43 protein-coding genes (2 of these 43 cut by a window edge) are annotated in these 57,671 nt (G+C 50.2%); 31 read left to right on the plus strand and 12 right to left on the minus strand.

All coding sequences use genetic code 11. The features are described 5' to 3' along the window. The 3 genes from lolA to serS form a co-directional block, all read left to right on the plus strand. Positions 1 to 169 carry the 3' end of an outer membrane lipoprotein periplasmic chaperone LolA gene (gene lolA, locus A9B99_RS18180; protein ID WP_064599970.1) on the plus strand. The gene continues 443 nt to the left of window position 1, outside the view, so 169 of the gene's 612 nt are visible here — the last part of the coding sequence; the start codon falls outside the window, past its left edge; the stop codon is at positions 167 to 169. Between the two features lie 7 nt (positions 170 to 176). Continuing rightward, positions 177 to 1,520, plus strand: a complete 1,344-nt coding sequence (locus A9B99_RS18185) for a replication-associated recombination protein A (RefSeq protein WP_064599971.1) — start codon at positions 177 to 179, stop codon at positions 1,518 to 1,520. A gap of 93 nt (positions 1,521 to 1,613) precedes the next feature. Next, positions 1,614 to 2,906 carry a serine--tRNA ligase gene (gene serS, locus A9B99_RS18190; RefSeq protein WP_064599972.1) on the plus strand — a complete coding sequence of 431 codons (1,293 nt, stop codon included), beginning with the start codon at positions 1,614 to 1,616 and terminating at the stop codon, positions 2,904 to 2,906. Between the two features lie 89 nt (positions 2,907 to 2,995). Here serS and A9B99_RS18195 read toward each other — a convergent pair whose 3' ends face one another. Together A9B99_RS18195 and A9B99_RS18200 are read right to left on the minus strand one after the other, a co-directional pair. Next, positions 2,996 to 3,520 (minus strand): GNAT family N-acetyltransferase, encoded by a 525-nt coding sequence (locus A9B99_RS18195; protein ID WP_064599973.1) that lies wholly within the window; start codon positions 3,518 to 3,520, stop codon positions 2,996 to 2,998. After that, complete coding sequence (locus A9B99_RS18200) at positions 3,520 to 4,083, minus strand: helix-turn-helix domain-containing protein (RefSeq protein WP_064599975.1); 564 nt, start codon at positions 4,081 to 4,083, stop codon at positions 3,520 to 3,522. The genes A9B99_RS18195 and A9B99_RS18200 overlap by 1 nt, the downstream gene beginning before the upstream one ends. Before the next feature lie 396 nt (positions 4,084 to 4,479). Between A9B99_RS18200 and A9B99_RS18205 the strand changes: the two genes are divergently transcribed. Next, positions 4,480 to 5,628 (plus strand): MFS transporter, encoded by a 1,149-nt coding sequence (locus A9B99_RS18205; protein ID WP_064600273.1) that lies wholly within the window; start codon positions 4,480 to 4,482, stop codon positions 5,626 to 5,628. 124 nt (positions 5,629 to 5,752) lie between these two features. Here A9B99_RS18205 and pflA read toward each other — a convergent pair whose 3' ends face one another. The 4 genes from pflA to ycaO form a co-directional block, all read right to left on the minus strand. Beyond that, positions 5,753 to 6,493: a pyruvate formate lyase 1-activating protein gene (gene pflA, locus A9B99_RS18210; protein ID WP_064599976.1), complete on the minus strand. Its 741-nt coding sequence runs from the start codon at positions 6,491 to 6,493 to the stop codon at positions 5,753 to 5,755. Between the two features lie 278 nt (positions 6,494 to 6,771). After that, positions 6,772 to 9,054 (minus strand): formate C-acetyltransferase, encoded by a 2,283-nt coding sequence (gene pflB / locus A9B99_RS18215; protein WP_064599978.1) that lies wholly within the window; start codon positions 9,052 to 9,054, stop codon positions 6,772 to 6,774. A gap of 50 nt (positions 9,055 to 9,104) precedes the next feature. Next, positions 9,105 to 9,962 (minus strand): formate transporter FocA, encoded by an 858-nt coding sequence (gene focA, locus A9B99_RS18220; protein WP_036107749.1) that lies wholly within the window; start codon positions 9,960 to 9,962, stop codon positions 9,105 to 9,107. Between the two features lie 393 nt (positions 9,963 to 10,355). After that, positions 10,356 to 12,125 carry a 30S ribosomal protein S12 methylthiotransferase accessory factor YcaO gene (ycaO, locus tag A9B99_RS18225; protein ID WP_064600275.1) on the minus strand — a complete coding sequence of 590 codons (1,770 nt, stop codon included), beginning with the start codon at positions 12,123 to 12,125 and terminating at the stop codon, positions 10,356 to 10,358. A gap of 319 nt (positions 12,126 to 12,444) precedes the next feature. On the opposite strand from ycaO, the gene serC reads away from it, so the two are divergent. The 12 genes from serC to A9B99_RS18285 all read left to right on the plus strand — a co-directional run bounded on the left by serC (position 12,445) and on the right by A9B99_RS18285 (position 26,499). After that, the gene (gene serC, locus A9B99_RS18230; RefSeq protein WP_064599980.1) at positions 12,445 to 13,533 is read left to right on the plus strand and encodes a 3-phosphoserine/phosphohydroxythreonine transaminase; all 1,089 of its coding nucleotides are present in this window, start codon (positions 12,445 to 12,447) and stop codon (positions 13,531 to 13,533) included. Between the two features lie 85 nt (positions 13,534 to 13,618). Continuing rightward, positions 13,619 to 14,902 (plus strand): 3-phosphoshikimate 1-carboxyvinyltransferase, encoded by a 1,284-nt coding sequence (gene aroA / locus A9B99_RS18235; RefSeq protein WP_064600277.1) that lies wholly within the window; start codon positions 13,619 to 13,621, stop codon positions 14,900 to 14,902. Positions 14,903 to 15,064: 162 nt separating this feature from the next. Beyond that, complete coding sequence (gene cmk, locus A9B99_RS18240) at positions 15,065 to 15,748, plus strand: (d)CMP kinase (protein ID WP_064599982.1); 684 nt, start codon at positions 15,065 to 15,067, stop codon at positions 15,746 to 15,748. Positions 15,749 to 15,878: 130 nt separating this feature from the next. Next, the gene (rpsA, locus tag A9B99_RS18245) at positions 15,879 to 17,549 is read left to right on the plus strand and encodes a 30S ribosomal protein S1 (protein ID WP_036107757.1); all 1,671 of its coding nucleotides are present in this window, start codon (positions 15,879 to 15,881) and stop codon (positions 17,547 to 17,549) included. A gap of 87 nt (positions 17,550 to 17,636) precedes the next feature. After that, the gene (gene ihfB, locus A9B99_RS18250; protein ID WP_036107772.1) at positions 17,637 to 17,921 is read left to right on the plus strand and encodes an integration host factor subunit beta; all 285 of its coding nucleotides are present in this window, start codon (positions 17,637 to 17,639) and stop codon (positions 17,919 to 17,921) included. A 252-nt stretch (positions 17,922 to 18,173) separates the two neighbouring features. After that, positions 18,174 to 20,429 carry a DNA internalization-related competence protein ComEC/Rec2 gene (locus A9B99_RS18255; RefSeq protein WP_064600278.1) on the plus strand — a complete coding sequence of 752 codons (2,256 nt, stop codon included), beginning with the start codon at positions 18,174 to 18,176 and terminating at the stop codon, positions 20,427 to 20,429. A 38-nt stretch (positions 20,430 to 20,467) separates the two neighbouring features. Beyond that, positions 20,468 to 22,216 (plus strand): lipid A ABC transporter ATP-binding protein/permease MsbA, encoded by a 1,749-nt coding sequence (gene msbA, locus A9B99_RS18260; protein WP_064599984.1) that lies wholly within the window; start codon positions 20,468 to 20,470, stop codon positions 22,214 to 22,216. Continuing rightward, positions 22,213 to 23,193: a tetraacyldisaccharide 4'-kinase gene (gene lpxK / locus A9B99_RS18265; RefSeq protein ID WP_064599986.1), complete on the plus strand. Its 981-nt coding sequence runs from the start codon at positions 22,213 to 22,215 to the stop codon at positions 23,191 to 23,193. Before msbA ends, lpxK begins: the two co-directional genes overlap by 4 nt. A 34-nt stretch (positions 23,194 to 23,227) precedes the next feature. Further along, positions 23,228 to 24,451, plus strand: a complete 1,224-nt coding sequence (locus A9B99_RS18270; protein ID WP_064599989.1) for a winged helix-turn-helix domain-containing protein — start codon at positions 23,228 to 23,230, stop codon at positions 24,449 to 24,451. 59 nt (positions 24,452 to 24,510) lie between these two features. Continuing rightward, positions 24,511 to 24,693, plus strand: coding sequence for a Trm112 family protein (locus A9B99_RS18275; RefSeq protein WP_036107787.1), 183 nt, complete (start codon positions 24,511 to 24,513; stop codon positions 24,691 to 24,693). Beyond that, positions 24,690 to 25,439, plus strand: coding sequence for a 3-deoxy-manno-octulosonate cytidylyltransferase (kdsB, locus tag A9B99_RS18280; protein WP_064599991.1), 750 nt, complete (start codon positions 24,690 to 24,692; stop codon positions 25,437 to 25,439). Before A9B99_RS18275 ends, kdsB begins: the two co-directional genes overlap by 4 nt. 166 nt (positions 25,440 to 25,605) lie before the next feature. Continuing rightward, positions 25,606 to 26,499 (plus strand): YcbJ family phosphotransferase, encoded by an 894-nt coding sequence (locus tag A9B99_RS18285; RefSeq protein WP_064600280.1) that lies wholly within the window; start codon positions 25,606 to 25,608, stop codon positions 26,497 to 26,499. Here A9B99_RS18285 and elyC read toward each other — a convergent pair. Beyond that, positions 26,479 to 27,252 carry an envelope biogenesis factor ElyC gene (gene elyC / locus A9B99_RS18290; RefSeq protein WP_064599993.1) on the minus strand — a complete coding sequence of 258 codons (774 nt, stop codon included), beginning with the start codon at positions 27,250 to 27,252 and terminating at the stop codon, positions 26,479 to 26,481. The two genes, A9B99_RS18285 and elyC, sit on opposite strands and share 21 nt — an antisense overlap. A 131-nt stretch (positions 27,253 to 27,383) precedes the next feature. On the opposite strand from elyC, the gene cmoM reads away from it, so the two are divergent. The 7 genes from cmoM to A9B99_RS18325 all read left to right on the plus strand — a co-directional run bounded on the left by cmoM (position 27,384) and on the right by A9B99_RS18325 (position 38,167). Next, positions 27,384 to 28,163 (plus strand): tRNA uridine 5-oxyacetic acid(34) methyltransferase CmoM, encoded by a 780-nt coding sequence (cmoM, locus tag A9B99_RS18295; protein ID WP_064599994.1) that lies wholly within the window; start codon positions 27,384 to 27,386, stop codon positions 28,161 to 28,163. Positions 28,164 to 28,166: 3 nt separating this feature from the next. After that, positions 28,167 to 29,489 carry a chromosome partition protein MukF gene (gene mukF, locus A9B99_RS18300; RefSeq protein ID WP_064599996.1) on the plus strand — a complete coding sequence of 441 codons (1,323 nt, stop codon included), beginning with the start codon at positions 28,167 to 28,169 and terminating at the stop codon, positions 29,487 to 29,489. Next, a complete protein-coding gene (gene mukE, locus A9B99_RS18305) occupies positions 29,470 to 30,183 on the plus strand; it encodes a chromosome partition protein MukE (RefSeq protein WP_074388837.1) in 714 nt (237 codons plus the stop codon). Before mukF ends, mukE begins: the two co-directional genes overlap by 20 nt. Continuing rightward, on the plus strand, positions 30,180 to 34,640 hold the full coding sequence (gene mukB, locus A9B99_RS18310) for a chromosome partition protein MukB (protein WP_064599998.1): 4,461 nt from the start codon (positions 30,180 to 30,182) through the stop codon (positions 34,638 to 34,640). The genes mukE and mukB overlap by 4 nt, the downstream gene beginning before the upstream one ends. 255 nt (positions 34,641 to 34,895) lie before the next feature. After that, positions 34,896 to 36,764 (plus strand): L,D-transpeptidase, encoded by a 1,869-nt coding sequence (gene ldtD / locus A9B99_RS18315; protein ID WP_064600000.1) that lies wholly within the window; start codon positions 34,896 to 34,898, stop codon positions 36,762 to 36,764. 177 nt (positions 36,765 to 36,941) lie between these two features. Beyond that, entirely contained in the window at positions 36,942 to 37,490 is a 549-nt protein-coding gene (locus A9B99_RS18320; RefSeq protein ID WP_064600284.1) for a YcbK family protein, read from the plus strand. A 29-nt stretch (positions 37,491 to 37,519) separates the two neighbouring features. After that, on the plus strand, positions 37,520 to 38,167 hold the full coding sequence (locus tag A9B99_RS18325) for an MBL fold metallo-hydrolase (RefSeq protein WP_064600002.1): 648 nt from the start codon (positions 37,520 to 37,522) through the stop codon (positions 38,165 to 38,167). Between the two features lie 90 nt (positions 38,168 to 38,257). Here the strand turns inward: A9B99_RS18325 and A9B99_RS18330 are convergent, their stop codons facing one another. The 4 genes from A9B99_RS18330 to pncB all read right to left on the minus strand — a co-directional run bounded on the left by A9B99_RS18330 (position 38,258) and on the right by pncB (position 44,071). Then, a complete protein-coding gene (locus A9B99_RS18330; protein WP_064600006.1) occupies positions 38,258 to 39,448 on the minus strand; it encodes an amino acid aminotransferase in 1,191 nt (396 codons plus the stop codon). Positions 39,449 to 39,634: 186 nt separating this feature from the next. After that, positions 39,635 to 40,744, minus strand: coding sequence for a porin (locus A9B99_RS18335; protein WP_064600008.1), 1,110 nt, complete (start codon positions 40,742 to 40,744; stop codon positions 39,635 to 39,637). A gap of 547 nt (positions 40,745 to 41,291) precedes the next feature. Then, complete coding sequence (gene asnS, locus A9B99_RS18340) at positions 41,292 to 42,692, minus strand: asparagine--tRNA ligase (RefSeq protein WP_064600011.1); 1,401 nt, start codon at positions 42,690 to 42,692, stop codon at positions 41,292 to 41,294. A gap of 176 nt (positions 42,693 to 42,868) precedes the next feature. Continuing rightward, entirely contained in the window at positions 42,869 to 44,071 is a 1,203-nt protein-coding gene (gene pncB / locus A9B99_RS18345; RefSeq protein ID WP_064600286.1) for a nicotinate phosphoribosyltransferase, read from the minus strand. A gap of 267 nt (positions 44,072 to 44,338) precedes the next feature. On the opposite strand from pncB, the gene pepN reads away from it, so the two are divergent. The 3 genes from pepN (at position 44,339) to A9B99_RS18360 (ending at position 48,983) form a co-directional block, all read left to right on the plus strand. Then, positions 44,339 to 46,951, plus strand: a complete 2,613-nt coding sequence (pepN, locus tag A9B99_RS18350) for an aminopeptidase N (protein WP_064600013.1) — start codon at positions 44,339 to 44,341, stop codon at positions 46,949 to 46,951. 167 nt (positions 46,952 to 47,118) lie between these two features. Beyond that, complete coding sequence (gene pyrD, locus A9B99_RS18355; RefSeq protein ID WP_064600015.1) at positions 47,119 to 48,129, plus strand: quinone-dependent dihydroorotate dehydrogenase; 1,011 nt, start codon at positions 47,119 to 47,121, stop codon at positions 48,127 to 48,129. A 311-nt stretch (positions 48,130 to 48,440) separates the two neighbouring features. Then, positions 48,441 to 48,983 carry a cell division protein ZapC gene (locus A9B99_RS18360; protein WP_064600017.1) on the plus strand — a complete coding sequence of 181 codons (543 nt, stop codon included), beginning with the start codon at positions 48,441 to 48,443 and terminating at the stop codon, positions 48,981 to 48,983. On the opposite strand, the gene A9B99_RS18365 is transcribed toward A9B99_RS18360, so the two are convergent. Beyond that, positions 48,971 to 50,089, minus strand: a complete 1,119-nt coding sequence (locus A9B99_RS18365; protein WP_064600019.1) for a YcbX family protein — start codon at positions 50,087 to 50,089, stop codon at positions 48,971 to 48,973. The two genes, A9B99_RS18360 and A9B99_RS18365, sit on opposite strands and share 13 nt — an antisense overlap. A gap of 99 nt (positions 50,090 to 50,188) precedes the next feature. Here A9B99_RS18365 and rlmKL point away from each other — a divergent pair, with 99 nt between their 5' ends. The 5 genes in view from rlmKL to pqiC are tightly spaced (at most 16 nt apart) and all read left to right on the plus strand, a layout consistent with a single transcriptional unit that may run on beyond the window. Then, positions 50,189 to 52,306: a bifunctional 23S rRNA (guanine(2069)-N(7))-methyltransferase RlmK/23S rRNA (guanine(2445)-N(2))-methyltransferase RlmL gene (gene rlmKL, locus A9B99_RS18370; RefSeq protein ID WP_064600288.1), complete on the plus strand. Its 2,118-nt coding sequence runs from the start codon at positions 50,189 to 50,191 to the stop codon at positions 52,304 to 52,306. After that, positions 52,306 to 54,216, plus strand: coding sequence for an ABC transporter ATP-binding protein (locus A9B99_RS18375; RefSeq protein WP_064600021.1), 1,911 nt, complete (start codon positions 52,306 to 52,308; stop codon positions 54,214 to 54,216). Before rlmKL ends, A9B99_RS18375 begins: the two co-directional genes overlap by 1 nt. A gap of 16 nt (positions 54,217 to 54,232) precedes the next feature. Next, positions 54,233 to 55,489 carry a membrane integrity-associated transporter subunit PqiA gene (gene pqiA / locus A9B99_RS18380; protein ID WP_064600024.1) on the plus strand — a complete coding sequence of 419 codons (1,257 nt, stop codon included), beginning with the start codon at positions 54,233 to 54,235 and terminating at the stop codon, positions 55,487 to 55,489. A gap of 1 nt (position 55,490) precedes the next feature. Beyond that, on the plus strand, positions 55,491 to 57,128 hold the full coding sequence (pqiB, locus tag A9B99_RS18385) for an intermembrane transport protein PqiB (RefSeq protein WP_064600026.1): 1,638 nt from the start codon (positions 55,491 to 55,493) through the stop codon (positions 57,126 to 57,128). Continuing rightward, on the plus strand, positions 57,128 to 57,671 hold the 5' portion of the coding sequence (gene pqiC / locus A9B99_RS18390) for a membrane integrity-associated transporter subunit PqiC (protein WP_064600027.1). 26 nt of this gene lie beyond the right edge of the window; only the first 544 of its 570 coding nucleotides appear in the window; the start codon lies at positions 57,128 to 57,130; the stop codon falls past the right edge of the window. The genes pqiB and pqiC overlap by 1 nt, the downstream gene beginning before the upstream one ends.

A 57,671-nucleotide genomic window follows, 5' to 3' on the forward strand; every position in this document is an offset into this window, starting at 1 on the left:
TACAATTAATGTTAGCCAAAGCGGGACTATCCACCAGTTCAGTGCAGTTGAGCAGGATGATCAGCGTAGTGTTTACCAGCTCACCAACCAGCAAGATGGCGCGATAGATATGAGCAAGTTTACCTTTACGCCCCCGAAAGGAGTAACGGTGGACGATCAACGTCAGTGAGGCGGTTGTGAGTAATTTGCCACTCGATTTTTCCGACAATGTTTTCCAGCCTCTGGCCGCGCGTATGCGGCCAGAAAATCTTGCGCAGTATATTGGCCAGCAGCACTTGTTAGGGCCGGGTAAACCGTTACCTAAAGCGATTGAAGCGGGCCAGTTGCATTCGATGATCCTTTGGGGGCCGCCCGGAACAGGAAAAACGACACTGGCAGAAGTCATTGGTCGGTATGCCAACGCCAATGTCGAACGCATTTCCGCTGTTACCTCTGGTGTAAAAGAAATTCGCGAAGCCATAGAACGTGCAAGGCAAAACCGCCATGCGGGCCACCGTACTATCCTGTTTGTTGATGAAGTTCACCGCTTTAACAAAAGCCAGCAGGATGCATTCCTCCCTCATATTGAAGATGGCACGGTAACCTTTATTGGCGCGACAACGGAAAACCCCTCTTTTGAGTTAAATTCCGCACTGCTTTCCCGGGCCAGAGTGTATTTATTAAAATCGCTGACGGCCGACGATATTGAGCAGGTACTGTTACAGGCCATGAATGACAGTGAGCGGGGCTATGGCGGTCAAAATCTCGTATTACCCGATGATACACGTCAGGCAATTGCTGATCTGGTGAATGGTGATGCGCGTCGTGCGTTAAATACCCTGGAGATGTTGGCGGATATGGCACAAACCGATGCCAGCGGTAAACGCATTCTGTCAGCAAGTTTGTTACGCGAAGTGGCCGGTGAACGTAGTGCCCGTTTTGATAACAAAGGTGATCGTTTCTACGACTTGATTTCTGCTCTGCACAAGTCTGTCCGGGGTTCTGCGCCTGATGCCGCGCTGTACTGGTATGCGCGCATTATTTCAGCAGGCGGTGACCCGCTGTATGTTGCACGCCGTTGCCTGGCTATTGCCTCTGAAGATGTTGGTAATGCCGACCCGCGAGCCATGCAGGTAGCGATTTCAGCGTGGGACTGTTTTACCCGGGTAGGCCCTGCTGAAGGTGAACGGGCAATTGCCCAGGCGATTGTTTACCTGGCGTGTGCGCCGAAAAGTAATGCGGTTTATACGGCGTTTAAGGCAGCAATGCATGATGCCCGGGAACAACCTGATTATGACGTACCGGTACATTTGCGTAATGCGCCAACCCGGTTAATGAAAGAAATGGGGTATGGTGAAGAGTACCGCTACGCACACGACGAAACAAACGCTTATGCGGCTGGCGAAAACTATTTCCCACCAGAAATGGCACAAACGCGCTATTATCACCCTACCAACCGTGGGCTTGAAGGCAAAATTGGCGAAAAGCTCGCCTGGCTTGCTGAACAGGACAAAAATAGCCCTATAAAACGCTACCGCTAATGCTGGCGTTGCGGTAAGGTTATCAACACTGCCCGTGATGCGTTTCACGGGTTTTTTTCTCAAATTCAATTCGATAAAAAGCACAGGATAAGCATGCTCGATCCCAATCTGCTGCGTAATGAGCCAGACGCAGTCGCTGAAAAACTGGCACGCCGGGGCTTTAAGCTGGATGTTGATAAGCTGCGTGCGCTTGAAGAGCGCCGTAAAGTCTTGCAGGTAGAAACTGAAAATCTGCAGGCAGAACGTAACGCACGATCGAAATCCATCGGCCAGGCGAAAGCGCGTGGGGAAGATATTGAGCCATTACGCCAGGAAGTGAACAAGCTTGGTGAGGCACTGGATAAAGCCAAAGTTGAGTTGGAAACACTATTGGCAGAAATTCGTGAATACGCGCTGACTATGCCTAACCTGCCCGATGATTGTGTTCCTCAGGGTAAGGACGAGAACGACAATGTGGAAGTGTTCCGTTGGGGCGAGCCACGTCAGTTTGATTTTGAAATTCGTGATCACGTTAGTTTAGGTGAGGCGCTGGGTGGTCTGGATTTCGCTGCGGCGGTAAAACTGACCGGGTCACGTTTTGTGGTCATGAAAGGGCAGATTGCCCGTATGCACCGTGCTCTGAGCCAGTTCATGCTTGATCTGCATACAGAGCAGCACGGTTATAGCGAAAATTATGTCCCATATCTGGTTAACCATGACACGCTTTATGGGACCGGGCAACTGCCAAAGTTTGCCGGTGACTTATTCCATACACGTCCGCTGGAAGAAGAAGCAGACAGCAGTAATTACGCACTGATCCCGACAGCCGAAGTGCCGTTGACTAATCTGGCGCGTGATGAAATTCTGGATGAAGAGTCCCTGCCTTTGAAAATGACGGCACACACGCCGTGTTTCCGTTCGGAGGCTGGCTCTTATGGTCGTGATACGCGTGGCCTGATCCGTATGCACCAGTTTGATAAAGTCGAAATGGTACAGATTGTTCGCCCGGAAGATTCGATGGATGCACTGGAAGAAATGACAGGCCATGCAGAGAAAGTTCTGCAACTGTTAGGTTTACCTTACCGGAAGATGTTGTTGTGTTCCGGGGATATGGGCTTCAGTGCCTGTAAGACTTATGATCTCGAAGTCTGGATCCCGGCACAGAATACCTACCGTGAAATTTCTTCCTGCTCTAACGTATGGGATTTCCAGGCGCGGCGTATGCAGGCTCGTTGCCGCAGCAAGACAGAGAAAAAACCACGCCTGGTACATACGCTGAATGGTTCTGGTCTGGCTGTTGGCCGGGCGCTGGTGGCTGTGCTGGAAAACTACCAGCAGGCAGATGGGCGTATTCAGGTACCCGAAGTATTACGCCCTTATATGCGTGGCCTGGAATATATCGGCTAATCAAGTCTGCACTCTGTGTTGATGCCAGACACAGTAAAAAAGCGCCTGCGGGCGCTTTTTTTATGGTAAGCGTAGCTGTTAGCAGGGCATTACAACGTGCAGTACATCCAGGTTGTTGAATGGGTGTGTTTGCCATCTGTGTCCAGTGCGAACCCCGGTGTCATTCCGGCAACCTCAAAACCGACTGACCGGTAAAGCGCTTCACCGGCATCACCGGTGCGGGTGTCCAGCGTCATCAGCGTTTTTCCCTGCTCCCGCGCATATTCCATGATGTGTTGCATCATTGCACGCCCCATACCGCAACGCCGGGCCTCAGGGTGCACAATCATTTTGGCGACTTCACACCGATGTGGCTGGTTGGGCGGCATGTGGGTAATCAACTGAACGGTTCCCAGCAGGTTGCCATCCAGCAAAGCGGCAAAGAGCACCCGCTCACCTGATTCAATATCAGGCTTTACATTTTCAATCCAGAATCGGCGTGCATCCTGCTGGTTGAATGGGTTGATAAAACTGATGGATGCACCTTGTGCCACGCTCTCAACCAGAAGGGAGATCAGTGATTCAAGGTGCTGTTCAAGCCCCGAACCATCAAGCTGTAATAAGGTGATTGTCACTACATGCTCCTTTTCGTCATGGCGATAATGTAACGTGCTGGTTGATTGTGTGTTTTAAATTGTGAACCGCCATACAGGCGATAGCGGAGACAGTCGCCTTCGCGCAGTTGATGTAGGGTATTTTCAATCGTCAGTTCCAGTGAACCTGATAACATCACCAGGTGATGCTCATGGCCTGCAAAGGCCGGGTGAGCATAATTAATGCAGTGGTTTGCCTGCAGGTTACCTTCAATGATTTCCACGCTGAGTTCACCACCTGGTGGTGAAACAATACGGCGCAGAAAACCATTGGCAGTATCTTCCCAGGTGGTTTGGCAGGCATGGCGAATCAGTGGCGTAAAATTCTGCTCCAGGGGGGCAAGCAGTTGCGATATGGGCAGGGAGTAGGTACTGGCAAGTCGCCCCAGTGTATCCGCTGTTGGGCTGACTTCCCCATTTTCAATACGTGACAAGCTTGCGCGGCTGACACCGCACTGGTCAGATAATTGTTGTAGTGTTAAACCGCGCGCGATACGCAAGTTTCGCAGAGATGTCGCCAGTGTTTGTACTGAGGTGTTATTCATGATTTTTATCTCTATATCTCTTATTTGAGAAAATATCTCTTAAATGGGATTTTTGCAACGAAAAAGTTAACATCAGTGGCTGTATTCCATCGCTTCGGGTATAAACGGCGGCGGTTGTTTGCTTGCGCAGAACCTGCTCTGGAATGGGTAAAATCGAGGAAGAAGCAAGGTAAATTATTCCATGAAATTTTTGATATTATCCGTTCTGTTAATTTCTTTTTTATTAAAATAAAACAGTGTGTTATGTGTAAATAAAAAAACTTACCATGAGGTTATCATAAGAAATCTGAATTAATGGATTATTCTTGTACACCTGCTGTTAGCAGTGATATTGACTTTGTTTTTTTCAGTGGCATGATGCGCTCACTTTGTGGCCTCCCTCACGGTTTTACTTTAATGCGTACCTATTCTCGCCCAGTGCAATTATTGCTCTGTGGGCTACTTTTGTTGACTCTGGCGATTGCTGTTCTGAACACACTTGTTCCGCTTTGGCTTGCCCATGAGCAATTGCCTGTCTGGCAAGTGGGAATCGTCAGTTCATCCTATTTTTCCGGGAATTTACTGGGTACGGTGCTGGCCGGATGGTTGATTAAACGCCTGGGGTTTAACCGCAGCTACTATCTTGCCGCAATTATTTTCGCGATTGGCAGTGCAGGTCTCGGTCTCACAGTCGGTTTTTGGTCATGGTCTGTATGGCGCTTTATCGCTGGCATTGGTTGTGCACTGCTGTGGGTGGTCGTTGAAAGTGCACTGATGTGCAGTGGGACTTCGGCTAATCGTGGCCGACTGCTGGCGGCATACATGATGGTGTATTACGTGGGAACCGTCATTGGGCAGCTACTGGTCAGTAAAGTGGATACGGCGCTGATCAGTGTTCTGCCGTGGGCAGTGGCACTTGTCATGTCAGGAATATTACCGCTACTTTTTACCCGCATTACGGCGATGGAAAATATTAATCACCAGGCCACGCCAGTATTTAGCATGTTACGGCTGCGCCAGGCTCGCCTTGGTGTAAACGGCTGCGTTATTTCTGGAGTGGTACTTGGTTCGTTGTATGGCTTAATGCCGTTGTGGCTGAATCACCAGAATTATACCGATGCACAAACGGGTTTTTGGATGGCTCTGATGGTGAGTGCCGGTATTGTAGGGCAGTGGCCGGTTGGGCGCCTGGCGGACCGATATGGGCGTTTGCTGGTCCTGCGTGTGCAGGTGTTTATCGTTATTATTGCCTGTGTCGCCATGTTGTCTCAGGCTGCACTGGCTCCTGCTCTGTTTATCCTTGGCGCTGCCGGGTTCACACTATACCCGGTTGCGATGGCCTGGGCGTGTGAGCGTGTTGGTCCACACCAGTTGGTTTCAATGAATCAGGCTCTGTTGCTTAGTTATACCGTTGGCAGCCTGCTGGGGCCCGCGTTAACGGCTACGCTGATGCAACGTTACTCCGACAGCCTGCTGTTTATTACTATTGGCTCTGTGGCGTTCATCTACTTGCTGATGTTGTTGCGTAAGGCCGGAGAACATCCAACCCCTGTTGCACATGCATGAGTAGCCCTCACGACAAAAAGCCTCTGCATTGCAGAGGCTTTTGTGCTACACCCACCGGAGCGATTCCGGTGCTGGCTTAAAAGGGTGTTATCTGTATTTGTGAATAATGCGCGCGAATACAGACTCAGTACATCACTTTATGCCCGTACTGCTCCAGAATCCCTTTCACACGCTCCATGGTTTCTTTCTTGGGTGGTTTGATGCCATCAAGCTTATATTCTTCACCCATTGCCACCCATTTGTGTTTGCCTAACTCGTGGTAGGGCAGGAGTTCAATTTTTTCTACATTGCCCATATCGCGGGTGAACTCCCCCAGACGGTGAGCAGAGTCATCATCGTCTGACCAGCCAGGAACCACAACATAGCGAATCCAGGTGTTAATCTTGCGTTTGGCAAGATAACGGGCGAATTCCATTGTCCGCTGGTTAGAGACACCGACCAGATTTTGGTGAATATCGTCATTGATTTGCTTCAAATCGAGCATGACGAGATCCGTAACATCTAACAGTTCATCAATCACTGGATCGTAACGCCTTACAAAGCCATTGGTATCCAGACAGGTGTGAATACCTTCTTTCCGGCAAGCACGGAACCAGTCGCGCACAAACTCTGCCTGAAGGATTGCTTCGCCGCCAGATGCAGTGACACCACCGCCTGAAGCATTCATAAAATGGCGATAAGTGACGGCTTCTTTCATTAAGTCGTCAACGGTGACTTCTTTACCGCCGTGGGTATCCCAGGTATCACGGTTATGGCAGTAAAGGCAGCGCATCAGGCAGCCCTGGAAAAAGGTGATAAAGCGAATGCCCGGGCCGTCGACCGTACCGCAGGATTCAAAGGAGTGAATGCGACCAATTACTGACATTGCGATGTATTCTCCCGTTCGGGCCTGAAATGTTCAGGCGCGTTTAGCGTGGTCAATCTGTAGACGCCACGTCGAGTCTGTTTTGCGAGATGGCCTTAAGCAGAGTCAGCTTGCAAAACGGGCTCACAGAGGAGGTGCGGTTTATAAGAAAGGCCCCACCAGAGTGGAGCCTTTATTTTATACCCTTCATCTTCCAGGTTGTAGTACCGCCGTTACTTTATCCTTCCCGGCATTACCGGGAAGGGGAGCGTCCAGGCTGGAAGGCGAAGCCTCAGCCATTACATGGACTGGGTGAAGGTACGGGTGATAACGTCCTGCTGCTGTTCTTTAGTCAGAGAGTTAAAGCGTACAGCGTAACCAGAAACACGGATGGTCAGTTGCGGATATTTTTCCGGATTTTCCATCGCATCAAGCAGCATTTCACGGTTCATAACGTTAACGTTGAGGTGCTGGCCACCTTCAACAGACGCTTCATGATGGAAGTAACCGTCCATCAGGCCTGCGAGGTTAGTTTTACGCACTTCATCGTCTTTACCCAGAGCATTCGGAACGATAGAGAAGGTATAAGAGATACCATCTTTCGCGTAAGCGAACGGCAGTTTAGCAACGGAGGTCAGAGAGGCAACTGCACCTTTCTGGTCACGGCCGTGCATTGGGTTAGCGCCAGGACCGAACGGAGCGCCTGCACGACGGCCATCCGGAGTGTTACCCGTTTTCTTACCATAAACAACGTTAGAAGTGATGGTAAGGATAGACTGAGTCGGAATAGCGTTGCGGTAGGTATTCAGTTTCTGAATTTTCTTCATGAAACGTTCAACCAGGTCAACAGCCATGTCATCAACACGCGGGTCGTTGTTACCGAACTGCGGGTATTCACCTTCGATTTCGAAGTCAACAGCCAGACCGTCTTCGTCACGGATAGGTTTAACTTTGGCGTATTTGATTGCAGACAGGGAGTCAGCTGCAACAGACAGACCAGCGATACCACAAGCCATGGTGCGGATAACATCACGGTCATGCAGAGCCATCAGAGAGGCTTCGTAGCTGTATTTGTCATGCATGTAGTGGATTACGTTCAAAGCGGTGACATACTGTTTTGCCAGCCAGTCCATGAAGTGATCCATACGATCCATAACTTCGTCGAAGTTCAGAACGTCGCCTTTCAGCGGTTCAGTTTTCGGACCAACCTGCATTTTCAGTTTTTCATCAACGCCGCCATTGATGGTATACAGCAGCGTTTTAGCCAGGTTAGCACGAGCACCGAAGAACTGCATTTGTTTACCAACGATCATCGGGCTTACGCAGCAAGCGATAGCGTAATCATCGTTGTCAAAGTCAGGACGCATCAGATCATCGTTTTCGTACTGAACAGAAGACGTGTCGATGGAAACTTTTGCAGCGAATTTTTTGAAGTTCAGTGGCAGTTTTTCAGACCACAGAATGGTCATGTTCGGTTCCGGAGACGGCCCCATGGTGTACAGGGTGTTCAGGAAACGGAAGCTGGTTTTGGTAACCAGAGTACGGCCATCAAGACCCATACCACCCAGAGATTCAGTTGCCCAAATCGGGTCACCAGAGAACAGTTCATCATATTCAGGAGTACGCAGGAAACGAACCATACGCAGTTTCATCACCAGGTGGTCGATGATTTCCTGTGCTTCTTGTTCGTTCAGGCGGCCAGCTTTGATATCACGTTCGATGTAGATATCCAGGAAAGAGGACACACGACCGAAGGACATTGCAGCACCGTTCTGTGATTTAACGGCAGCCAGGTAGCCGAAGTAGGTCCACTGTGCAGCTTCACGAGCGTTTGCAGCCGGAACAGAGATATCGCAACCATATTTGGCTGCCATTTCTTTGATTTGGCCCAGGGCGCGATGCTGTTCAGCGATTTCTTCACGCAGACGAATGGTTGCTTCCAGGTCTTCGCCGTTTTCCAGTTTGGATTGCAGAGAAGTGAACTGAGCAAATTTGTCTTTCATCAGGTAGTCGATACCGTAAACGGCGATACGACGGTAGTCACCAATGATACGACCACGACCATAAGCATCAGGCAGACCAGTCAGGATGCCTGCTTTACGGCAACGCAGGATGTCCGGAGTGTAAACATCGAACACGCCCTGGTTGTGAGTTTTACGGTATTCAGTGAAGATTTGTTTCAGGCGAGGATCCAACTGGCGGTCATACGCTTTGCAGGAGTTCTCGATCATTTTGATGCCGCCGAACGGAATCAGACCACGTTTCAGCGGAGCGTCAGTTTGCAGGCCAACAATTTTTTCCAGGCTTTTGTTGATGTAACCAGCATCGTGAGAAGTGATAGTGGAAGCTACGTTGGTATCAAAATCAACAGGCGCATGAGTGCTGTTCTCGATTTTGATACCTTCCATGACTTTGTCCCACAGCGCGGTAGTCGCGTCAGTCGCACCGGCCAGGAACGCTTCGTCACCTTCATACGGGGTGTAGTTTTTCTGGATGAAGTCACGTAAGTTAACTTCATTCTGCCAGTCACCTTTTGCAAAACCTTCCCAGGCTGTGGCTAATTTTTCATTAAGCTCGGACATGTAACACCTACCTTCTAATGTGGATTTCTTATTTACTGCTTAGCATTGACTTAATGCTTGTCGCCGCCACGCAGGTAAATTACCCAGTACGTCAATCCAACTAACAAGCCACCGCCAATAATGTTACCTATTGTTACCGGGATAAGATTATCAGTGATGAAATGCATCACAGTCAGATGAGGAAATTGTTCCGGAGTCAGGCCAACAGCAGACCAGAATTCCGGGCTGGCAAAGTTACGAACCACGATTCCCATCGGGATCATGAACATATTTGCAATACTGTGCTCGAAGCCGCTTGCGACGAACATCGCTACCGGTAATACCATAATGAACGCTTTATCCATCAGGCTACGACCAGAATAGCTCATCCAGACAGCCAGACAGACCATCAGGTTTGCCAGGATGCCAAGGCAAACAGCCTCAACAAAAGTGTGATGTAATTTATGGTCCGCAGTCTGGAGTACATTTAACCCCCAGGCACCATTCGCGGTCATATATTCACCGGACAGCCACATCAGCAATACAAAGAGTAGTGCACCAACGAGGTTACCGACATAAACATTTAACCAGTTACGGGCCAGTTGACCCCAGGTGATGCGCCCACTTGCCTTGGCTACAACAATCAACACGGTTGAAGTAAACAGATCTGCGCCGCAAATGACACACAGAATAAGCCCCAGTGAGAAGCACACCCCGCCTATCAATTTTGCAACACCGAACGGCATACCAGCAGTACCGGTGGTTGCGGTTATATAAAAGACAAACGCAATTGAGATAAATACACCCGCAGTAATCGCTAAATAGAAAGTCGTTAGCGGATGCTTAGTTGCTTTATAAACACCTGCGTCTTCGGCAACTTTTGCCATGGCAGGTGGTAGTAAAAGATCAAAAGGGTTGTCAGCTTTCACACTAACTCTCTCTTAATTAATTCGGCGAGATGATACTAACAAAGCATTATAGAGTAGAATTTGATATGGATCATAACCCGCCAGTGTAATAGACCCGAAAACCACATGGATTCTTGCGGAAAACGGCATAATATTATGAATTTAATAGGAAAAATATTTTTTAAATTTTACAAATAGTTTTGAATTTTCTTTTTAATCCCCCTGGTTGGCGTTAAAGAATCTGCCATAAATAAGTCAGATTAGTTACATATTATTCTGTGAAAATATATTTTGGTTACTCGGCATTAACCAATGTGCTACATATTAATGGGGATTAGCACAATAAAAAAGCGGGGCAAAAAAGTTGCCCCGTAATATAGCCTTTCATTATCGCTGCGCCTACAGGCAAAAGCATTATTTATCCTGCTCACTCCACCAATGCTGTTTGGCTTTTTGTAGCTTTTGATAGGCTGCCAGTAATGACTGATGCGCAGGCAAGGCTTCCAGGTTTGTATCTATAACAGGCAGGCCGTAGAAGGCTGACTCGCCTGTTAATGCCGCCTGAGCATCAGCCAACGCTTTTGCACCGTACATGCGAGTAAAGGCTGACTGGTATTGCGCCGGGTCACGCTCTTCTTCATGTGCAAGCAACAATAATGTCTGCAGGCAACGGTAGTAGTTAGCGCGCTCTGCACTGAATATGGATGCGTTGAATTCCATGGTCCATTCAGTCCAGATTAATGCCTGCTCCAGAGAGCCACCGGCCAGTGCCAGCATTGCTTTCAGCTCACCAATACGCAGGGTATACCAGCCATTTTGATTGCCGGTCGCCAGGCCTAACAACTCACGCACACGGGTGAAATCGTCCAGACCTTCGTCGTCGAGTTGCTCAATCAGGGCCAGATATTCTTCTGGTTGCAGTTTGCTGCCAGGTAACGCCATGATAGTTTCCCGTAAATGGCTGCCCATATTGTTGTTCGCCAGCCACAAATCTTCAGCCGGGTAGATATCAGACATCCCCGGAACCAAAATACGGCACCCATAAACCCCAAGGTGTTCATAATCGGCGATATAGACCTCTTTGCCTTCAGTCTGGAAGATAGCCATCAAGGTGGCGAATTCTTCGTCGGTGCTGCCTTTAAATGACCAGTCGACGAAAGGATAATCAGCGTCATCTTTAAACAGATCCCAGGAAATTAAGCCGCTGGAATCAATGAAGTGGGTTTCCAGATTGGCGTGCTCACCGACTTCTTCATCATCAAATGTTGGTGGGGTGAAAACATCGAGGTCTTTCAGGCTGCGGCCCTGGAGTAATTCAGTCACTGTACGTTCCAGTGCGACACCAAAGTCAGGATGTGCGCCGAATGAGGCAAAACAGGTGCCGTTGGCCGGGTTAAACAGTACCACACAGATGACCGGGTATTTTCCACCCAGCGAGCCATCATAGGCAAAGATAGGGAAACCTTCCGCTTCCAGTTTGGCAATGGCTTCCACCACGCCCGGATAGCGAGCCATTACATCATCAGGGATAGCTGGCAGGCTAATAGATTCAGCAATGATACGGTTTTTGATATGCCGTTCAAATACTTCGGATAAAGCCTGAACTCGCGCTTCATACCGGGTGTTCCCCGCAGACATCCCATTGGAAACATACAGGTTACCAACAATGTTCATTGGGATATAAATCGTCTGGTCGTCGGACTGACGGGTAAATGGCAGGGCACAGATACCACGTTTGGAATTGCCCGATTGCAGGTCAACAAGCTGGCTGGCAGTCAGGGCCTGATCCGGGTCGTAAAAGGCACGCAGGTGGGCATCGAGGATCCCTTCAGGTAATTCATCATCATCTGGCAGAGGAAACCATTTCTCGTTGGGGTAATGGACGAAAGGCCCATTAGCGATGGTGTCACCTAACCAGAAATCGGCAAAAAAGTAGTTGGTGGAAAGGCGTTCAAAATATTCCCCCAGCGCAGAAGCGAGAGCCGCCTTGCGAGTTGCACCTTTCCCATTGGTAAAGCACAGCGCACAGTCTTTGTCGCGAATATGTACAGACCACACATGGGGAACAGGATTTAACCATGAGGCTTCTTCAATATTGAACCCCAGTTTGGTCAATTGTTGCTGGAAGCGGGAGATGGAGTCTTCCAGAGCGGCATCTTTGCCGGGAATATAAGTTTGAGTCATGGTGTCCACTTTGTTCGTACGAAAAGGGCGCAATGATACGTTTTTTCCTTTTCGCGTGCTACGAATATGCCACAGCGCAAGGAAATCATCTTGAGTATGAACACAAAAAATTTACTCATCTATAACATGCTGATTGCGTCACAGGTGTGACAAATAAAAAGATAAAATTATCAGTCTGAGCGTATTTCCCCGAGTAATCTGCCGACCAGTGCTGGTCTGATGTTATCTGGCCTGCAGGAATAACCATTGCAGCAATGTCATGTGAGTGATAAAACCGAAGTCACAGGAAAAAACGATTGCTTTTATGTGGTGAGGGGAAATGACTCAGGTCTATAACTTTAGTTCTGGCCCGGCAATGTTGCCGGTAGATGTACTTCGTCATGCACAACAAGAGTTGTGCGACTGGCAAGGGCTCGGCACGTCAGTAATGGAAGTCAGCCATCGCGGTAAACCATTTATTCAGGTGGCTGAAGAAGCAGAGAAGGATTTTCGCGACTTGTTGCAAATTCCCTCCAACTATAAGGTCCTCTTCTGTCATGGCGGTGGTCGTGGTCAATTTGCAGGTGTGCCGCTCAACATTCTTGGTGATAAATCCACTGCGGATTATGTTGATGGTGGCTACTGGGCCAGTAGCGCAGTAAAAGAAGCCAAAAAATACCTCACTCCCAATGTGATTGATGCAAAAGTCACGGTTGACGGCAAACGTGCGATTATCCCAATGCGTGACTGGCAACCGTCCGACAACGCAGCCTACCTGCATTATTGCCCAAATGAAACCATCGATGGTATTGCCATTGATGAAACGCCAGATTTTGGCCCGGATGTTGTGGTTGCGGCCGATTTCTCTTCAACCATTTTATCCCGACCCATTGATGTCAGCCGTTATGGCGTTATCTATGCCGGTGCGCAGAAAAATATCGGCCCGGCAGGCCTGACTCTGGTAGTGGTACGTGAAGACTTGCTGGGTAAAGCCAGTAAAGCCTGCCCGTCTATTCTGGATTATTCCGTTCTGAACGAAAATGACTCCATGTTTAACACGCCGCCTACTTTCGCCTGGTACCTTGCCGGGCTGGTATTCAAATGGCTGAAAGAGCAGGGTGGCGTTGCCGCAATGGATAAAGTGAATCAGCAGAAAGCTGACTTACTCTACGGCGTGATTGATAACAGCGATTTTTACCGCAATGATGTCGCTGCTTCAAACCGTTCTCGTATGAATATTCCGTTCCAATTGGCGGATAGTAAACTGGATGCTTTGTTCCTTGAAGAGTCTTTCGCTGCAGGGTTGCATGCCTTGAAAGGCCACCGTGTAGTAGGGGGCATGCGCGCTTCTATTTACAATGCTATGCCACTGACGGGCGTGCAGGCACTGACTGATTTTATGGTGGATTTTGAACGTCGCCACGGTTAATCATGGTGTTTAATTCCTTGCCCCGTACCGTCTGGTACGGGGTTTCTGTTTATTTTTGTTTTTTGTTGAGAGCTTTACCTCCATGCTGGAATCCCTGACGTTACAACCCATCGCTCGGGTAGACGGAACCATTAACCTGCCAGGTTCTAAAAGTGTCTCTAACCGGGCACTGTTGCTGGCTGCTCTGGCGCAAGGTACTACGGCGCTGGCAAATCTGCTGGACAGCGATGATGTACGCCATATGCTCAATGCGCTTAGCGCGCTGGGTGTGCAATATAAGTTGTCTGCTGATCGTACCCATTGTGAAGTGACTGGTTTGGGCGGGCCGCTGACATCGGCCGGAGCCCTCGAGCTTTTTCTGGGAAATGCAGGTACAGCGATGCGCCCATTAGCAGCGGCATTGTGCCTTGGCTGCAATAACATTGTGCTGACAGGCGAACCACGCATGAAAGAGCGCCCGATTGGGCACCTGGTCGATGCCCTGCGCCAGGGCGGAGCCAAAATTTCGTACCTGGAGCAGGAAAATTACCCACCGTTGCACATTCAGGGGGGCTTTTCTGGTGGCCAGGTGGAAGTGGATGGCAGTGTTTCAAGCCAGTTCCTTACTGCGTTATTGATGGCCGCGCCACTGGCTGCTCAGGATACCGTCATCACTATCAAGGGTGAGCTGGTTTCTAAGCCTTATATTGATATTACGCTGAACCTGATGCAGACCTTTGGTGTGAGGGTCGAAAATCAGCAATATCAAACGTTTGTTATTCATGGTGGGCAAACTTACCAGTCTCCGGGTAAATATCTGGTCGAAGGGGATGCATCTTCAGCATCTTATTTCCTTGCTGCTGCTGCCATTAAAGGTGGAACCGTCAAAGTTACCGGTATTGGCCGCAACAGTGTTCAGGGAGATATCCGGTTTGCGGATGTGCTGGAAAAAATGGGTGCTGAAATAACCTGGGGCGATGATTTTATTGCCTGTACCCGCCGTGAACTGCATGCCATCGATATGGACATGAACCATATTCCCGATGCCGCGATGACGATTGCGACTGCCGCTTTATTCGCGCAGGGCACCACCACGCTGCGCAATATTTACAACTGGCGTGTCAAAGAAACAGATCGCCTCACGGCCATGGCGACAGAGTTACGTAAAGTGGGCGCTGAAGTGGAAGAAGGGCATGATTTTATTTCAATCACCCCACCAGCCCAACTGACCTTCGCGGAAATTGGGACATACAATGATCACCGTATGGCAATGTGTTTCTCTCTGGTTGCGATGTCTGATACGCCTGTGACTATCCTTGACCCGAAATGTACGGCAAAAACCTTCCCTGATTACTTCGAACGCCTCGCCAGCATCAGCGAATTAGCCTGATAATAAATATGTGCTGCCAAAGTGGCGGCACATACTTCTTCTGGCAGGTCCATTCTCAAAAAACGCGTTATTTTCTCCTGAGGGTAACAGTCTGCGGCGATGCGGCGTATAATGCGCGGCGTTTATGCTAACGGCCTGTCACTCGTTACGAAGGAGAATACTATGACGCCACACGTTCCCGTAATTACCATTGATGGCCCAAGTGGCGCGGGTAAAGGAACTCTGTGTAAAGCGATGGCTGAAGCATTGCAATGGCATTTACTGGATTCCGGTGCGATTTACCGTGTCCTCGCACTGGCCGCGTTACATCATCATGTCGATACTTCCAGTGAAGAAGCGCTGGTTCCGCTGGCTGCGCATCTGGATGTGCGCTTTCTTTCTGTCAACGGCAACCTCGAAGTGGTGCTGGAAGGCGAAGATGTCAGTGGTGAGATTCGTACCCAGGAAGTTGCCAGTGCCGCCTCCCAGGTTGCCGCTTTCCCTCGTGTGCGCGAAGCATTATTGCGCCGCCAGCGTGCGTTTCGTGAAGCACCAGGCCTGATTGCGGATGGTAGGGATATGGGAACAGTGGTATTTCCTGACGCACCTGTTAAAATTTTCCTTGATGCTTCATCGGAAGAACGTGCTTTGCGCCGTATGCGGCAGTTGCAGGATAAGGGCTTTAGTGTTAACTTTGAACGCCTTTTGGCCGAGATAAAAGAACGCGATGACCGTGATCGCAACCGGCCTGTAGCTCCTTTGGTACCGGCTCAGGATGCATTATTACTGGATTCAACCCAGATGAGCATCGAGCAAGTGATTGAAAAGGCGCTGGAATATGCACGTGAAAAACTGGGGAGTGTGTAAACTTCCTGTTTTTGCGCAAGCATCAGAATTGTAGTACCTGCGGCAATGGAGTGTTCGCGGGCATGTTAAACAACCCCATCCGGCACGGAGCCAGGTGGACGTTAAATAGAAGATCCTGAAGATTATCAACATGACTGAATCTTTTGCTCAACTCTTTGAAGAGTCCCTGAAAGAAATCGAAACCCGCCCGGGTTCCATCGTTCGCGGCGTTGTTGTTGCCATCGACAAAGACGTAGTACTGGTTGACGCCGGTCTGAAATCTGAGTCTGCCATTCCGGCTGAGCAGTTCAAAAATGCCCAGGGCGAACTTGAAATCCAGGTTGGTGACGAAGTCGACGTTGCTCTGGATGCAGTAGAAGACGGCTTCGGCGAAACCCAACTGTCTCGTGAAAAAGCAAAACGTCACGAAGCATGGCTGATGCTGGAAAAAGCATACGAAGAAGCTGCCACTGTTACTGGCGTTATCAATGGCAAAGTCAAGGGCGGCTTCACTGTTGAGCTGAACGGTATTCGTGCGTTCCTGCCAGGTTCACTGGTTGACGTACGTCCGGTTCGCGACACGCTGCACCTCGAAGGCAAAGAGCTTGAATTCAAAGTGATCAAGCTGGATCAGAAACGCAACAACGTTGTTGTTTCTCGTCGTGCCGTTATCGAATCTGAAAACAGCGCTGAACGTGATCAACTGCTGGAAAACCTGCAGGAAGGCATGGAAGTTAAAGGTATCGTTAAGAACCTCACTGACTACGGTGCATTCGTTGATCTGGGCGGTGTAGATGGTCTGCTGCACATCACTGATATGGCATGGAAACGCGTTAAGCATCCGAGCGAAATCGTGAATGTTGGCGATGAAATCACTGTTAAAGTTCTTAAATTCGACCGTGAACGTACCCGTGTTTCTCTGGGTCTGAAACAACTGGGCGAAGATCCGTGGGTTGCTATCGCTAAACGTTATCCGGAAGGTACTAAACTGACCGGTCGTGTAACCAACCTGACTGACTACGGCTGCTTCGTAGAAATCGAAGAAGGCGTTGAAGGTCTGGTACACGTTTCTGAAATGGACTGGACTAACAAAAACATCCATCCGTCTAAAGTTGTTAACGTTGGTGATGTTGTTGAAGTTATGGTTCTGGATATCGATGAAGAACGTCGTCGTATCTCCCTGGGCCTGAAACAGTGCAAAGCTAACCCGTGGCAGCAGTTCGCAGAAACCCACAACAAAGGCGATCGCGTTGAAGGTAAAATCAAGTCTATCACTGACTTTGGTATCTTCATCGGCCTGGACGGTGGCATCGACGGTCTGGTTCACCTGTCTGACATCTCCTGGAACGTTGCAGGCGAAGAAGCTGTACGTGAGTACAAAAAAGGTGACGAAATCGCCGCTGTTGTTCTGCAGGTTGACGCAGAACGTGAACGTATCTCCCTGGGTGTGAAACAACTGGCTGAAGATCCGTTCAACAACTACGTTGCTGTGAACAAGAAAGGCGCTATCGTGACTGGTAAAGTCACTGCAGTTGACGCAAAAGGTGCTACAGTTGAATTAGCTGATGGCGTTGAAGGCTATCTGCGTGCTTCTGAAGCTTCCCGTGACCGCGTTGAAGATGCTACTCTGGTTCTGAACGTTGGTGATGACGTTGAAGCGAAGTTCACTGGCGTTGACCGCAAAAACCGCGTAGTAAGCCTGTCTGTTCGTGCGAAAGACGAAGCTGACGAGAAAGATGCAATTGCTTCTGTTAACAAACAAGAAGACGGCAATTTCTCTAACGCAATGGCTGAAGCGTTCAAAGCAGCTAAAGGCGAGTAATCGTCCATACTGCTTAATCAGGGCGGCTTCGGCCGCCCTTGTTCAATGTAGCTGTAAACATTTTTCCTGATGGAAACCGGAGGAAACATGACCAAGTCAGAATTGATAGAAAGACTTGCCGGCCAGCAATCTCATATTCCAGCCAAGGCTGTAGAAGATGCGGTTAAAGAAATGCTGGAACATATGGCTTCTACCCTCGCGCAGGGGGAGCGTATTGAAATCCGGGGGTTTGGCAGCTTCTCATTGCATTACCGCGCACCACGCACCGGGCGTAATCCTAAAACTGGCGATAAAGTGGATCTGGAAGGGAAATATGTTCCCCACTTCAAACCAGGCAAAGAGCTACGTGACCGCGCCAATATTTATGGCTGATTTGCCTCACTGGCTTAATTAGTTTGCATAAGCGGCACCTCAGGGTGCCGTTTGTTTTATCTGTCTGTTACCGTCATTGCTTCTGTCTGGCGTTGCGCCAGAGTTCTGCATGCTCATTTTTCAGCGAACCTCGCACAAAATATTCTCTGCTACTGCAACTGCGAGTTATTCAGGAAAGCATCCCCAGAAAATTGCGACTGGCACTGGGTTTTTCGGCCAGCAGCGGCAAACTGGCAGCACAAGGAGAACATTGTGCTGCAACTACCCAAACTCAGTTTCTGGATCCTGGCAGGAATAAGCCCACTACTTTGGTTACCTGTCATCCCGCCATTTTGGTTTGCTCTCGTACTGACTTGCGCCGGTGGGTGGGGGCTTTGCCGCGCTCGTCATGTGGTTTGGCGTTATTGCGCCTGCGGTGCCCTGGCATTGAGTTGGGCGCTGTTTCATGCGCAATCTGCGTTAACTACCATGGTCGAAATGAGTGGGAAGCGGGAGAGCATGGTGGTTCGAATTGTCAGCACTCAGGGAGAACGTCATTACGGTAAAATAGTGCAGTGGGGAGGCAAAAAAAGGCTGTTTTCTCCAGGTGTCATTCTGTATGGCATTTTACCTGAGTCACACCCTTGCTCCGGGCAACTTTGGCAAGTCAGTAGCACGTTAAGGGCAGTGCATGGGCAATATAATGCTGGCGGCTATTCCCGGCAGCGGTCGGCAATGGCAAGTGGATTTGTGTTGTCAGGCCGAATGGCGGATGTTCAGGTTATCAAAGCCTCTTGTTCACTTCGCGCAGCGTTTATCCACCGGGTAGAACAACAAACTGCACATTTAGCATGGGATGCCGTCATTCACGCACTGGCTTTTGGCGAGCGAGAAAACATGCAGACAGGCGTCAGGCAAATATTGCGGGAGACGGGAACCGCACATCTGATGGCGATATCGGGGTTACATATTGCCCAGGCGGGTGGTGCTGGCTGGCTATTGGCGCGGCTAATTCAATTCTTCCTGCCGGCCCACTGGATTCGCCCGTCTTTTCCCATTATTGCCAGTATTGCTTGCGCCGCAGGGTATACCTGGTTGAGTGGCGGCAACCCACCCGCCATACGCAGCCTTATTGCTCTGAGCTCATGGGGCATTCTTCGTTTATACCAGCGCCAGTGGGGGGCGTGGGATGTTCTGGCGGTGTGTCTTGCCTGTGTACTGTTATTCGACCCGCTCACATTGCTTTCCGACAGTTTCTGGTTATCAGCCTTTGCCGTCAGTGCACTCATTTTTTGGTGCCAGTGGTTACCGTTCACTGGGGTAAAAAAATACCGAACAGCGCACTTTTGTGCTGCTTTGCTTCACCTGCAATGTGGTGCATGCCTGCTGTTGTTACCACTGCAGGTTCCTCTATTCCACGGGATATCACTCATTTCGCTGCCTGCTAACCTTATTGCCGTGCCTGTGGTGACATTTCTGATTGTCCCGCTGATTTTTCTCGGGGTTCTGGCAAATAGTGTGATGGTGCCTGGTTTGATATGGCAATGGGTGGATTCACTGCTGGCCGCACTGTTTTGGTTACTGGCTGGGCTACCAAAGGGCTGGTTACCCGTGGACTGGCGGATGGGCGCTATGGCCTTTCTGCCCTGGTGTCTGCTGGTCATTATGAGATTTCACTGGCTGCGAACCTCCTCGTTTACCTGTGCGGCATTGGTGGTAGTGCTATGCTCGCCCTGGTGGGGGCGTAAGAATCACAGTGGCTGGCAAGTGCATATGCTGGATATTGGCCACGGGCTGGCAATGGTTATTGAGCGTAACGGCTCCGCTTTTTTGTATGATACAGGTAACCGGTGGGAAGGGGGAAATGTCGGGCAGCAGGTTATTTTGCCCTGGCTTGCCTGGCATAACCTGGTGCCGGAGGGTGTCATTATCAGCCATGAGCATACGGACCATAACGGTGGGCTGGCGGCAATTGAGGCGCAATGGCCGGGGATAACTCAGTGGCGTAATAGCCCACAGCCTGGAGCTTATCACTGTTATCAGGGCAAAAAATGGTACTGGCAGGGGTTGTCATTTGACGTTGTCTGGCCCCCATTACAATTTGAAGGAAGCGAGAATAACCGCTCGTGTGTTGTCAGTGTGAGTGATGGTATTCACCGGGTGTTGTTAACTGGAGACCTTGAGCTGCCAGCTGAATTATTGTTGACCATGCACCCTGCATCTATGAAAGCCGATATCGTGCAGGTGCCACATCATGGCAGTAAAAGCTCTTCCGGGATACGTTTTGTCGGGCGTGCTGAAGGTTCAGTGGCACTGACATCAGTAGCACGTTATAACCCATGGAATATGCCATCGCCCGCAGTTGTTGAACGTTACCAACAGAATGGCTACCAGTGGTATGACACGGCTTTGCATGGGCAGGTTAGCGTCAGTTTCTCACCGACAGGCTGGCGAGTTTCTGCACATCGGGCCCGTTTTTTCACCCCCTGGTATCAACGCTGGTTTGGCGTGAGGCCAGATAACAGGTAGAATATGCGGCTATTTCAACAAGTGCTGGTTAATATTGAATGCATATCGATAAAGATCTCTCCACCTTACAGACCTTCCGGCGGCTTTGGCCGATTATTGCTCCGTTCAAATTAGGTCTGATTGTGGCGGGTGTTGCGTTGGTGACCAACGCGGCCAGCGATACTTTCATGTTATCGCTACTGAAACCACTGCTGGATGATGGTTTTGGTAAGACCGACCGTTCCGTGTTGATGTGGATGCCGTTGGTGGTCATAGGTCTGATGCTGCTGCGTGGCATCAGCAGCTATGTGTCAAGTTATTGTATTTCATGGGTTTCCGGTAAAGTGGTGATGAACATGCGCCGTCGCCTGTTCAACCATATGATGGGGATGCCCGTTTCCTTTTTTGATAAACAGTCTACAGGCACATTGTTGTCGCGCATTACTTATGATTCGGAGCAGGTAGCCTCTTCTTCATCCGGCGCGCTTATTACAGTAGTTCGTGAAGGGGCCTCCATTATTGGCCTGTTTATCATGATGTTTTACTACAGCTGGCAGTTATCCCTGATCCTCATTGTGTTGGCCCCTATTGTCTCTGTGGCTATTCGTGTCGTTTCTAAGCGCTTTCGCAATATCAGTAAAAGTATGCAGAACACCATGGGGCAGGTGACAACCAGCGCAGAGCAGATGCTCAAAGGGCATAAAGAAGTGTTGATCTTTGGTGGGCAGCAGATTGAACGCGAACGGTTTGATAAAGTCAGTAACCGTATGCGTCAGCAAGGCATGAAAATGGTTTCGGCCTCGTCCATTTCAGACCCACTGATTCAGCTTATCGCTTCGCTTGCCCTGGCATTCGTTCTGTACGCGGCAAGTTTCCCCAGTGTTATGGAAAACCTGACTGCCGGGACAATCACTGTCGTGTTCTCTTCAATGATTGCGCTTATGCGCCCGTTGAAATCTCTGACAAACGTGAACTCACAGTTTCAGCGTGGGATGGCTGCCTGCCAGACACTGTTCTCCATTCTGGACAGCGAGCAGGAAAAAGATGACGGCACTAAAGTGATTGAACGCTCAACAGGTGATATTGAATTCCGCAATGTGACCTTCACTTATCCTGGCCGGGATGTGCCCGCCTTGCGTGATATCAGCCTGACTATTCCATCTGGAAAAACGGTTGCACTGGTGGGCCGTTCTGGCTCTGGTAAGTCCACCATCGCCAGTTTGATAACACGTTTTTATGATATTGATGAAGGGCAAATCATTATCGACGGGCACGACATCCGCGAATATACACTGGCATCATTGCGAGACCAGGTTGCACTGGTTTCGCAGAATGTACACTTATTCAACGATACCATCGCCAATAATATTGCTTATGCCCGTGCCGGGCAGTATACCCGTGAAGATATTGAACAGGCCGCGAAAATGGCTTATGCGATGGATTTCATCAGCAAGATGGACAACGGGCTGGATACGGTGATTGGTGAAAATGGCGTCCTGCTTTCTGGTGGCCAGCGCCAGCGTATTGCTATTGCCCGTGCGCTGCTGCGTAACAGCCCAATACTGATTCTGGATGAAGCCACCTCTGCACTGGACACTGAGTCTGAGCGGGCTATCCAGTCCGCGCTGGATGAACTCCAGAAGAACCGTACCTCGCTGGTGATAGCACATCGCCTGTCTACTATTGAACAGGCAGATGAAATTATTGTGGTAGAAGACGGGCGTATTGTAGAACGTGGTGCACACCGGGCTCTGATTGAAAAAGCAGGGGTGTATGCACAACTTCACCGGATGCAGTTCGGCGCATGATCTCCCGTATCTGGTCTGGTGAATCGCCACTCTGGCTATTGCTGTTGCCATTATCCTGGCTGTATGGGCTGGTGAGCTTTTGTATCCGGCTCAGTTACCGTATTGGCCTTCGCAAAGTCTGGAAAGCCCCGGTTCCCGTTGTGGTTGTGGGCAACCTGACTGCCGGGGGAAATGGTAAAACCCCCGTAGTGATATGGCTGGTGGAGCAATTGCAGCAAAACGGCATTTGTGTTGGTGTGGTGTCACGGGGGTATGGTGGTAAATCTGCCCATTATCCGTTGCTTGTCGGCCCGGATACTGCAACATCACAGGCGGGCGATGAACCGGTTCTGATTTACCAGCGTACCGGAGCACCGGTTGCAGTCGCGCCACAGCGCAGTGAGGCAGTTAAATCTTTATTGGCCCGAAATCCGGCAGTTCAGGTTGTTGTGACCGATGACGGGCTGCAACATTATTCGCTGGGGCGCGATAAAGAGATTGTGGTTATCGACGGTGTGCGCCGTTTTGGCAATGGCTGGTGGTTGCCAGCAGGCCCGATGCGCGAACGCGCTTCCCGCCTCAAAACTGTGGATGCAGTTATTGTTAATGGTGGCCAGCCAAAGCCCGGGGAAATAGCCATGCAACTTGTTCCGGGTTTAGCCGTTAACCTGGTTACAAGAGAAGAAACGCCAGTAGTCACGCTGAAAGATTTAGTGGCAATGGCCGGTATTGGTCACCCACCTCGCTTTTTTACCACACTTGAACAGCAGGGGGCGGAACTGGTAAAACGTGTTTCACTCCCGGATCACCAGGCGCTTAACAGCGCACAGGTCGAAAGTCTGCAGGGTAGCCACCAGCATCTGGTAATGACTGAAAAAGATGCCGTGAAATGCCGTCAGTTTGCCCGGGACACTTGGTGGTACTTGCCGGTTGATGCACAAATGCATGGCGCTGGTGCTGACAAACTTCTGCAGGAGATAATTCGGCTGGCATCCTGAAAATGTCGCCATCTTCTGATTACTAAGGAGCGACATGTCTCAGGTCTATCTTTCCCGTAAGGCAGCCCGCCATTTGCACCTTGCCGCTCAGGGGCTGCTGAAAAAACCGCGTAAGCGCGCAGTTCCTGCTGATATTCTCAAAACCATTCGCCAAATGGCCTTGCTCCAGATAGACACGATTAATATCGTTGCCCGCAGTCCATGGATTGTGTTGTTCAGCCGGTTGGGGAGTTTTCCATTCCCCTGGCTGGAAGAATCACTGTCACGCGGCGAGTTGATTGAATACTGGGCACATGAAGCCTGTTTCCTGCCGAAAGAAGACTTTGCACTGGTCCGCCACCGAATGCTTAACCCACATAAAATGGGCTGGAAATATTCTGCTGAGTGGATGGCTACCCATGAGCAGGAAATAGCTGAGTTGCTGGGGTGGATGGCTGAAAATGGGCCTGTACGGGCAGCTGATTTTGCTCACCCCAGACCGGGGCAAAGCGGGTGGTGGGAGTGGAAACCTCATAAGCGGCACCTGGAAGGGTTATTCACTGCCGGTAAGGTGATGGTGTCGTCCCGGCATAACTTCCAGCGGGTATACGACCTGACACACAGAATCATGCCCGGGTGGGATGACGCGCAACAGAGCTTAACCCAAAGTGAAGCCGAAAGTGTGATGCTGTCACGCAGCGCCCGGTGTCTCGGTATTTTTAAACCGGCCTGGCTTGCCGATTACTACCGGCTTAAAAATATTCAGGCAAATACAGTAATAGCCCGCTGGCTGGATGAGCAGGCAGTTACGCAAGTTGAAGTGGAAGACCTCGGAACAATGTGGCTTGATAACAGCTTGCTGCCCCTGTTGCCCCTGGCTGAGCAGGGTACTCTTAATGCCACCCACTCAACGGTATTATCCCCATTTGACCCGGTTGTATGGGACCGGCGTCGGGCCTCACAGTTATTCCAGTTTGAGTACCGGCTTGAGTGCTATACGCCCGAACCAAAAAGGCAGTACGGTTATTTTGTACTGCCTGTTTTACACCGGGGGCAGATTGTTGGGCGCATGGATGCCAAAATGCACCGCAAAATAAGTGTGCTGGAAGTGATGACGCTGTGGCTGGAAGAAGGGGTTCGCAGCAGCCAGCATCTGGAGCAGGGAATCTGGCAGGCATTGGTCGATTTTGCCCGCTGGCAGGGAGCGACACAGATAACTCTCGGCCAGGTTCCATCCGCGCTTGCCTGCCTGAAAACGCGGAACATGCAAACCAACTAACCTTCAAAGCCAATTATGGTATGCTGAACGTAATTTTTCGGATCCATGACGGAGGAAATATGGATCACCGTTTACTTGAAATCATTGCCTGCCCGGTTTGCCAGGGTAAACTCTATTTTAATCAGGAAAAGCATACGCTTATTTGTAAAGTGGATGGACTGGTTTTCCCAATTGATGAAGGTATTCCTGTCTTGCTCGAAACAGCCGCGCATCCGTTAGAAAATGATGAGGCTGGCGTATGAGTTTTATCGTCATTATCCCTGCGCGTTATGCTTCCAGCCGTTTGCCAGGCAAACCGCTGGTTGATATCGCGGGCAAACCCATGGTTGTTAGGGTGCTGGAGCAGGCGCGGTTATCGGGAGCTGAACGGGTTATCGTTGCCACTGACCATGCAGATGTTGCCGCAGCAGTGCAGGCGGCAGGTGGTGAAGTTTGTATGACCCGGGTTGATCACCATTCCGGAACTGAACGTCTGGCTGAAGTCATCGAAAAATGCGCATTTGCTGATGATACCGTTATTGTCAACGTGCAGGGTGATGAACCGCTGATCCCACCGGTGATTATCCGCCAGGTTGCGGATAACCTGGTTGCCAGTGGTGTCGGTATGGCGACACTGGCTGTGCCCGTCGATTCAGCAGAAGAAGCCTTTAATCCCAATGCGGTTAAAGTGGTGATGGATGCCAAAGGGCATGCACTCTATTTCTCTCGTGCTACGATTCCCTGGGATCGTGACCGCTTTGCTCAGTCTAAAGAAAGCATCGGCGACAGCTTTTTACGCCATATCGGTATTTATGCCTACCGTGCAGGGTTTGTTCGCCGCTATGTAGCCTGGGAACCATCACAACTGGAAAATATCGAAATGCTCGAGCAACTACGGGTGCTGTGGTATGGCGAGAAAATTCATGTTGCGGTTGCTAAAGAAGTACCGGGAACGGGGGTTGATACACCCAAAGATTTAGAACATGTGCGGGCTGTATTCCGCCAGTGATTATTTCGTGGCGGTATTTGCCGCCACGCCACAATATAAATTCCTTATGCAATACAATCCTTTCAAATTTTCCCTTCTTTTCTGCGCGTAAATTGATCTGGAAAAGTGACATCCCTGTTTGCGGCGCTCATTATTACTACAGTGGTTTTTCAATGGGCAGGTCAATATGCAGCAATTACGTGCAGAATTAAGCCATCTGTTAGGTGAACGGTTAAGTCGCATTGAATGTATCAGTGAAAAGCCAGATACCGCTCTGTGGTCACTTTACGACAGCTCTGGTAATGCCTTGCCGTTGCTGGCGAAAAGTTACAGCTCGCCGGGGATGGCTGCGCAGATGGCAAGTAAAATCTCTTTGTTAGCTCGTACAGGAACGGTTCGTATGCCTGTGGTTTACGGCATCATTTCTCACGAAGAACAACCCGGCCCGGATGTTCTCCTGATGGAGCGATTAAGGGGGATGCCGGTTGAAGCACCTACCCGCACACCAGAACGCTGGGCGCAGTTAAAAGACCAGATTGTTGAAGGGCTGCTGGCATGGCACCGGCAGGACAGCCGCGGCTGTGTGGGCACGGTCGATAATACCCAGGAAAATCACTGGCCTTCCTGGTACCGCCAGCGTATTGAAGTACTATGGAGCACACTGAATCAGTTCACCAATACTGGCCTGAGCATGCAGGACAAAGCCATTCTGCTGCGCACAAAAGAAAATTTACCAGAGTTGTTTGCGGGCTTCACTGATAACTGTGTGTTGGTACATGGCAATTTCACGTTGCGCAGTATGTTGAAAGATTCAAGAACGGATCAGTTACTGGCTGTGCTTAATCCCGGCATCATGCTGTGGGCGCCGCGTGAATTTGAGTTATTCCGCCTCAACGAGTCCGGTCTTTCGGAAAGTTTATTCTGGCACTACCAGCAAAGGGCTCCGGTGGACGAGGCATTCCTGTGGCGTCGCTGGTTGTATGTGCTGTGGGATGAAGTCAGCCAGTTACTCAGCACTGGCCGTATGAACCGGGTGGCTTTTGATAAAGCCCGTAAAGAACTATTGCCCTGGGTGACCTGAAAACGTAAGCCATTGCCAGATGCGGCCCAAACTTTCATAGGCGGCACGGTCGCTGTGCATCAGCCATAATGGCGATGGAATGATTTTCTCCCACGGGTTCAGGTCGGCGCTGATAGCCATTTGATTCGCTGGGGCGGGTTCTGGCGCCAGCCCTTGCTGGTGAAAGAAAATCATAGCTCGTGGCAGGTGAGATGCTGAGCTTATCAAAATAAAAGGCTGTTGGCCGATAGCCTTCTTCACTGCCGCCGCTTCCTCTTGAGTATCTTTCGGTTGGTCCAGCGTCATAATGTGGCTGTGTGGCACACCAAGACTTTCAGCGACACGGGCACCAGCTTCTGCCGTGCTTACTGGATTTCCCTGAGCTGGTGCTCCGGTAAATATCAGTGTTGCCTGCGGGTTTTTTAACCACAACCTGACACCTTCAGTCACCCTCGGCAGGCTGTTATTAATCAGATTGGAACTGGGTGCCCACTTCGGGTCCCAGGTATAACCCCCACCGAGCACCACAATGTAGTTGACGTTCACCGGGCCTTGCCATGTCGGCCAGGTGGTTTCCAGAGGGCGCAATAACCGGTCTGCCACCGGCTGCAGGCTCAGTAACAATAATCCAGCCCAGCCTATAGTCATAATAACCTTTCCTGCTTTTTGCCAGCGGGTGAACCACAGCAAGATAAGCGCCGCAGCCATTATGCAAAGAAAAAGTGGCAAGGGTAACAACATGCCGCCAATGAATTTTTTAAGGGTAAAAAGCATTATTCTGCATCCTTTTTGACCATATAGCCGTTGATCAGGAATGATCTTACACCAGAGAGCTTCAATATCCTTGCGGCTGTGACAAAATAAGGGTTTTGCCATTTGCCCGTTTAGCGGGAGGAAATGAGTTCGTGTCAGATCGTAATTTCGATGACATCGCGGAGAAATTCTCACGCAATATCTACGGTACCAGTAAGGGTCGATTGCGGCAGGCGATTCTTTGGCAGGATCTGGACTACATTCTGCAAGGATTTGGCACGCGTAAATTGCGCATACTGGACGCGGGCGGTGGATTAGGGCAAACAGCCTGTAAACTGGCAGCAATGGGCCATGAGGTACTGTTGTGTGACCTTTCCGGTGAAATGATTAGCCGGGCTCAGGCACTTGCTCACGAGCAAGGTGTGAGCGGTAACATGCATTTTGTACAATCCGCAGTGCAACAGGTGCGCGAACATTTGGATTCCCCGGTTGATCTGATATTGTTTCATGCTGTTCTTGAATGGATAGATGAACCCCAGCAGGTCCTGGCGAAACTGTGGGAATGCCTTGCTCCTGGCGGGGTGCTTTCGCTGATGTTTTATAACGCTAATGGTTTACTGATGCATAACATGGTCGCCGGTAATTTTGCTTATGTGGCGGCGGGTATGCCAAAACGTAAAAAGCGCACGCTTTCGCCAGATCACCCATTAAAGCCAGAGGACGTTTACCTTTGGCTGGAGCAAATTGGCTGGAACATTACCCGTAAAACCGGTGTGCGGGTATTTCATGATTACTTGCGGGAAAAACATCAGCAGCAAGACTGCTTTGAAGAACTGCTGGAGCTGGAAACTCGCTTTTGTCGTCAGGAGCCCTGGGTGAGCCTTGGGCGGTATATTCATGTGACGGCACAAAAGCCAGAAAGCCAAGGATAAACTATGAGTGAATTTTCCCAGACAGTACCTGAACTGGTTGCCTGGGCCAGAAAGAATGATTTTTCAATTTCACTGCCTGTCGACCGGCTGGCTTTTTTGCTGGCCATCGCCACACTCAATGGCGAGCGGCTGGAAGGGGAAATGAGTGAAGGTGAGCTGGTTGATGCATTTCGTTACGTGAGCGAAGCCTTTGAACAGGCCAGTGAAACCCTCGTCATGCGTGCAAACAATGCCATCAATGATATGGTGCGCCAGCGCTTAATCAACCGTTTTACCAGCGAGCAGGCAGAAGGCAATGCCATCTACCGTTTAACGCCCCTGGGGATAGGCATTACCGATTATTATATCCGCCAGCGTGAGTTTTCTACGTTGCGGTTGTCTATGCAATTGTCCATCGTTGCCGGGGAACTCAAACGTGCGGCCGATGCAGCAGATGAAGGTGGCGATGAATTTCACTGGCACCGTAATGTATTTGCACCACTAAAGTATTCGGTGGCGGAAATTTTCGACAGCATTGATTTAACCCAACGCATCATGGATGAGCAACAGCAACAAGTTAAAGATGATATAGCTCAGTTGCTGAATAAGGACTGGCGTGCAGCAATTTCCAGTTGTGAGCTGCTGCTCTCTGAAACGTCCGGTACGTTACGGGAATTGCAGGATACGCTGGAAGCCGCAGGCGACAAGCTACAGGCTAATCTGCTGCAAATTCAGGACGCCATTCTCGGGCAGGATGACCTGGGTTTTATCGAGCGCTTAATTTTCGATTTACAGAGCAAGCTCGACCGTATTGTCAGTTGGGGCCAACAGGCGATTGATTTATGGATAGGCTATGACCGCCATATCCATAAATTTATTCGTACAGCTATTGATATGGATAAAAACCGGGTTTTCGCCCAGCGTTTGCGCCAGTCGGTACAAAATTACTTCGATGCCCCCTGGGCGCTGACTTATGCCAACGCTGATCGTTTATTCGATATGCGTGATGAGGAGATGTCCTTAAGGGATGACGAAGTCATGGGTGAGTTACCCGTTGACCTTGAGTTCGAAGAGTTTAATGAAATACGTGAGCAACTGGCCGCGATGATTGAGCAGTCTCTGCAAGTCTACAAAACCAGAAACCTCCCACTGGATCTCGGCGTGGTGATGCGTGAATATCTGGCGCAATATCCGCGGGCGCGGCATTTCGATGTCGCCCGTATCGTGGTCGACCAGGCTGTGCGGCTGGGTATAGCAGAAGCGGATTTCACTGGGCTTCCCGCTCAGTGGCAACTTATTAATGATTACGGAGCCAGGGTACAGGCGCATGTCATCAACAAATATTGAACAAACAATGCCGGTAAAACTGGCGCAGGCGATTGCCAACCCACTGTTCCCGGCCCTTGACAGCCAATTACGCTCTGGCCGTCATATTGGTCTTGATGAACTGGATAATCACGCTTTTTTAATGGATTTTCAGGAAGAGCTTGAGTTGTTCTACATCCGTTATAACGTAGAGCTTATTCGCGCACCTGAAGGTTTCTTTTATCTCCGTCCCCGGTCAACAACCCTTATCCCACGCTCCGTACTTTCCGAGCTGGATATGATGGTAGGGAAAATCCTCTGTTACCTTTATCTGAGCCCGGAGCGTCTGGCGAATGAAGGGATTTTTACCCAACAGGAACTGTACGACGAACTACTGGCACTGGCGGATGAAAGTAAATTACTGAAGTTGGTGAACAACCGTTCTACCGGTTCCGACCTGGACCGTCAGAAGCTACAGGAAAAAGTACGCTCCTCACTCAACCGCCTGAGAAGGCTGGGAATGATTTGGTTCCTCGGCCATGACAGCAGCAAATTCCGTATATCTGAGTCTGTGTTCCGCTTTGGTGCCGATGTCCGCGCTGGCGATGATGCGCGCGAGGCACAATTGCGCATGATTCGCGACGGGGAAGCCATGCCAGTAGAGCAGAGCCTGCAGCTTAATGATGAACAGGAAGACAATAATAATCAGGATACAGCGGAGGATGAACAGGAATGATTGAACGCGGAAAATTTCGTTCGCTAACACTGATTAACTGGAATGGTTTCTTTGCCAGAACCTTTGACCTGGATGAGCTGGTTACTACGCTTTCAGGGGGCAACGGTGCCGGGAAATCAACCACGATGGCTGCTTTTGTCACGGCACTTATCCCTGACCTGACTCTGTTGCATTTTCGTAATACAACAGAAGCAGGCGCGACCTCGGGTTCGCGTGATAAAGGCCTGCACGGTAAGCTCAAAGCTGGCGTCTGCTACTCCTTTCTGGATGTTGTGAACTCACGTCATCAGCGTGTGCTGGTGGGGGTGCGCTTGCAGCAGGTTGCCGGGCGCGATCGCAAAGTTGATATCAAACCTTTTGCCATTCAGGGCCTGCCAATGGCCGTCCAGCCAACTCAACTGGTGACAGAGGCGCTCAATGCCCGCCAGGCCAGGGTGCTGACCTTACAGGAACTGAAAGAAAAAACAGAAGCCATGGAAGGGGTTCAGTTCAGGCAGTTCAGCTCCATTACCGATTACCATGCACTCATGTTTGACCTGGGGATTGTGGCGCGCCGTTTGCGCTCCGCCTCTGACCGTAGCAAATATTACCGCCTGATTGAAGCCTCACTCTACGGCGGGATCTCCAGCGCCATTACTCGTTCGTTGCGTGATTACCTGTTGCCGGAAAACAGCGGGGTACGTAAAGCATTCCAGGATATGGAAGCCGCTTTGCGTGAAAACCGTATGACGCTGGAAGCTATTCGGGTAACGCAGTCTGACCGTGACCTGTTTAAGCACTTAATTTCCGAAGCGACAGATTACGTGGCAGCGGATTATATGCGTCACGCCAATGAGCGCCGCATTCACCTTGACCAGGCTTTAGCAACGCGCCAGGAGTTATTCACCAGTCGTAAACAACTGGCAACAGAGCAGTATCGCCATGTGGAAATGGCGCGTGAACTGGCTGAGCAGGCAGGGGCTGAAGGTAATCTGGAAGCTGATTATCAGGCGGCAAGTGATCATCTGAATCTGGTGCAGACCGCTTTACGTCAGCAAGAGAAAATTGAACGCTATGAGGCGGATCTTGAAGAGCTGCAAATTCGCCTGGAAGAACAAAACGAGGTGGTGGCCGAAGCTCAGGATCAGCATGAAGAGTATGAAGCGCGTGCCGAAGCAGCAGAACTGGAAGTGGATGAACTCAAAAGCCAGTTGGCCGATTACCAGCAAGCACTTGATGTTCAGCAAACTCGCGCGCTGCAGTATCAACAGGCGCTGCAGGCTCTTAACCGTGCCCGTGAATTGTGCAACCTGCCTGATTTAACTGCCGACAGCGCGGACGAATGGCTTGATACCTTCCAGGCTAAAGAGCAGGAAGGTACTGAGACATTGCTCTCGCTGGAGCAGAAAATGCGCGTTTCGCAAACGGCGCATGCACAGTTTGAAGAGGCCTGGAAACTGGTTTGCGCCATCAGTGGGCCAGTTAGCCGCAGTGACGCCTGGCAGGTTGCCCGTGATTTATTGCGTGATGCCTCCGACCAGCGCTATCAGGCCGAGCAAGTTCCGGCACTGCGTATGCGGTTGTCTGAACTTGAACAGCGCCTGCGTGAACAGCAAGATGCTGAACGCCTGCTGGCAGAATTCAGCCGCCAGCAAGGGCGCGAAGTATTACCCGAAGAACTGGAAACCTGGCAGGAAGAGTTCGAAGCCAAAATTGCCAGTTTGTCTGAGCGTGTATCCCAGGCCAGTGAAGAGCGTTCTTCTCTGCGCCAGGAACATGAACAACTCCAGCAGAAAATTCAGTTATTGACGCAGCGGGCGCCTGTGTGGCTCGCCGCACAAAGCAGCCTGAGCCAGTTATCCGAACAAAGTGGCGAAGAATTTACTTCCGGCCAGGAAATAACCGAGTACCTTCAGCAATTGCTGGAGCGTGAGCGGGAAAATATCGTTGAGCGCGATACTGTTTCGGCCCGTAAAAAAGCAGTAGACGACGAAATCGAACGCCTGAGCCAGCCAGGTGGTGCTGAAGACGCACGGCTTAACGCCCTGGCTGAGCGGTTTGGCGGCGTATTGCTGTCTGAAATTTATGATGATGTAGGGCTGGATGATGCGCCTTACTTCTCTGCGCTTTATGGGCCTTCGCGCCATGCTATTGTGGTGCCAGAATTATCACGGGTACGCGAGTATCTGGATGGCCTTGAGGACTGCCCGGAAGATTTGTACCTGATTGAAGGCGACCCGCAGTCATTTGATGACAGTGTCTTCAGTGTTGAAGAGCTGGAAAAAGCAGTGGTGGTGAAAATCGCCGACCGCCAGTGGCGCTATTCCCGATTCCCTTCAGTGCCGTTATTTGGCCGCGCTGCGCGTGAAAGCCGCATTGAAAGCCTGCACGCAGAACGCGAAGCACTGGCAGAAAAATTTGCCACACTCTCTTTCGATGTGCAAAAAACGCAGCGCCTGCACCAGGCATTCAGCCGGTTTATTGGCCAGCATTTATCGGTTGCGTTTGACGACGACCCGGAAGCCGCTATTCGCCAGTTGAATACGCGACGTACTGAAATTGAACGTACTCTTTCACAGCATGAGAGTGATAACCAGCAACAGAAAACGCAGTACGAACAGGCGCGCGAAGGAATCGCACTGCTTAACCGGCTGTTACCCCGTGCTAACCTGTTAGGTGATGACACCCTTGCTGACCGTGTTGAAGAGATTCAGGCGCAAGTTGATGAAGCGCAGGAAGCTGCCCGTTATATACAGCAACATGGCAACCAGCTGGCTCGCCTGGAGCCGGTTGTCAGCGTACTGCAAAGTGACCCTGAGCAATTTGAGCAACTGAAGAGTGACTATGAAAACGCCAGACGCACTCAAACAGAAGCACGCCAGCAAGCCTTTGCGCTGGCAGAGGTGGTACAACGCCGGGCGCACTTTAGTTACTCTGATGCTGTTGAAATCCTCAGTGGTAATTCCGACTTAAATGAAAAATTGCGCCAGCGTCTTGAGCAGGCGGAAACTGAACGCAGCCGTAGCCGTGAAGCATTACGCAGCCATGGCGCGCAGCTTAATCAGTATCATCAGGTTCTGGCTTCGCTGAAAAGTTCGTGGGAAACCAAAAACGAACTGCTGAGTGATTTGCATAAGGAGTTGCAGGATATCGGTGTCCGGGCTGATGCTGGCGCAGAGGAGCGTGCCCGTACTCGCCGTGATGAATTGCATAACCAGTTGTCTGGCAACCGTTCACGCCGTAACCAGTTGGAAAAACAACTGACGTTCTGTGAAGCTGAAATGGATAACCTGACCAGGGCGTTACGCCGCCTGGAGCGTAGTTACCATGAAATTCGTGAACAGGTCGTGACCGCGAAAGCGGGTTGGTGCGCGGTAATGCGCCTGGTGAAAGAAAACGGTGTTGAACGCCGGTTACATCGCCGTGAACTTGCTTATTTGAGTGGCGATGATTTGCGTTCCATGTCGGATAAAGCGCTGGGGGCATTGCGCCAGGCGGTTGCCGATAATGAACATCTGCGTGATGTGTTGCGTTTGTCAGAAGATCCGAAGCGCCCGGAGCGCAAAATCCAGTTCTTTGTGGCGGTTTATCAGCATCTGCGTGAGCGTATCCGCCAGGATATTATTCGTACAGATGACCCGGTTGAAGCCATTGAACAAATGGAGATTGAGCTAAGCAGGCTGACAGAGGAACTGACCTCCCGTGAGCAGAAACTGGCAATCAGTTCCCGTAGTGTGGCGAACATTATTCGCAAGACGATTCAGCGTGAACAGAACCGTATTCGTATGCTTAACCAGGGCCTCCAGAGTGTTTCCTTCGGGCAGGTTAACAGTGTGCGGCTGAATGTGAATATCCGTGAAGCACATGCCACACTGCTGGATGTTCTTTCCGAGCAGCATGAGCAACACCAGGATCTGTTTAACAGCCAGCGCCTGACTTTCTCTGAAGCACTGGCAAAACTCTATCAGCGCCTTAACCCACAGATAGACATGGGGCAACGTACACCGCAAACCATTGGTGAAGAGTTGCTGGATTACCGCAACTATCTGGATATGGAAGTGGAAGTTAACCGTGGCTCTGACGGTTGGCTGCGGGCGGAAAGCGGTGCGTTGTCAACGGGTGAAGCAATTGGTACCGGGATGTCCATCCTCGTGATGGTGGTTCAGAGCTGGGAAGATGAATCACGTCGCCTGCGTGGGAAAGATATTTCACCTTGCCGGTTGTTGTTCCTTGATGAAGCAGCACGTCTGGATGCGAAGTCGATTGCGACACTGTTTGAGTTGTGCGAACGCCTTGAAATGCAGTTGATTATTGCTGCGCCGGAAAATATCAGCCCGGAAAAAGGCACCACTTATAAACTGATGCGTAAAGTGACTGCTCAGGGCGAACATGTACATGTTGTTGGGTTGCGTGGTTTTGCTCCACCATTACCGGAAACAAGCCAGGATGCAGCCCCGGCAGCATCCGATGCCTCCTGATTAAACAACCAAACAAAAAAACGGGCAGTGGCCCGTTTTTTGTTTTACATACAGGATGTTACTCAGGATTTTTGCCGTCTGATATATTTTTGATTTATCTTCATGCATTAATAAAACGCCGCCATTTGGGGTGTATTTAACTATCTTTACAAATCAGCGCGACAAGCCGCCAGTCTCTTTATATACTTGGGGCAAGTATCACCAGGAGTTGTTAATTGATTTACCTGATGAAATAGCATTAAAGGGGGCAGGGACGTGCAAAGTAAGACGAAGCAAATCTTTCGTTTGTCAGTATTAAGTGCAAGTTTTTTTGTGGGGCTGACAACGAGCGCGCAGTTATGGGCCGATGAACCGGCCATCATCCCCGATGATGCCAATGCGGTGGAAGTACCTCAGGTTGTAGGTGATGATGCTTCCGCTACTGATACGCAGGCGGTGTCTGTGTCTCCAGAATCAGTTACTCAGGCTAAATCAGCATTGAAACAACTGGCTGACGGGTTCTCACCCGCATATCCTGAACAACTGGCTCGTTTATATGCCTTGCACCAAATGCAGCCCGTGTGGAATAACCGTGACGCAGTGAAAGCCTTTCAGCAGCAACTGGCTGAAGTGGCAATGGCGGGGATCCAGCCACAGTTTACCCAGTGGGTGGAGCGGCTGACCGACCCTGCTGTTACTGGAATGGCGAGAGATATCGTATTATCTGATGCCATGTTTGGTTACCTGCAATACGTTACTGGTGTGCCCAAAAACGGTAACGTGTGGTTATACAGTTCAAAACCGTACAAACTGGCGCCACCACCTGCAGCCGCTATAGCAAAATGGCAGAACGCGCTGCGTAATGGTGCTTTTGCTGAATTCATTGATTCCCTTGCTCCGCAGCACCCACAATATGCTGTTATGCATAAATCACTCCTGAAACTGTTGTCTTATTCAGCAACTGACTGGCCTCAGTTGACCGCCAGGAAAACATTGCGTCCGGGTGACCGTAGCCCGGATGTTGTGGTTTTGCGCCAGATTATCAGTGATGTAGACCGGGTTTATAGCGGGGCGGGTATTGTTGCGCCATTAGCATCGACGCCCGCAGCTGCTGTCGTTACAGCCAGTGATGTAGTTAGCCCGTCGGCGGCTCCTGTTGGTTCGGCTACTGCTTCCCCCAGTTCCCCTGAAGCAACAAGTGGTGAAGCAAGTGAAGCCGTTGACGCATCCTCAAGTGATATTTACGACAAAACTCTGGTTGCCCAGGTTGAGCGTTTCCAAAAGTGGCAGGGGCTGGCAGATGACGGTGTGGTTGGTCCTGCGACGCGTAACTGGTTGAACGTCTCGCCAGCTCAGCGAGCAGCATTACTGGCTCTGAATATCCAACGTTTGCGTTTGTTGCCAGATAAAATGGAAACCGCCATTATGGTGAACATTCCTAACTTCTCGCTGATTTACTATTCTGATGGCAGCGAAGTACTGGCATCACGGGTTATCGTGGGGCGGCCAGACAGGAAAACACCGTTAATGAGCAGTGCGCTGAATAACGTGGTACTGAACCCACCGTGGAATGTGCCCGGTACGCTGGCACGTAAAGATATTCTGCCGAAAGTCTGGAATGATCCTGGTTACCTTGATCGTCATGGTTACACTGTGCTCAGTGGCTGGAGCCGCGATGCAGAGGTGATTAATCCGTTCATGGTTGACTGGGCGACAATTACCCCATCTAATCTGCCATTTCGTTTTCAGCAGAAACCCGGTGCGCACAACTCCCTGGGGCTGTATAAATTTAATATGCCGAGCACCGACGCCATTTATTTGCATGACACGCCAAATCACAATCTCTTCAACAGAGATGTGCGTGCGTTGAGCTCTGGGTGCGTGCGTGTGAATAAAGCCTCTGAACTGGCAAATATGTTACTGCAGGATGCAGGCTGGAACGACGCGCGTATATCCCAAACGTTAAAAGTAGGGGACACGAGGTATGTGCCTGTTCGGCATAAAATTCCGGTGCGGTTATATTATCTGACCGCTTTTGTTGGTGCTGATGGCCATACACAATATCGAACAGATATTTACAATTATGACAACACTGCTGTTTTGGGGGCGAAAATTTTGCCAAAAGCGGAGCAGTTGATCCGCTAATTACCAGGTAAATAAGCAGTTTCTGGTTGTATGAAATGTAATGAAGCGTAAAAACGGCCTGTTTTTGCGCTTATTCCTTCGTTTACCCCGTATTGACTGTGCGTTATAGGCCAGTTAAGGTGCCTCAGTGCGCCTGAAATGGCTTTTTCTTATATTTTTTACTCAGAATACGACCAGATGAATAAATTAGATTATAACCGCCGCCGCTTACTGACGCTGGGCGGGATAGCGCTGGGTGCGGCCGTATTACCAGGCCAGGCATTTGCAACTTTATCCACTCCCCGCCCCCGTATCCTGATGTTAAATAATTTAAATACTGGTGAATCCATTAAGGCTGAATTTTTTGATGGTTCCCATTATATAAAAGATGAACTTTCCCGCCTGAACCATTTTTTCCGTGATTACCGGGCAAACCGCGTTCGCAATATTGACCCTAAACTTTTCGACCAGCTGTATCGTTTGCAAGGTTTACTGGGCACACGTAAGCCTGTGCAGCTTATTTCTGGCTACCGTAGCCTTGATACCAATAATGAATTACGGGCTCACAGCAAAGGCGTGGCTAAACAAAGCTATCACACCAAAGGCCAGGCAATGGATTTCCATATTGAAGGTCTCTCTCTGAGCAATGTGCGCAAAGCAGCCTTGTCGATGCGGGCAGGTGGTGTAGGATATTATCCTCGTAGCAACTTTGTTCATATTGATACAGGGCCGGTCAGGCACTGGTAAAAATCCGGCTCAGCCGGATGTGGAGAATTATGAATTATCACATTATTCCGGTGACCGCATTTGCGCAGAACTGTTCGTTAATTTGGTGTGAAGAAACCCACGAAGCCGCACTGGTTGATCCGGGGGGAGATGCGCAAGTCATTATTGATAATGTCACTCGTCAGGGTGTGAGTGTAACGAAAATATTGCTGACTCACGGCCACCTTGACCACGTTGGCGCAGCTGCTGAACTGGCGGCACATTACAATGTGCCAGTGATTGGGCCGCAGCAGGAAGATACATTCTGGCTTGAAGGGTTGCCAGCACAAAGCCGTATGTTTGGTCTGGAAGATTGCCAGCCATTAACGCCGGATCAGTGGCTTGAGGAAGGCGAAACTGTCACTGTCGGGCAAATGCATCTGTCGGTCCTGCATTGTCCCGGACACACGCCAGGGCATGTGGTGTTTTATGACAAGCTCAGTGCTTTGCTGATTTCCGGCGATGTGTTGTTTAAAGGCGGGGTAGGGCGTAGTGATTTTCCCCGTGGTGACCACAGCCAGCTCATTGCCTCAATAAAGAATAAATTATTGCCCCTGGGCGATGATGTCACTTTTATTCCCGGCCATGGTCCTCTTTCAACACTGGGTTATGAACGCCTGCACAACCCATTCCTGCAGGATGAACAGCCTGTCTGGTAAGTCATCTGCAGAGATAAAAATACCCGCTCTGACTGGCGGGTATTTTTGTTCTGAACGCTGTAATAACGGCAGGTGCCGTTTGTTCAGGTGTTAAAGCACGGCAACGATAGCTTCACACAAGGGAGCCATATTATCGGGTGTCATGCCTGCAACATTGATACGCCCTGAAGCCACAGCGTATACCCCAAACTCATCACGCAGCCTCAGCACCTGCTCTTTGCTCAGGCCACTGAATGAGAACATACCGTTTTGCTGAATGATAAAGCTGAAATCCACCGTCGCACCTTTTTCCTGTAGCGTATTCACAAATAACTGCCGCATACGCTGAATGCGCTGGCGCATATCGGTCAGCTCTTGTTCCCACAGGGTACGCAGTGCTTCATTGCTCAGGATAGTGGCAACAACCGATGCACCATGAGCTGGCGGGTTGGAATAGTTGGCACGGATGCAAATTTTCATCTGGCTGAAAGCCCGGTCCGCATTCTCGCTATCTGCCGCAACCAGTGTACAGGCACCGACGCGTTCATTGTACAGGCCAAAGTTTTTGGAGTAAGAACTGGCGACAATCAGTTCTTTGTGTTGAGCGGCGAAGAGGCGCAGGCCCTGTGCATCTTCTTCCAGGCCACGGGCAAAACCCTGGTATGCGAAGTCAAACAGAGGCAGCCAGCCTTTTTGAACCGACAGTTTTGCCAGTTCAGCCCACTGCTCTTCTGTCGGGTCAATCCCCGTCGGGTTGTGGCAGCAACCATGGAACAGTACTACATCGCCAGCCTGAGCTTGCTGCAGGCTGGCAACCATGCCATCAAAATCCAGGCTATGGCTTGCTGCGTCGTAATACTGGTACTCACGCACTTCCAGACCGGCGGCGCTAAAGACACTCTTATGGTTAGGCCAGCTCGGGTTGCTTACCCAAATGCGTGGCGCAGTCGTGTTTTTGGCGATAAAGTCAGCAGCAACGCGCAGGGCCCCTGTTCCACCTGGTGTTTGGGCTGTACGGGCGCGTTTATCGGTAACGATGGCGTTTCCCTGGCCAAACAATAACTCCTGGGTACAGCGGCCAAATTCCGGAATACCGTCAATGCCGAGGTAGTTCTTGGTGCTTTCATTTTCCAGCAAATAATGTTCTGCTTTCTTAACACTGGTCAGAACAGGGGTTTTACCGGTTTCATCTTTATAAACACCAATACCAAGGTTAATTTTCCCCGGGCGTTCATCAGCACGAAACAAATCGGCCAAACCCAGGATAGGATCAGCAGGCGCGGCAGTTATGTTCTCAAACATGACATTTTTCCATTGTGGTAACAGAAGGGAGCTTCGCTATCAGGGTAACGGGAGTTGAGGTAATTGCCAACCGTTTGGCTTAAAAAGAGTGACCAGAGGCGAAAGTCAGGCTGTTATGCCGGGCGGAATAAAAAAAACAGGGCCAAAGCCCTGTTTTTATCTCCATAACAACTATGTTGCCTGGAATTAGAACTGGTAAGCAACACCAATGTTCAGACCGTTGTCAGTACCAACCCAGCTGCCGTATTTGCGAGTAAAGTCGTTAGCATTCAACAGGTTGAAACGGTAATCACCGTATACGTTGAAGTTTTTATTGAAGTAGTAAGTAGCACCTGCTTCAATGTATTTAGCTACATCGTAGTCACCGGTTACACCATTAACAACCAGGTCTTTACCCTTGCTCTGTACATAAGAAATGGACGGACGCAGGCCAAAGTCAAACTGGTACTGAGCAATGGCTTCAAAGTTCTGCGTTTTGTTCAGGAAGGTTGGTGCCTCAGCGCTATTGGTCACGTAAGAGGTATTACGGGTTTCTGAATAAACAGTTGCCAGGTAGATATTGTTGGCATCATATTTCAGACCAGTTGCCCAGGATTCAGCTTTTTTGCCGTCGCCATTACCTTCAGCACTTACAGCACGTTGGTCAGCCAGACGGTGTGAATTGCTGTATGCTGCAATTACGCCAAAGCCGTTGAAGTCATAGCCCAGAGAAGTACCGAAACCGTCGCCATTAGAGTCTTTGGCTGCGTCAGTATCATTTTTGCCCTGGTATTGCAGAGCGAAGTGCAGGCCATCAACCAGACCGAAGAAATCGCTGTTACGGTAGGTGAGCATGCCAGCACCACGGCTGGTCATGTAGCTTTCAGTGTTACCACCACCCCAGGTTTCGCCAGACATGGACGGAGCCATATCGGTGTAGGATTCAACGTCGTAAACCACACCGTAGTTGCGACCATAGTCCAGAGAACCATAATCACTGACTTTCAGACCAGCAAACGCCAGACGAGTTTTATTAGCCTGGCTGCCTTCAGGTGCGTTACCATAGGCACGGTATTCCCACTGGCCGTAACCGGTCAGCATGCTGTTGATCTGAGTTTCACCTTTAAAACCGATCTGAGCATAGCTGCCATCTTTGCTGTTGGAGGTGTCACCAGAGGTGATCATGTCACGTTCACCAACAACTTTACCGTACAGATCCAGTTTATTGCCGTCTTTGTTGTAGATTTCAGCTGCGTTTGCAGCACCTGCTACGAGCAGAGCCGGGATTACCACTGCCAGAATATTGCGCTTCATCATTATTTATTACCCTCATTGGTTTTTTTGTAACACCTGTCACCTTCGCCAATAAACTCTGTAAAAAATTTACGGAACTTATGCCATCAGTGTGGTGTCTTTCTGTGTCTGAGAGGCATCTTTCCATCCATGTAACCGTTTCGCCAGCCTGAAAGTGCTACAAATGTCGCAATACCGTTTCAGGAAGAAAAAATGTGTAACAATTTATGTATTTTGGGGAACTTTGTGAAGTGCTTCAAATTTCGCAACTATCTGGCTTAAGAGAAGGCAATAACCAACTTATATATATGAATTTCTTATGCATTATATCCGGCAGATATTTTTGTGGGCGAAAAACAAACAATCGTGATGTGGGCTGGTGGTTGAGATGCTGAGGGGTTTACATTGCACAAATTTTGTGCGCAATGAAACAATTTAGTTACCGGTTACACGGTTGCTCTGGTACTTACAGTCGGTTTCATTGCGGGTTTTTTAACAGTCAGTGCGAAAAAAAGACCGCAACTTGTGCGGTCTTTGTAGAAATATAACGAAGATTTTCGCCAACCGGGTATCAGAAACTTGCGTTACGCGGTGTCCGTGGGAATGGAATTACATCGCGCACGTTCTGCACGCCGGTTACATAGGCTATCAGGCGCTCAAAGCCCAGCCCGAAACCAGAGTGTGGTACGGTGCCGTAACGGCGCAGGTCGCGGTACCACCAGTAGTCTTCTTTATTCAGGCCCATTTCAGCCATGCGGGCATCCAGTACATCCAGGCGCTCTTCACGCTGGGAACCACCAATAATTTCACCAATGCCCGGTGCCAGTACATCCATGGCTGCCACTGTTTTACCGTCTGCATTCAGGCGCATATAGAACGCCTTGATATCTTTCGGGTAGTTTTTCACCACCACCGGCGCTTTGAAATGTTGCTCGGCAAGGTAACGTTCATGTTCAGACGCCAGGTCAACGCCCCAGTAAACCGGGTTTTCAAAGGGGTGGCCGCATGTTTCGAGGATAGCGACGGCATCGGTGTAATCAACCTGAGCAAAATCAGCTGCAACAAAGCGTTTCAGGCGTTCCACTGCATCACTGTCTACACGTTGTGCGAAGAACTCCATATCATCCATACGCTCTTCAAGCACTGCATTGAAGACATATTTCAGCATGGCTTCAGCCAGCCCGGCGACATCATCAAGACTGGCGAACGCCACTTCAGGTTCCAGCATCCAGAACTCTGCCAGGTGGCGACTGGTGTTGGAGTTTTCGGCACGGAAAGTCGGGCCAAAGGTATACACTTTTGATAACGCGCAGGCGTAAGTTTCCGCATTAAGCTGCCCTGAAACAGTCAGGAAGGCTTCTTTGCCGAAAAAGTCCTGGTCGAAATCAACATGGCCTTTATCGTCGCGCGGCAGGTTTTCCATATCCAGGGTGGATACCCGGAACATTTCACCCGCACCTTCAGTATCTGATGCCGTAATCAGCGGCGTGGATACCCAGAAAAAGCCCTGCTCATGGAAGAAACGGTGCAATGCCTGAGCCAGAGTATGGCGAACACGGGCAACGGCACCAATCAGGTTGGTACGCGGGCGCAGGTGGGCAACTTCACGCAGGTACTCAATAGAGTGGCGTTTGGCAGCCATTGGGTAGGTATCCGGGTCGTCAACCCAGCCGGTGACTTCCACACGGGAAGCCTGCAGTTCTACCGACTGGCCCTGCCCGGCGGAAGCAACCACTTTCCCGGTAACAACAACAGAACAACCAGTCGTCAGGCGCAGTACTTCGTCATTGTAATTGGACAGAGAATTATTAATGACGGCCTGTACCGGATCAAAGCAGGAGCCGTCATAAACGGCGAGGAAGGAAAAGCCAGCTTTTGAATCTCTTCGGGTACGTACCCAACCACGTACGGTGACTTCGCTGTCAACGTTTACGCGGCCCTGGAGTACGTCAGCTACAGGCACAACGCTCATAGTGTTCTCTCTGGTTAGTTATCAATAACGGTTAAATTGCATCCCGCAAAGGGGATATCTATGTTACCTGGCGGACGCCAGCAAACAAGCAGAATTAGAAGGTGTGAAGCAATAAAATTGCCCTGTTGAGTAAAAAGGCACCAAAAGGTGCCTTTCAGACTGTGGAAATCGACTGCTTAGCTGGCTTTTTTCACCTGTGGCAGGTCAAACGCTTTACGCAGGGCACTGACAAATGCTTTGTCATGGCAAATCGTTTTTCCCGGGCTGTCCGATAACTTCGCCACTGGCTTGCCATTACATTCCACCAACTTAATGACGATATTCAGTGGTTTTACACCTGGAATATCGCAGGTCAGGCGTGTGCCAATACCAAAACCGAGTTTCACGCGCGCCATAAAGTGGCGGTACAGCTCAACGGCCCTGTTTAAATCAAGGTTATCAGAGAAAATCAGTGTTTTGGTCAGTGGGTCAATCCCCATACTCTCATAATGAGCGATGGCTTTTTCCCCCCATTCAACCGGGTCCCCTGAATCATGGCGCAGACCCTGGTAACGCTCTGCAAACTCCGGCCCAAAATCACGCAGAAAAGCGTCCATGGTAATGCAATCCGTCAGGGCGATACCTAACTGATCCGGGTACTCTTCCAGCCAGGCTTCCAGTGCGGCTTTTTGGCTACTGGCGAGTTCCGGGCTGATTTGTTGATGCGCCTGGAACCATTCGTGTGCCTGAGTGCCCATAGGTGTCAGCGTGAGCCTGCGGGCAAGATCGTAATTACTGGTACCAATAAACCAGGGTTCATGGCTTAACCGTTCAACAATACTTTGCTGTGTCAGGCGAGAAAAACGGCGCCGGGTGCCGAAATCCATCAGCTTAAAGCCAGACATATCAAGCGAGGCGGTAAGCGCGTTGAATTCCGCCAGTTTCTGTTCAAGATGCTCAAGTGCCAGCGACTGAGGGACGTCTGGTGTGCGGAAGCGGTGGACTACCTCACTGATTACTGCCAGTAGCGGGACTTCCCACATGATGACTTCACGCCAGGGCCCACGTAAGCGGATATCCAGCTTACCGTTGTTGTTGCTGATGAGAACTTGCCGCGCGTCGTAACGGAAAGTACGTAGCCAGGACAGGTAATCATCTTTAAAAAAAGGCAAACTTGCCAGCCAGTGGTATTCATCATTGGTTAGCGCGAGGTCCTGCATTGACTCGACTTGTTCGCGAATCGCATCGGCATAAATCCCAAGCAGGTCATCACCGCGGCAACGAAACTCCGCAGCAACATCGACATCATAGTAATGATGAAATACTGCCTGCTGCATATGAAGCTTGTAGGCGTCAGTATCCAGCAGAGAGTGCAAAATTGGGGAAGCGAAATGTGTCATGGTGCGTTTCAGCATCCTCTCACAGGAGCGTTTCCATTAATGGCTAACAGCAGCTAAAGATGCAGGAGTATACCTGGATTATCCGTTTATTAAAGCTGGATCACACCACAACTCGTAATTCTGGTCGAGCGCATTTTGTGCCTCATGTTATGAGGTTGTATATTTTCAAGTCTTAAATGCTGAAAAGCTGACGATTCTGCATGGAAACAACTCTGCAACAGGAATAGACTGAACAATCATAACTGCAGACTGCCTTAAAGGTGTTTTATGACACAACAGCCACAAGCCAAATACCGCCATGATTATCGTGCGCCGGACTATACCATTACTGACATTGAGTTAACGTTTGAATTAGATGCCGGGCAAACCCGGGTTACGGCGGTCAGCCAGGTACAACGGCAGGGGGAAGAAGGGGCGGTGTTACGCCTTGATGGTGAGGATTTGACTCTGGTTTCGCTGGATATTGATGGGCAGCCGTGGCCGGATTACCAACTGGAAAGCGGGGCTCTGGTTGTGAGTAATCTGCCTGCCCGGTTTACCCTGACCATTGTCAATGATATTCACCCGGCACAAAATACCGCGCTGGAAGGGTTGTACCAATCTGGTGAGGCGTTGTGCACACAGTGTGAAGCTGAAGGTTTTCGCCACATTACCTGGTATCTCGACAGGCCGGATGTTCTGGCACGTTTCAGTACCAAAATTATTGCCGACAAACAAAGTTATCCTTTCATGCTGTCCAATGGTAATCGAATGGGGCAGGGGGAGCTGGAAGGCGGGCGTCACTGGGTACAATGGCAGGATCCATTCCCGAAACCTTGCTACCTGTTTGCACTGGTCGCCGGCGATTTTGATGTCCTGCGCGACACCTTTAAAACCCGCTCCGGGCGTGATGTAGCGCTTGAATTATATGTAGACCGCGGCAATCTTGATCGTGCCGACTGGGCCATGGAATCGCTTAAAAATAGCATGAAGTGGGACGAGCAGCGTTTTGGTCTGGAATACGATCTCGATATCTATATGATTGTGGCCGTTGACTTCTTCAATATGGGTGCGATGGAGAATAAAGGCCTGAACATCTTTAACTCCAAATATGTTCTGGCTCGCGCAGAAACGGCGACCGATAAAGACTATTTGAACATTGAGCGCGTTATCGGCCATGAGTATTTCCACAACTGGACAGGTAACCGCGTGACTTGCCGCGACTGGTTCCAGTTAAGCCTCAAAGAAGGGCTCACTGTATTCCGTGATCAGGAGTTCAGTTCTGACCTGGGTTCCCGCGCAGTTAACCGTATCAGTAATGTGCGCACTATGCGGGCTATGCAATTTGCGGAAGACGCCAGCCCCATGTCGCACCCCATTCGCCCGGACAAAGTTATTGAAATGAATAACTTCTATACACTGACTGTGTATGAAAAAGGGGCGGAAGTTATCCGTATGATGCATACCCTTCTGGGCGAAGCCGCTTTCCAGAAAGGAATGCAACTTTATTTTGAGCGCCATGATGGCAGTGCGGCAACCTGTGACGACTTTGTTCAGGCGATGGAAGATGCCTCCAATGTCGATTTATCACATTTCCGCCGCTGGTACTGCCAGTCTGGCACACCGGTTCTGAGTGTGCAGGATGATTACGACCCGGCAACGGAGCGTTATACACTCACCATCAGCCAGCAAACTCCGCCAACAGCCGAGCAGGCAGAAAAACTACCGTTACATATCCCGTTTGATATCGAACTGTATGACAACGAAGGCAAAGTGATCCCGCTGCAATACCAGGGTCATCCGATTCATCATGTACTAAATGTGACCCAGGAAAAGCAGACATTCGTATTTGATAATGTCTGGTTCCAGCCTGTTCCTTCTTTGTTGCGCGAATTCTCTGCACCGGTAAAACTGGAATATAAATGGAGCGACCAGCAACTGACCTTCCTGATGCGCCATGCCCGCAATGATTTCTCGCGCTGGGATGCAGCTCAAAGTTTGCTGTCTACTTATATTAAACTCAACGTGGCGCGCCAGCAGGCCGCGCAGCCGCTGTCACTGCCATTGCATGTGGTGGATGCTTTCCGGGCAGTTTTACTTGATGAATCCATTGACCCGGCTCTGGCGGCTGAAATTCTGACACTGCCTTCGCAAAATGAAATTGCCGAACTGTTCCCGGTCATTGACCCCGGCGCCATCGCGGCGGTGCATGAGGCATTAACCCGTGCACTGGCGGTGGAACTGGCTGATGAGTGCCTGGCTGTGTATCACGCGATGAAAGTTGATACTTACCGTATCGATCATAGTGATATTGGCAAACGTGCCTTGCGTAATACTTGCCTGCATTTCCTGGCGTTCGGCGATCCTGACTTTGCCGATAAGCTGGTGAGCGCACAGTATCACCAGGCCGATAATATGACCGATGCGTTAGCGGCACTGTCTGCCGCAGTCAGCGCGCAACTACCTTGCCATGCATCACTCATGGCTGAGTATGATGAAAAATGGCACCAGGATGGCCTGGTCATGGATAAATGGTTCATTCTGCAGGCGACCAGCCCGGCAGATAACGTGCTGGAAAAAGTCCGTGGGTTATTGCGCCACCGCTCGTTCAGCATGAGTAACCCGAACCGTATCCGTTCGTTGATTGGTGCATTCACCAGCGCAAACCCGGCGGCTTTCCATGCAGCTGATGGCAGTGGCTATGCGTTCCTGACAGAAATGCTTACGGAACTGAACAGCCGCAACCCACAAGTTGCTTCACGCCTGATTGAGCCGTTGATTCGCCTGAAACGCTATGATGCGTCTCGCCAGGCATTGATGCGTCAGGCACTCGAAACACTGAAAGGGCTGGATAACCTTTCAGGCGATCTATTCGAGAAAATCACTAAAGCACTCGGGTGATTAACCGAACAGGCCTGTCGTAAGGCGGGCCTGTTTGGTCACAAGAGGCCCCGGGCGAGTGAAACGTTTGCTTGTCCGGCTATTTTTTGTTGCAAGTCAATTCCCTTTCCTGTGCAGATGAATAATAATACTGCCCCGGTTTGCACACCGGGAATCCAGGAGAGTTCATGTACTACCCCTTCGTTCGAAAAGCCCTGTTTCAGCTCGACCCTGAGCGCGCGCACGAATTTACCTTCCAGCAATTACGCCGGGTAACAGGTACACCGCTGGAGTGGCTGGTTCGTCAGTCTGTCCCGGCAAAACCCGTGACCTGCATGGGGCTGACATTTAAAAACCCACTTGGTCTGGCTGCCGGGCTGGATAAGAATGGCGAATGCATTGACGCACTGGGCGCAATGGGGTTCGGCGCAATTGAAATTGGTACAGTTACACCGCGAGCACAACCGGGAAACGACAAACCACGCCTTTTCCGCCTGGTCACTGCAGAAGGTTTAATCAACCGCATGGGTTTCAATAACCTGGGGGTTGATAACCTTGTCGAAAATGTCAAAAAGGCGCATTTCGATGGCGTACTTGGGATCAATATTGGCAAAAATAAAGACACCCCGGTTGAGAATGGCAAAGATGACTACCTGATCTGTATGGATAAGATTTATCCTTATGCCGGGTATATCGCGGTCAATATCTCATCACCTAACACGCCAGGTTTGCGGTCATTGCAATACGGTGAAGCTCTTGATGATCTGTTGTCTGCGATAAAAAATAAACAGCAACAATTAGCCGATATTCATCATAAATATGTGCCTGTGGCTGTGAAGATCGCCCCGGATCTTTCCGAAGAAGAATTGATCCAGGTTGCAGACAGTTTACTGCGCCATAATATCGATGGCGTCATTGCCACCAATACCACACTGAGCCGTGAATTAGTGCAGGGCATGCCGAATTGTGATGAAACCGGTGGGTTGAGTGGGCGTCCGTTACAACTAAAAAGCACTGAAATAATCCGTAGCCTGTCTGCCGAGCTAAAAGGTCAGATACCTATTATCGGTGTCGGCGGGATTGATTCTGTCATTGCTGCCCGCGAGAAAATGGCCGCAGGCGCGTCTTTGATTCAAATATATTCCGGGTTTATTTTTAAAGGCCCGCATCTGATTAAAGATATCGTTACTCATATTTGATATCAGCCAATTAAGACAACCAGGGCTTTATTTTTAGCTCTGGTTGTTTTATATTCCTTTTTTGTTGCTTATTTGTGCTTTATGGTCTTTCCTCTAAGTGGTGATATTTAATCGAAGGACCAGTAAGCGATTCCCTTAAATAATCCGGGCGGCAGGTAGTAGTTGTGTCATCTAATCTGCAAAGATTGGTAAAGTTAAACGCCAGCTGCCTGAAGTATGAAGAGGGATTTTTGATTTCGATGTATAAGAAATTGTCTAAGAAATCGTATAAAAGATTGTGTTAATAATTGTGTGAATAACGGGGTCGATAAATGAATATAAAACCCAATGATGCCTGGCAATGGTATTACGATGAAGACCATGACCGCATGATGCTCGACCTGGCGAATGGTATGGTTTTCCGCTCCCGTTTTCCACGCAAAATGTTGACGCCTGATGCCTTTGAAACCAATGGTTTTTGTGTCGATGATGCAGCACTCTGGTTTTCATTTGAAGAAAGTTGCCGCTGCTTTGATTTAAGCGCAGAACAACAGGCTGAACTGGTGCTCAATGCATTAGTTGCAATCCGTTACCTTAAACCTCAAATGCCAAAAAGCTGGCACTTTGTCGCTCATGCCGAAGAGTGGCAGCCTGCATTAGCCTCTCCCGCCAGTGTCTGGCTTAGTGATGACCAGCAATGTGTGCGCCTGCTGGTCGTCGAACCCGGTGAAAACGCAGCATTATGCCTGTTGGCACAACCCGTATTGACCCTGGCAGGGCGGACTATGCAATTAGGGGATGCCATTAAAATAATGAATGACCGTTTACGGCCATTCACTGATGAGAACCCACAACGCCTTGATCAGGCGGTTTGATTTTCAGCCACTTTTATATCTCCGCAGGGCACACAGCTACAGGCAAGAATCGTGTCACCGCTGATGGCGCTTTTTTTCAACGGGGTGACTTGCCCTTCCACCAATCGTACCCGGCAGCATCCGCAAACCCCTGCACGGCATGAATAAGGTACCTTTATTCCCTGTTGCTCCAGTTGCTCCAGCAATATTTGCTGGTTATCGCCACGGAATACGGTGCCTTGCCAGTCAATACTCACCCCCGCCTCCTGTGCCGTCACTTCAACGTTTTCATCTCCGGTGTCCCCGGCGATATAAACTTTTGCCGGTTTGGTTGCCAGAATGTGTACTTCATCGCCCTGGCGAATGATACCGCTGGTACGGGCAACCAGGTTCTGGCCGAAATCAACATCGCCATTGTCCTGAGCTGTACGAAAACTTTGCAAGGTTTTAAGCGGTTCGCCAGAAGGGTGTTTACGCCCTCTCTCGGGGCTGACTGTGGTCAGAATACAGCGGCTGCAAGGTTTAACGACATCAAATACGACACTGCCAATACGAACAACCTGCCAGGTATCTTCATCCCAGGCCTCAGCCCCGGAAACCACCAGGTTAGGGCGAAACTGGTTCATACTGACACTTGCCGGGCAACGTTTCTGCAAGTCGCGCAATGAACTTTCGCTGGTCAGCAGGAAAGGATAGCCATCAGCAAATCCCAGTGGAACATCATCCCGCTTCTTAACCCGACGAGTCAGTGTTGGCCCGACCCAGCGCAACTCCACCGGGTGAGGGAAAAAGGAGCTTAACCAGCGGTTGACGTCATCAGGTGCAATCAGTGCGGTAAAATGATTTCCCCAGACTTCTGTAGGGGCTGGCGTGGGCTGAAAATCGCCAAACAGGACAGTGGCACTGGTGCCATCAGGTGCCTGAAGAAACAGGCCATTATTCAGAAGCCCCGGTGTAAACAGCACCATTTCCGGGTACTGGCGTGCCGTGACAAAGGTACCGTCAGTTCTCGTAATCATGAAGATGCGGTCAAATGCTGGTCCCTGAATATCGACCTGGCTGTGTGATACTTGTATCCCCCGCATCGACTTGACTGGGTGGATAAACAAACGAGATAAGGTAACCACATTGTCTCCCTGCACAAATAAATAAAAGGGCAACTTTATGACATGTGTGCCGGATTAGCTATAATGCGCAACAATTTTAATGAAAGACAAAGTGAAACTATGAACTCTCTGTTTGCCAGCACGGCGCGTGGGCTTGAAGAACTCTTAAAGACCGAACTGGAAAACCTTGGCGCACAGCATTGCCGTGTTGTTCAGGGAGGTGTCCATTTTGATGCGGACACACAGTTGGTGTATCAAAGCCTGATGTGGAGCCGGCTGGCTTCGCGCATTCTGCTGCCTCTTGGCGAATGCAAAGTCTACAGCGATTTGGATCTCTACCTTGGGGTTATGGCGATTAACTGGCCGTCTCTGTTTGTGGAGAATGCCACTTTCGCGGTGCATTTCAATGGACTGAATGATGTTATTCGCAACAGCCAGTATGGTGCGTTGAAAGTAAAAGACGCCATTGTTGACAGCTTTACCCGCAAAAATTTGGTGCGCCCAAATGTTGACCGGGAACAACCCGACGTCCGCATTCAGGTGAGGCTGGAAAAAGAAGTCGCCAGTATTTCGCTCGACTTGAGTGGAGATGGCCTGCATCAGCGTGGTTACCGTGACAGCACTGGCCTTGCGCCAATAAAAGAAAACCTGGCTGCGGCAATTATCTTGCGTTCGGGCTGGAAGCCGGGCACGCCTTTGCTGGACCCAATGTGTGGTTCTGGCACCTTACTCATTGAAGCCGCCATGATAGCGACGGACCGGGCTCCCGGGCTTTACCGCCAGCATTGGGGCTTTACCGGGTGGGCCGCGCACGATGAAGCGGCCTGGAAAGCGGTTCGTACTGAAGCGCAGGTACGGGCGCGCCGGGGCCTTAGTGAATATACTTCGCGCTTTTATGGCAGCGATATTGACGGCCGGGTTATCGAGCGGGCGAAAACGAATGCCCGGCGAGCAGGGCTTGGCGAAGTTATTCGCTTTACCGTGGGTGATGTGGCACAGCTTACCTGCCCGCAAGATGTGCAGGAAACCGGTACTCTTATCAGTAACCCACCTTATGGAGAACGGCTGGACAGCGAGCCGGAATTAATCGCACTGCATCATGTACTGGGTCGGGTTGTTAAACAGCAGTTTCCGGGGTGGTCACTCTCTTTGTTCAGTGCCTCTGCGGAATTACTCAGTTGTTTACAACTGCGTTCCGAGCGCCAGTTTAAAGCAAAAAATGGTCCGCTGGATTGCGTACAAAAAAACTACCAACTGTCAGCCACTGTACCCGAGCAGGCAGGCCAGTTTGCGCAGGATTTTGCTAACCGCCTGCGTAAAAATGCCAAAAAGCTGGATAAATGGGCGAAGCAGGAAGGGATTGAATGTTATCGCCTGTATGATGCCGACTTGCCGGAATACAACGTTGCCGTAGATCGTTACGCTGACAACATTGTTATTCAGGAATATGCACCACCTAAAACAGTAGACCCGGTGAAAGCGCGCCAACGCCTGTTCGATATTATCGCAGCCACGATTGATGTGCTCTCTCTGGCTCCAGGCCAGCTTATCCTGAAAACCCGTGAACGCCAGAAAGGGAAAAACCAGTACCAGAAGCTCAGTGAGAAAGGGCAATACAAAGAAGTGCGCGAATATAATGCCCGCTTTCTGGTTAACCTGACTGACTACCTTGATACCGGGTTATTCCTTGATCACCGCCTCGCGCGGCGTATGCTTGGGCAAATGAGCAAGGGGAAAGATTTCCTCAATCTGTTCTCTTACACCGGGAGTGCCAGTGTCCATGCCGGGCTGGGTGGAGCCAGGAGTACCACAACCGTAGATATGTCGCGTACCTATCTCGAATGGGCTGAACGCAACCTGCGGCTTAATGGCCTGAGTGGGCGAGCGCATCGCCTGATTCAGGCAGATTGCCTGGCCTGGCTGGCAGAGTCGAATGAACACTATGATCTGATTTTTATCGATCCGCCTACATTTTCTAACTCTAAACGCATGGACAACACATTTGATGTCCAGCGAGATCATATTGCTGTAATGCGTGATCTCAACCGGTTGCTGCGTGATGGCGGCACCATCGTTTTTTCCAATAATAAACGCGGTTTCAGAATGGACCACGAAGGGCTTGCTGCTCTGGGCCTGGAAGCACAGGATATCACTGCAAAAACCCAGTCGCAGGACTTTGCCCGCAATCGTCAGATTCATAACTGCTGGCTTATTCGCCGCGTAACCAGGAAATCATAATGTCGTTAATTAGTATGCATGGTGCGTGGCTGTCTTTCAGCGATGCGCCACTTCTTGATAATGCTGAATTACATATTGAGAATAACGAGCGTGTTTGTCTTGTCGGGCGCAATGGTGCCGGCAAATCAACGCTGATGAAAATTCTGAATAAAGAGATCCCTCTTGATGACGGCCGTCTGATTTATGAGCAGGACCTGGTGGTTGCCCGTCTGCAACAGGATCCACCACGAGATGTGGGTGGCACCGTATATGACTTCGTTGCCCAGGGAGTGGAAGAGCAGGCGGTATATCTCAAGGAATACCATGAGATCTCTCGCCTGGTTATGCAGGAGCCGAGTGAGAAGAATCTAAATGCGATGGCCCGGGTTCAGGAACAGCTCGACCACCACGGTTTGTGGCAACTGGAAAACCGCATTAATGATGTTCTGAGCCAACTGGAACTGGACCCAAATACGGAACTGGCTGCGTTATCTGGCGGTTGGCTACGTAAAGCAGCATTAGGGCGAGCACTGGTGAGTGCTCCGCATGTATTGCTGCTCGACGAGCCCACTAACCACCTGGACATCGAAACTATCGACTGGCTGGAAACTTTCCTGAAAAGTTACCAGGGCAGCATTGTCTTTATTTCCCATGACCGTTCTTTCATTCGCAATATGTCCACGCGGATTGTCGACCTCGATCGTGGGAAACTGGTCTCCTACCCGGGGGATTACGACAAATATCTGGTCGCCCGCGAAGAAGCGCTACGCGTAGAAGAGTTACAAAATGCGGAATTTGACCGCAAACTGGCTCAGGAAGAGGTATGGATCCGCCAGGGCATTAAAGCACGCCGTACCCGTAATGAAGGGCGAGTGAGAGCACTGAAAGCTATGCGCCGGGAACGCGGTGAACGCCGGGAAGTGATGGGCCGCGCCCAAATGCAAGTCGAAGAAGCCAGCCGTTCCGGCAAAATTGTGTTCGAAATTGAAAACCTGCATTACGCCATTGAAGACAAAGTGCTGGTGGATAATTTCTCCTCACAAGTACAGCGCGGCGATAAAATTGCCCTCGTTGGTCCGAATGGTTGCGGTAAAACCACACTGCTTAAGCTGATGCTGGGGCAGTTGCAGGCTCAGTCCGGGCGTGTACATGTGGGGACGAAGCTGGAAGTGGCCTATTTTGACCAGCACCGTGCCGAGCTGGATCCGGACCGTACCGTTATGGATAACCTGGCTGAAGGTAAACAGGAAGTGATGGTCAATGGCCGTTCGCGCCATGTCCTTGGTTATCTCCAGGACTTTTTATTCCACCCCAAACGCGCCATGACACCAGTGAGCGCGTTATCTGGTGGTGAGCGTAACCGTCTGTTGCTGGCCAGGTTATTCCTGAAACCCAGTAACTTATTAATTCTCGATGAGCCCACGAACGACCTGGATGTTGAAACGCTGGAACTGCTCGAAGAACTGATCGACAGCTACCAGGGAACCGTCTTACTGGTGAGCCATGACCGGCAATTTGTCGATAACACTGTAACAGAGTGTTGGATCTTTGAAGGTGAAGGGCGTATTGGCCAGTATGTTGGCGGTTATTTTGATGCCAAAGGGCAGCAGGCGTCGGCACAACCATTGAAAGCAACGGTGAATAATGCGCCTGTTGAACAACAAAAAGTGCCGAAAGCAGAAACAGTCAAACGGCAGGCCAATAAACTAAGTTATAAACTTCAACGTGAACTGGAACAATTACCTGCTCAACTTGAACAGCTTGAAGCCGATATCGATGTGCTGCAAAGCCAGGTTAGCGATGGTGGTTTTTTCAACCAGCCTCATGATGTTACCCAACGGGTTCTGGAGCAACTCTCTGCTGCTGAGCAGGCGCTTGAAACGGCTTTTGAGCGCTGGGAATACTTGGAAGGTTTGAAAAACGGCGATTAACACAAAGAGGCAGGATATGTGCACTAACCACCTGACACAGCAGGCCATTTTGTGCGGCCATTGCGATATGCTGGTTGCTCTTCCTGCCCTTGGCACAGGCGAAAAGGCCTGTTGCCCACGTTGTGGAAATACGCTGACTACGCGCTGGGATGAACCCCGCAAGCGGCCAACTGCTTATGCACTGGCCGCACTATTTATGTTGTTACTGGCAAACTTATTTCCGTTCGTGAATATGAGTGTTGCTGGTGTGAACAGTGAAATTTCGCTGTTATCCATCCCTGATGTAATGTTTTCTGAAGATTACGCCAGCCTGGGATCATTATTTATGATTTTGGTCCAGGCTGTGCCTGCTCTTTCGTTGGTAGCCATTCTGCTACTGGTTAACCGGGTCCGGCTCAGCCCGGTATCAAAAAGGCGTCTTGCCTGGCTGTTATTTCACCTGAAAAGCTGGGGGATGGCGGAAATATTCCTGGCTGGTGTTCTGGTAAGCTTCGTGAAATTAATGGCGTATGGCGATATTGGCATTGGCCTGAGTTTTATTCCATGGTGCCTGTTCTGTGTACTGCAACTGCGCGCCGTACAGTGTGTGGATCGCCGCTGGCTGTGGAATGACATTTCCCCCGCACCAGCTATTCCCCTGGCATGTCAACCCGGTAAAACGGGCATGAAACAAGGGCTACGCTCATGTTCATGCTGTACCGCAATATTGCCCCAGGATGTCGCACAGTGCCCACGTTGCCACAGCTATGGGCATGTACGCCGCCGCCACAGCCTGCAGTGGACAACAGCACTGCTGTTAACCTCGGTGATGCTGTATTTCCCAGCCAATATACTGCCTGTCATGATTACCGACCTGCTGGGAAGTAAGCTTCCATCCACCATAATTGCTGGTGTGGTGTTGCTGTGGAGCGAAGGCTCTTATCCGGTGGCTCTGGTCATCTTTATTGCCAGCATTATGGTGCCCACCCTTAAAATGATTGCTATTGGCTGGCTTTGCCTTGATGCCAGGGGTTTTGTACAGCGCGACAGCGAAAGAATGCATTTGGTTTACGAGGTTGTCGAGTTTGTTGGTCGTTGGTCAATGATTGATGTTTTTGTAATCGCTGTATTGTCGGCTCTGGTCCGCATGGGGTCGTTAATGAACATTTACCCGGCGATGGGGGCGCTTATGTTCGCGCTGGTGGTCATACTCACAATGTTTGCTGCAATGACATTTGACCCTCGTCTCATCTGGGACAGGAAGCCAGAATCAAGCCAAGAGGAGTTGTCGTAACATGGATTCAAACCGTGGGGAAGCAAAGGTGCATAAAGTGAAAAACTGGTCTCCGGTTTGGATCTTCCCGATAGTCACCGCCCTGATTGGTGCGTGGATCTTATTTTATCACTACAGCCATCAGGGGCCGGAAGTGACACTTATCACCACCAATGCAGAAGGTATCGTTGGCGGGAAAACGGCAATTAAAAGCCGCAGTGTGGATGTTGGGATCGTGGAAAGTGCGGTACTGACAGATGACCTGCACCATGTGGAAATCAAAGCCCGGCTGAATACTGGCATGGAAAAACTACTGCGCAAAGATTCCGTTTTCTGGGTGGTGAAACCGCAGATTGGCCGCGAGGGGGTCAGCGGGCTGAGTACACTGTTATCGGGGGCGTATATTGAATTGCAGCCCGGAAAACAAGGGGAAGCACCAGAGCACTATGATTTGCTGGATTCTCCTCCCCTGGCACCACCTGATGCCAAAGGGATTCGTGTCATTCTTGACAGCAGCCGGGCAGGGCAACTTAACCCTGGTGACCCGGTACTATTCAGAGGGTATCGGGTCGGCTCTGTTGAAACCAGCTCATTCGATGCTCAGAAACGAACGATGCAATATCAGTTATTCATCAGTGCACCCAATGATCGTCTGGTCACTACAAATGTCCGTTTCTGGAAAGACAGCGGTATTGCCGTCGATCTGACCTCTGCCGGTATGCGTGTTGAAATGGGGTCGTTGTCGACGTTGTTCAGTGGCGGGGTTAGCTTTGATGTACCGGATGGGCAATTAACCGGTGAGCCTGTCGCTGATCACAGTGAGTTTCAGTTGTATGATGACCAAAAAAGCATTCAGGATTCGTTCTACACCGAGCATGTTGATTACCTGATGTTTTTTAAAGATTCAATTCGTGGCCTGCAACCGGGCGCGCCAGTTGAGTTTCGCGGTATTCGCCTGGGCACGGTGCAGAAAGTGCCTTATCTGGTGCCACAGTTGCAGCAAAAGATTAACGAAGACTACCGGATACCGGTACTGGTTCGTATTGAGCCGCAGCGCATTGAAAATGAGCTGGGTGAAGGGCCTGAAGTTCAGGGACACCTGAAAATGCTACTCTCCCGCGGGCTGAGGGCCTCCCTGAAAACGGGTAACCTGTTGACCGGGGCATTGTATATCGACCTCGACTTTTATCCTAAAGAAGGTGCCTATAAAGGCCCTCTGGAGGTCGGTGCATACCAGGTGATTCCCACAGTGAGCGGTGGGTTGTCTCAGATCCAACAGAAACTGACGGATGCACTGGATAAAATCAACGCATTGCCACTTAACCCGATGTTAAACCAGGCAACCAGTACACTCAAAGAAACGCAAAATACCATGAAGTCGTTGCAATCCACGCTGAACAACCTGAATAAGATAGCAGGCAGCGAATCCATGCAAGGCCTTCCGGCAGACATGCAAAAAACGTTGCGTGAACTTAACCGGAGTATGCAGGGCTTCCAGCCAGGTTCTGCCGCATATAATAAAATGGTTGCCGATATGCAGCGCCTGGATCAGGTATTACGTGAGTTACAACCGGTTCTGCAAACGCTGAACAATAAGAGTAATGCATTGATCTTCGAGGCGCACAGCAAGAAAGATCCGCAGCCGAAGGGGGCGAAATAATGAAACAATGGATGATGTTCGTTATGGTACTGGTGCTCTCGGCTTGCAGTAGTACCACTACTACTAAGCTGTACCAGTTACCGGTGGATCACAATGCGGTTTCCTCTGTGTCGGGAAAAACTGGGGGAGCTCAAAAACTGTTGTGGGTTTCGCAGATTAGTGTGCCGGATTTTCTGGCTGGCAGTGGAGTGGTTTACCAGACTTCAGACGTGAACTACGTGGTTGCCAAACAAAACTTATGGGCCAGCCCGCTGGACCAGCAACTGCGCGATACTCTGGTGGCAAACCTCTCCACAGCTTTACCCGGCTGGGTGGTATCGTCACAACCACTGGGTAACGACCAGGATAGCCTTAGTGTAGTAATAAGCGGTTTCCAGGGGCGCTATGACGGGCAGGTTGTGGTGAGTGGTGAATGGTTGCTTAACCAAAAGGGTGAGTACACGCGGCGCCCATTCTCTGTCACTTTGCCTCAGCAGGGGGATGGTTATGATGCCATGGTGAAAGGGTTAGCGGCGGCCTGGCAACAGGAAGCCCGCAGTATCG

It is taken from the genome of Mangrovibacter phragmitis, assembly GCF_001655675.1.
Classification (GTDB): domain Bacteria; phylum Pseudomonadota; class Gammaproteobacteria; order Enterobacterales; family Enterobacteriaceae; genus Mangrovibacter; species Mangrovibacter phragmitis.

What these genes read in the sequence shown, in the direction of transcription:
- lpxK (WP_064599986.1), top strand. Translation starts at nt 22,213, where the DNA reads ATGATCTCCCGTATCTGGTCTGGTGAATCGCCACTCTGGCTATTGCTG.
- pyrD (WP_064600015.1), top strand. Translation starts at nt 47,119, where the DNA reads ATGTACTACCCCTTCGTTCGAAAAGCCCTGTTTCAGCTCGACCCTGAG.
- A9B99_RS18285 (WP_064600280.1), top strand. Translation starts at nt 25,606, where the DNA reads ATGCAGCAATTACGTGCAGAATTAAGCCATCTGTTAGGTGAACGGTTA.
- kdsB (WP_064599991.1), top strand. Translation starts at nt 24,690, where the DNA reads ATGAGTTTTATCGTCATTATCCCTGCGCGTTATGCTTCCAGCCGTTTG.
- serS (WP_064599972.1), top strand. Translation starts at nt 1,614, where the DNA reads ATGCTCGATCCCAATCTGCTGCGTAATGAGCCAGACGCAGTCGCTGAA.
- A9B99_RS18275 (WP_036107787.1), top strand. Translation starts at nt 24,511, where the DNA reads ATGGATCACCGTTTACTTGAAATCATTGCCTGCCCGGTTTGCCAGGGT.
- A9B99_RS18335 (WP_064600008.1), bottom strand. Translation starts at nt 40,744, where the DNA reads ATGATGAAGCGCAATATTCTGGCAGTGGTAATCCCGGCTCTGCTCGTA.
- A9B99_RS18375 (WP_064600021.1), top strand. Translation starts at nt 52,306, where the DNA reads ATGTCGTTAATTAGTATGCATGGTGCGTGGCTGTCTTTCAGCGATGCG.
- mukE (WP_074388837.1), top strand. Translation starts at nt 29,470, where the DNA reads ATGTCATCAACAAATATTGAACAAACAATGCCGGTAAAACTGGCGCAG.
- serC (WP_064599980.1), top strand. Translation starts at nt 12,445, where the DNA reads ATGACTCAGGTCTATAACTTTAGTTCTGGCCCGGCAATGTTGCCGGTA.
- A9B99_RS18270 (WP_064599989.1), top strand. Translation starts at nt 23,228, where the DNA reads ATGTCTCAGGTCTATCTTTCCCGTAAGGCAGCCCGCCATTTGCACCTT.
- rpsA (WP_036107757.1), top strand. Translation starts at nt 15,879, where the DNA reads ATGACTGAATCTTTTGCTCAACTCTTTGAAGAGTCCCTGAAAGAAATC.
- cmk (WP_064599982.1), top strand. Translation starts at nt 15,065, where the DNA reads ATGACGCCACACGTTCCCGTAATTACCATTGATGGCCCAAGTGGCGCG.
- A9B99_RS18325 (WP_064600002.1), top strand. Translation starts at nt 37,520, where the DNA reads ATGAATTATCACATTATTCCGGTGACCGCATTTGCGCAGAACTGTTCG.
- ihfB (WP_036107772.1), top strand. Translation starts at nt 17,637, where the DNA reads ATGACCAAGTCAGAATTGATAGAAAGACTTGCCGGCCAGCAATCTCAT.
- pepN (WP_064600013.1), top strand. Translation starts at nt 44,339, where the DNA reads ATGACACAACAGCCACAAGCCAAATACCGCCATGATTATCGTGCGCCG.
- pqiB (WP_064600026.1), top strand. Translation starts at nt 55,491, where the DNA reads ATGGATTCAAACCGTGGGGAAGCAAAGGTGCATAAAGTGAAAAACTGG.
- A9B99_RS18330 (WP_064600006.1), bottom strand. Translation starts at nt 39,448, where the DNA reads ATGTTTGAGAACATAACTGCCGCGCCTGCTGATCCTATCCTGGGTTTG.
- asnS (WP_064600011.1), bottom strand. Translation starts at nt 42,692, where the DNA reads ATGAGCGTTGTGCCTGTAGCTGACGTACTCCAGGGCCGCGTAAACGTT.
- A9B99_RS18205 (WP_064600273.1), top strand. Translation starts at nt 4,480, where the DNA reads ATGCGTACCTATTCTCGCCCAGTGCAATTATTGCTCTGTGGGCTACTT.
- mukF (WP_064599996.1), top strand. Translation starts at nt 28,167, where the DNA reads ATGAGTGAATTTTCCCAGACAGTACCTGAACTGGTTGCCTGGGCCAGA.
- A9B99_RS18200 (WP_064599975.1), bottom strand. Translation starts at nt 4,083, where the DNA reads ATGAATAACACCTCAGTACAAACACTGGCGACATCTCTGCGAAACTTG.
- rlmKL (WP_064600288.1), top strand. Translation starts at nt 50,189, where the DNA reads ATGAACTCTCTGTTTGCCAGCACGGCGCGTGGGCTTGAAGAACTCTTA.
- A9B99_RS18360 (WP_064600017.1), top strand. Translation starts at nt 48,441, where the DNA reads ATGAATATAAAACCCAATGATGCCTGGCAATGGTATTACGATGAAGAC.
- elyC (WP_064599993.1), bottom strand. Translation starts at nt 27,252, where the DNA reads ATGCTTTTTACCCTTAAAAAATTCATTGGCGGCATGTTGTTACCCTTG.
- ycaO (WP_064600275.1), bottom strand. Translation starts at nt 12,125, where the DNA reads ATGACTCAAACTTATATTCCCGGCAAAGATGCCGCTCTGGAAGACTCC.
- msbA (WP_064599984.1), top strand. Translation starts at nt 20,468, where the DNA reads ATGCATATCGATAAAGATCTCTCCACCTTACAGACCTTCCGGCGGCTT.
- A9B99_RS18320 (WP_064600284.1), top strand. Translation starts at nt 36,942, where the DNA reads ATGAATAAATTAGATTATAACCGCCGCCGCTTACTGACGCTGGGCGGG.
- pflA (WP_064599976.1), bottom strand. Translation starts at nt 6,493, where the DNA reads ATGTCAGTAATTGGTCGCATTCACTCCTTTGAATCCTGCGGTACGGTC.
- pflB (WP_064599978.1), bottom strand. Translation starts at nt 9,054, where the DNA reads ATGTCCGAGCTTAATGAAAAATTAGCCACAGCCTGGGAAGGTTTTGCA.
- pqiA (WP_064600024.1), top strand. Translation starts at nt 54,233, where the DNA reads ATGTGCACTAACCACCTGACACAGCAGGCCATTTTGTGCGGCCATTGC.
- pncB (WP_064600286.1), bottom strand. Translation starts at nt 44,071, where the DNA reads ATGACACATTTCGCTTCCCCAATTTTGCACTCTCTGCTGGATACTGAC.
- mukB (WP_064599998.1), top strand. Translation starts at nt 30,180, where the DNA reads ATGATTGAACGCGGAAAATTTCGTTCGCTAACACTGATTAACTGGAAT.